This is a genomic window from Novosphingobium lentum NBRC 107847 (genome assembly GCF_001590965.1).
Taxonomy (GTDB): Bacteria; Pseudomonadota; Alphaproteobacteria; order Sphingomonadales; family Sphingomonadaceae; genus Novosphingobium; species Novosphingobium lentum.
The window spans coordinates 173,015-230,685 of the sequence record NZ_BCTW01000004.1 but is presented as its reverse complement, the minus strand read 5'-3'; the positions used below and the strand labels follow the sequence as shown (position 1 = coordinate 230,685).

Annotated in this window: 45 protein-coding genes (1 of these 45 cut by a window edge); 15 read left to right on the top strand and 30 right to left on the bottom strand. The window is 65.7% G+C overall.

Annotated features, from left to right (window positions below):
• Positions 1 to 23: 23 nt before the first annotated feature.
• From NL2_RS05010 to NL2_RS05000, 3 genes are all read left to right on the top strand, one after another.
• Positions 24 to 1,313 (top strand): cytochrome P450, encoded by a 1,290-nt coding sequence (locus tag NL2_RS05010; RefSeq protein ID WP_245647573.1) that lies wholly within the window; start codon positions 24 to 26, stop codon positions 1,311 to 1,313.
• Positions 1,313 to 2,554: an acyl-CoA dehydrogenase family protein gene (locus tag NL2_RS05005; RefSeq protein WP_068072453.1), complete on the top strand. Its 1,242-nt coding sequence runs from the start codon at positions 1,313 to 1,315 to the stop codon at positions 2,552 to 2,554. Before NL2_RS05010 ends, NL2_RS05005 begins: the two co-directional genes overlap by 1 nt.
• 101 nt (positions 2,555 to 2,655) lie before the next feature.
• Complete coding sequence (locus NL2_RS05000; RefSeq protein WP_068072450.1) at positions 2,656 to 2,994, top strand: hypothetical protein; 339 nt, start codon at positions 2,656 to 2,658, stop codon at positions 2,992 to 2,994.
• 166 nt (positions 2,995 to 3,160) lie between these two features.
• On the opposite strand, the gene NL2_RS04995 is transcribed toward NL2_RS05000, so the two are convergent.
• From NL2_RS04995 to NL2_RS04975, 5 genes are all read right to left on the bottom strand, one after another.
• The gene (locus tag NL2_RS04995; protein ID WP_157083037.1) at positions 3,161 to 4,894 is read right to left on the bottom strand and encodes an N-acyl-D-amino-acid deacylase family protein; all 1,734 of its coding nucleotides are present in this window, start codon (positions 4,892 to 4,894) and stop codon (positions 3,161 to 3,163) included.
• A gap of 43 nt (positions 4,895 to 4,937) precedes the next feature.
• Positions 4,938 to 5,519 carry a cupin domain-containing protein gene (locus NL2_RS04990; protein ID WP_218006095.1) on the bottom strand — a complete coding sequence of 194 codons (582 nt, stop codon included), beginning with the start codon at positions 5,517 to 5,519 and terminating at the stop codon, positions 4,938 to 4,940.
• Between the two features lie 83 nt (positions 5,520 to 5,602).
• Entirely contained in the window at positions 5,603 to 6,607 is a 1,005-nt protein-coding gene (locus tag NL2_RS04985) for a zinc-dependent alcohol dehydrogenase family protein (RefSeq protein ID WP_068072441.1), read from the bottom strand.
• A complete protein-coding gene (locus tag NL2_RS04980; protein ID WP_084355882.1) occupies positions 6,604 to 7,824 on the bottom strand; it encodes a CaiB/BaiF CoA transferase family protein in 1,221 nt (406 codons plus the stop codon). The genes NL2_RS04985 and NL2_RS04980 overlap by 4 nt, the downstream gene beginning before the upstream one ends.
• Positions 7,824 to 9,782: an alpha-ketoacid dehydrogenase subunit alpha/beta gene (locus NL2_RS04975; protein ID WP_218006094.1), complete on the bottom strand. Its 1,959-nt coding sequence runs from the start codon at positions 9,780 to 9,782 to the stop codon at positions 7,824 to 7,826. Before NL2_RS04975 ends, NL2_RS04980 begins: the two co-directional genes overlap by 1 nt.
• A gap of 218 nt (positions 9,783 to 10,000) precedes the next feature.
• On the opposite strand from NL2_RS04975, the gene NL2_RS04970 reads away from it, so the two are divergent.
• Positions 10,001 to 10,786 carry an IclR family transcriptional regulator gene (locus NL2_RS04970; RefSeq protein ID WP_068072432.1) on the top strand — a complete coding sequence of 262 codons (786 nt, stop codon included), beginning with the start codon at positions 10,001 to 10,003 and terminating at the stop codon, positions 10,784 to 10,786.
• Positions 10,787 to 10,816: 30 nt separating this feature from the next.
• On the opposite strand, the gene NL2_RS04965 is transcribed toward NL2_RS04970, so the two are convergent.
• On the bottom strand, positions 10,817 to 13,216 hold the full coding sequence (locus NL2_RS04965; protein WP_068072429.1) for a TonB-dependent receptor: 2,400 nt from the start codon (positions 13,214 to 13,216) through the stop codon (positions 10,817 to 10,819).
• Positions 13,217 to 13,312: 96 nt separating this feature from the next.
• On the opposite strand from NL2_RS04965, the gene NL2_RS04960 reads away from it, so the two are divergent.
• Complete coding sequence (locus NL2_RS04960; protein WP_157083035.1) at positions 13,313 to 13,702, top strand: hypothetical protein; 390 nt, start codon at positions 13,313 to 13,315, stop codon at positions 13,700 to 13,702.
• Positions 13,703 to 13,796: 94 nt separating this feature from the next.
• On the opposite strand, the gene NL2_RS04955 is transcribed toward NL2_RS04960, so the two are convergent.
• The 6 genes from NL2_RS04955 to hutI all read right to left on the bottom strand — a co-directional run bounded on the left by NL2_RS04955 (position 13,797) and on the right by hutI (position 20,457).
• A complete protein-coding gene (locus NL2_RS04955) occupies positions 13,797 to 14,696 on the bottom strand; it encodes an SDR family NAD(P)-dependent oxidoreductase (RefSeq protein ID WP_084355879.1) in 900 nt (299 codons plus the stop codon).
• A 96-nt stretch (positions 14,697 to 14,792) separates the two neighbouring features.
• Positions 14,793 to 15,221: a nuclear transport factor 2 family protein gene (locus NL2_RS04950; protein WP_068072423.1), complete on the bottom strand. Its 429-nt coding sequence runs from the start codon at positions 15,219 to 15,221 to the stop codon at positions 14,793 to 14,795.
• Positions 15,222 to 15,285: 64 nt separating this feature from the next.
• Positions 15,286 to 16,941, bottom strand: coding sequence for a urocanate hydratase (gene hutU / locus NL2_RS04945; protein WP_068072420.1), 1,656 nt, complete (start codon positions 16,939 to 16,941; stop codon positions 15,286 to 15,288).
• Positions 16,938 to 17,732, bottom strand: coding sequence for an N-formylglutamate deformylase (gene hutG / locus NL2_RS04940; RefSeq protein WP_068072417.1), 795 nt, complete (start codon positions 17,730 to 17,732; stop codon positions 16,938 to 16,940). Before hutG ends, hutU begins: the two co-directional genes overlap by 4 nt.
• Complete coding sequence (gene hutH, locus NL2_RS04935) at positions 17,729 to 19,249, bottom strand: histidine ammonia-lyase (RefSeq protein WP_068072413.1); 1,521 nt, start codon at positions 19,247 to 19,249, stop codon at positions 17,729 to 17,731. The genes hutG and hutH overlap by 4 nt, the downstream gene beginning before the upstream one ends.
• Positions 19,246 to 20,457 (bottom strand): imidazolonepropionase, encoded by a 1,212-nt coding sequence (hutI, locus tag NL2_RS04930; protein ID WP_068072410.1) that lies wholly within the window; start codon positions 20,455 to 20,457, stop codon positions 19,246 to 19,248. Before hutI ends, hutH begins: the two co-directional genes overlap by 4 nt.
• 68 nt (positions 20,458 to 20,525) lie before the next feature.
• Here hutI and NL2_RS04925 point away from each other — a divergent pair, with 68 nt between their 5' ends.
• Entirely contained in the window at positions 20,526 to 21,881 is a 1,356-nt protein-coding gene (locus tag NL2_RS04925; RefSeq protein WP_068072407.1) for a formimidoylglutamate deiminase, read from the top strand.
• Positions 21,878 to 22,573: a histidine utilization transcriptional repressor HutC gene (gene hutC, locus NL2_RS04920; protein WP_068072404.1), complete on the top strand. Its 696-nt coding sequence runs from the start codon at positions 21,878 to 21,880 to the stop codon at positions 22,571 to 22,573. Before NL2_RS04925 ends, hutC begins: the two co-directional genes overlap by 4 nt.
• Positions 22,574 to 22,603: 30 nt before the next feature.
• Here the strand turns inward: hutC and NL2_RS04915 are convergent, their stop codons facing one another.
• The 6 genes from NL2_RS04915 to NL2_RS04890 all read right to left on the bottom strand — a co-directional run bounded on the left by NL2_RS04915 (position 22,604) and on the right by NL2_RS04890 (position 30,938).
• On the bottom strand, positions 22,604 to 23,242 hold the full coding sequence (locus tag NL2_RS04915) for a glutathione S-transferase N-terminal domain-containing protein (protein ID WP_068072401.1): 639 nt from the start codon (positions 23,240 to 23,242) through the stop codon (positions 22,604 to 22,606).
• A 143-nt stretch (positions 23,243 to 23,385) separates the two neighbouring features.
• The gene (locus NL2_RS04910) at positions 23,386 to 25,527 is read right to left on the bottom strand and encodes a molybdopterin-containing oxidoreductase family protein (RefSeq protein WP_068072398.1); all 2,142 of its coding nucleotides are present in this window, start codon (positions 25,525 to 25,527) and stop codon (positions 23,386 to 23,388) included.
• Positions 25,528 to 25,692: 165 nt separating this feature from the next.
• On the bottom strand, positions 25,693 to 26,478 hold the full coding sequence (locus tag NL2_RS04905; RefSeq protein WP_068072395.1) for a DeoR/GlpR family DNA-binding transcription regulator: 786 nt from the start codon (positions 26,476 to 26,478) through the stop codon (positions 25,693 to 25,695).
• A gap of 47 nt (positions 26,479 to 26,525) precedes the next feature.
• Positions 26,526 to 27,824, bottom strand: coding sequence for an L-rhamnose catabolism isomerase (rhaI, locus tag NL2_RS04900; protein WP_068072392.1), 1,299 nt, complete (start codon positions 27,822 to 27,824; stop codon positions 26,526 to 26,528).
• An 8-nt stretch (positions 27,825 to 27,832) separates the two neighbouring features.
• Positions 27,833 to 28,774: an alpha/beta hydrolase gene (locus NL2_RS04895; RefSeq protein ID WP_068072389.1), complete on the bottom strand. Its 942-nt coding sequence runs from the start codon at positions 28,772 to 28,774 to the stop codon at positions 27,833 to 27,835.
• A gap of 31 nt (positions 28,775 to 28,805) precedes the next feature.
• Positions 28,806 to 30,938, bottom strand: a complete 2,133-nt coding sequence (locus NL2_RS04890) for a bifunctional rhamnulose-1-phosphate aldolase/short-chain dehydrogenase (protein WP_068072386.1) — start codon at positions 30,936 to 30,938, stop codon at positions 28,806 to 28,808.
• Between the two features lie 125 nt (positions 30,939 to 31,063).
• Here NL2_RS04890 and NL2_RS04885 point away from each other — a divergent pair, with 125 nt between their 5' ends.
• A complete protein-coding gene (locus tag NL2_RS04885; protein WP_068072383.1) occupies positions 31,064 to 32,485 on the top strand; it encodes an FGGY-family carbohydrate kinase in 1,422 nt (473 codons plus the stop codon).
• 36 nt (positions 32,486 to 32,521) lie between these two features.
• Positions 32,522 to 33,790: an MFS transporter gene (locus NL2_RS04880; protein ID WP_068072380.1), complete on the top strand. Its 1,269-nt coding sequence runs from the start codon at positions 32,522 to 32,524 to the stop codon at positions 33,788 to 33,790.
• 6 nt (positions 33,791 to 33,796) lie between these two features.
• On the opposite strand, the gene NL2_RS04875 is transcribed toward NL2_RS04880, so the two are convergent.
• From NL2_RS04875 to NL2_RS04830, 10 genes are all read right to left on the bottom strand, one after another.
• The gene (locus tag NL2_RS04875) at positions 33,797 to 37,141 is read right to left on the bottom strand and encodes a glycosyl hydrolase (RefSeq protein ID WP_068072378.1); all 3,345 of its coding nucleotides are present in this window, start codon (positions 37,139 to 37,141) and stop codon (positions 33,797 to 33,799) included.
• 90 nt (positions 37,142 to 37,231) lie between these two features.
• A complete protein-coding gene (locus tag NL2_RS04870) occupies positions 37,232 to 38,551 on the bottom strand; it encodes a family 1 glycosylhydrolase (RefSeq protein ID WP_068072376.1) in 1,320 nt (439 codons plus the stop codon).
• A 43-nt stretch (positions 38,552 to 38,594) separates the two neighbouring features.
• Positions 38,595 to 39,431 (bottom strand): alpha/beta hydrolase, encoded by an 837-nt coding sequence (locus tag NL2_RS04865; RefSeq protein ID WP_245647572.1) that lies wholly within the window; start codon positions 39,429 to 39,431, stop codon positions 38,595 to 38,597.
• A 56-nt stretch (positions 39,432 to 39,487) separates the two neighbouring features.
• Complete coding sequence (locus tag NL2_RS04860) at positions 39,488 to 41,863, bottom strand: TonB-dependent receptor (protein WP_068072371.1); 2,376 nt, start codon at positions 41,861 to 41,863, stop codon at positions 39,488 to 39,490.
• Positions 41,864 to 41,888: 25 nt separating this feature from the next.
• Positions 41,889 to 42,722 carry a fumarylacetoacetate hydrolase family protein gene (locus tag NL2_RS04855; protein ID WP_068072368.1) on the bottom strand — a complete coding sequence of 278 codons (834 nt, stop codon included), beginning with the start codon at positions 42,720 to 42,722 and terminating at the stop codon, positions 41,889 to 41,891.
• Positions 42,722 to 43,645: a VOC family protein gene (locus NL2_RS04850; RefSeq protein WP_068072365.1), complete on the bottom strand. Its 924-nt coding sequence runs from the start codon at positions 43,643 to 43,645 to the stop codon at positions 42,722 to 42,724. The genes NL2_RS04855 and NL2_RS04850 overlap by 1 nt, the downstream gene beginning before the upstream one ends.
• Positions 43,642 to 45,198 (bottom strand): bifunctional 3-(3-hydroxy-phenyl)propionate/3-hydroxycinnamic acid hydroxylase MhpA, encoded by a 1,557-nt coding sequence (gene mhpA / locus NL2_RS04845; protein WP_068072362.1) that lies wholly within the window; start codon positions 45,196 to 45,198, stop codon positions 43,642 to 43,644. Before mhpA ends, NL2_RS04850 begins: the two co-directional genes overlap by 4 nt.
• Positions 45,199 to 45,210: 12 nt before the next feature.
• The gene (locus NL2_RS04840) at positions 45,211 to 46,452 is read right to left on the bottom strand and encodes an amidohydrolase family protein (protein WP_068072359.1); all 1,242 of its coding nucleotides are present in this window, start codon (positions 46,450 to 46,452) and stop codon (positions 45,211 to 45,213) included.
• Positions 46,453 to 46,532: 80 nt separating this feature from the next.
• Positions 46,533 to 47,429, bottom strand: a complete 897-nt coding sequence (locus NL2_RS04835) for a LysR family transcriptional regulator (RefSeq protein WP_068072356.1) — start codon at positions 47,427 to 47,429, stop codon at positions 46,533 to 46,535.
• Positions 47,430 to 47,636: 207 nt separating this feature from the next.
• Positions 47,637 to 48,593, bottom strand: a complete 957-nt coding sequence (locus NL2_RS04830) for a LysR family transcriptional regulator (RefSeq protein WP_068072353.1) — start codon at positions 48,591 to 48,593, stop codon at positions 47,637 to 47,639.
• A 186-nt stretch (positions 48,594 to 48,779) separates the two neighbouring features.
• Between NL2_RS04830 and NL2_RS04825 the strand changes: the two genes are divergently transcribed.
• Genes NL2_RS04825 through NL2_RS21725 form a run of 3 tightly spaced genes read left to right on the top strand, consistent with a single transcriptional unit; the run spans position 48,780 to position 52,121 of the window.
• Positions 48,780 to 50,222, top strand: a complete 1,443-nt coding sequence (locus tag NL2_RS04825) for an acyl-CoA synthetase family protein (protein WP_068072350.1) — start codon at positions 48,780 to 48,782, stop codon at positions 50,220 to 50,222.
• A 4-nt stretch (positions 50,223 to 50,226) separates the two neighbouring features.
• Positions 50,227 to 51,690: an acyl-CoA reductase gene (locus NL2_RS04820; protein ID WP_068072347.1), complete on the top strand. Its 1,464-nt coding sequence runs from the start codon at positions 50,227 to 50,229 to the stop codon at positions 51,688 to 51,690.
• A 29-nt stretch (positions 51,691 to 51,719) separates the two neighbouring features.
• Complete coding sequence (locus NL2_RS21725) at positions 51,720 to 52,121, top strand: NAD(P)-dependent oxidoreductase (RefSeq protein ID WP_084355877.1); 402 nt, start codon at positions 51,720 to 51,722, stop codon at positions 52,119 to 52,121.
• Here NL2_RS21725 and NL2_RS04815 read toward each other — a convergent pair.
• Both NL2_RS04815 and NL2_RS04810 read right to left on the bottom strand, forming a co-directional pair.
• A complete protein-coding gene (locus tag NL2_RS04815; protein ID WP_068072344.1) occupies positions 52,085 to 53,131 on the bottom strand; it encodes an aldo/keto reductase in 1,047 nt (348 codons plus the stop codon). The two genes, NL2_RS21725 and NL2_RS04815, sit on opposite strands and share 37 nt — an antisense overlap.
• A 9-nt stretch (positions 53,132 to 53,140) precedes the next feature.
• The gene (locus NL2_RS04810; protein WP_068072341.1) at positions 53,141 to 53,866 is read right to left on the bottom strand and encodes an ester cyclase; all 726 of its coding nucleotides are present in this window, start codon (positions 53,864 to 53,866) and stop codon (positions 53,141 to 53,143) included.
• Positions 53,867 to 54,114: 248 nt separating this feature from the next.
• On the opposite strand from NL2_RS04810, the gene NL2_RS04805 reads away from it, so the two are divergent.
• The 3 genes in view from NL2_RS04805 to aldA are tightly spaced (at most 25 nt apart) and all read left to right on the top strand, a layout consistent with a single transcriptional unit that may run on beyond the window.
• Entirely contained in the window at positions 54,115 to 55,368 is a 1,254-nt protein-coding gene (locus tag NL2_RS04805; protein WP_068072338.1) for a cytochrome P450, read from the top strand.
• Positions 55,369 to 55,393: 25 nt separating this feature from the next.
• The gene (locus NL2_RS04800) at positions 55,394 to 56,620 is read left to right on the top strand and encodes an alpha-hydroxy acid oxidase (protein ID WP_068072335.1); all 1,227 of its coding nucleotides are present in this window, start codon (positions 55,394 to 55,396) and stop codon (positions 56,618 to 56,620) included.
• Positions 56,617 to 57,671 carry the 5' portion of an aldehyde dehydrogenase gene (aldA, locus tag NL2_RS04795; protein ID WP_068072332.1) on the top strand. 385 nt of this gene lie beyond the right edge of the window, so 1,055 of the gene's 1,440 nt are visible here — the first part of the coding sequence; the start codon lies at positions 56,617 to 56,619; its stop codon lies off the right edge, out of view. The genes NL2_RS04800 and aldA overlap by 4 nt, the downstream gene beginning before the upstream one ends.

The following is a 57,671-nucleotide window of genomic DNA, read 5'->3' as shown; positions in this document are numbered from 1 at the left end:
ATCGGCCCGACGGGAGAATGCCATTGTCACGTCCGACGATACCGACCGACCTCATCGCACCGCTGTTCACCCCGGCGACGTTCGCGCAGCCCGAGATCGTCGATACGCTGCTCGAGCGGCTGCGGCTGGACTACCCGCTTGCCGTCGCCGAAGTGCCGGGGTTCGATCCGCACTGGATCGTCACCCGTTACCGCGACATCCAGGAGATCAGCCGCCGCGACGATATCTTCCACAGCGCCGATCGCTCCAAGACACTGGTCAATCAGGGCGGCGAGGCGTTGATGCGCCAGTATAGCGGCGGGGCCCCGCATATTTTCCAGTCGCTCGTGCAGATGGACCCGCCGATGCACACGGCCTATCGCGCGGTCACCGAACCGGCGTTCAGGCCCAAGGCGCTGGGGCCGATCGCCGACCGGATCCGCCCGATCGCCAAAGCCTATGTCGACAAGCTGGCGGCGCTGGCACCGGCCTGCGATTTCGCCGTGGACATCGCCTTCGGCTATCCGGCCCGTGTCGTGCTGAGCCTGATCGGGGTGCCGGAAGACGATCATCCACGGCTGGTCGAATTGACCCACTGGCTGTTCAGCTATGCCGATCCCGATCTCATGCGCCCCGGCGCCGATCCCACGAACCCGGCCGAGCACATCAAGACCTGGACGATCATCTACGAGGAATTCCGCGACTATTTCGCCAAAGTGACCGCAGACCGCCGGGCTCACCCGCAGGACGATATCGCATCGATGATCGCCAATGCGGAAATCGACGGATGCCCGATGACCGAGCGCGCGCTGATCTCGTACTACATCATCCTGTCCACCGCCGGCCACGACACGACCGCCGCGACCACCGCGATGGGCATGTGGTTGCTGGCCAAGCGGCCCGACCTGCTTGCCCGTCTGAAGGCTGAGCCGCGCGATATTTCCCGGTTCGTCGAAGAGGCGATCCGCTGGACGACGCCGGTGAAGCACTTCATCCGCTCGGCTGCGGAAGACTATGACCTTGCCGGCCAGCGGATCGCCAAGGGCGACTTGCTTTACCTCTCGTTCGCATCGGCCAATCGCGACGAAACGGTGTTCGACGACCCGTTCTGCTTCGATATCGATCGCAATCCCAACCGCCATCTCGCCTTCGGCTTTGGTGACCACGTATGCATCGGCCAGCATCTCGCCCGGCTGGAAATGCGGCTGTTCTGGGAAGAGCTGATCCCGCGCCTGCGCTTTGTCGAAGCGGCCGGCGAGCTGCGCATCAGCGAGTCCGAATTTGTCAGCGGCCCCAAATCGGTGCCGATCAGCTTTGCCATGGAAGCTGGCTGATGCCGGTCGATCGCCCCGCTCGCAATGCCGACCACTTGTTCAGCGACATCTTCCTGCCGGCAGAAACGTGCGCCATCCGCGCCGAAATCCGCCAGTTTGCCGACGACGTGCTGCGCCCCGTGGCGCACGAGATCAACACCACGCCTGAATCGGTCACCGCGTTCCGTCGCGACATCTTCCGCCAGATGACCGATGCCGGGATCTACCGCATCCCCTATGCGGCCGAATTCGGCGGGCGCGGCCTGGAATTTCCGACCCTGGCAACGTTCACCGCGATGGAGGAACTGGCCTATTACGTGCCGGGCCTCACGTCCGCGCTGTATGACGGGCAGGCGGTGCTGGTCGGCAAAACGCTCGAAGCCAATCCCGGACCGATGCGCGAGGTGTGGCTGCCCCGGCTGGTGCGCGGCGAATTCATCGGTTCGTTCGCCACCAGCGAGCCGGCCGCCAGCACCGATCTGTCCGCACGCTCGATGCAGACGGTCGCCACGCCAGCCGGCAGCGAGACCGGCGGGGGCTGGCGCGTTTCGGGGCGCAAGCGCTGGATCACCAATTCGTCGATCGGCGACATCTGTCTGACGCTGTGCCGCACCGGTGACAGCCTGACGATGCTGGTGATCGATCTGCACGCAGCCGGCGTGAAAGTCGGCACGCCCGACCGCAAGATGGGCAACCACGCGCAGCTTACCTCCGACATCTGGTTCGATGACGTGTTCGTGCCGGCAGAGAACGTGATCGGCGCGGTTGGGGGCGGACTGCGCGTGGCGCTCGGCGCGCTTGCGCTGGGCCGCATGGGCGTGGGTGCGATGGGCACCGGCATGGCACAGGCCGCGTTCGATTACGCGGTGCAGCACATGCAGCGGCGCGAGGTCTTCGGCCAGAAGCTCGGCGCCTTCCAGCACTGGCAGTTCCGCTTTGCCGACCACGCGACCGGCATCGAAAACGCGCGCAGCCTGTACCAGAAGGCGGCCTGCCGCCATGACCGCACCCCGGGCGATGTCGAGCCCCAGGCCGCCATGGCCAAGATTGCCGGCAGCGAACTGGCGGTCGACGTCTCACGCGATGCGATCCAGGTCTGCGGCGCCTATGGCTTCATCCGCGAGCTGTTGGCCACGGGCGAAACCTTTCCGCTCGAGTCCATCTACCGCGACGCCAAGATCGGCGAAATCTACGAAGGCGCCAATGAAGTGCAGCGTGTGATCGTGGCGAGAGCGGTGCTCGGACGTTCGATCACCGGGTGAAGGTGCCGTGCCGCCGGTGCCGGTTCGAGATGCCGGTGTGGTATTGTTGACCGCACCCGCTACAGGCGGACCGCGCAAGCTCAGGCAATTCAGGCAGACGTATGGCCCGCAAACATTCGAAACATGATCCCTACGGAGACTTGGATCGCGAGGACGAGGTTCCGGCGACGGCCGTCACCTGCTGGCTTTGTGGGCGGCCAACCGGAAAGACTATCGTCTGGCACCATCCCGTGCCCAAGAGCCGGGGCGGACGCGATGTTGTGCCCATGCACCCCATTTGCCAGCAGACGCTGATCGCCAATTTCACCAATTCCGAACTGCAGCGCCACGGGATGGATGTGGAGGGCCTGCTGGCCCATCCCAACGTCCGCAAATTTGTCGATTGGGTGGCGAACAAGGCCCCGGATTTCACCGCGACCACCGCCAAGAAGCAACGGTGATCGGTGATCCGCATTTGCATCGTGTGGTGAGGTTATCGCAACACCACGTCGAGTAGATGCACATCACGCGGCTGCCGGGCGGTTCCGCAGTGTGCCCGAGTAATCATATCGGCGAGAGCGACAAAGGTGACCCACGCCGTGACGTGGGTCACCTGGATGTCAAAAATTACTCCGCCGCAACTTGATACGTCGAAGGCTGATAGTCGGGATCGTACGCCGAAGTGCGGATGACCCGGCCCGGAAGTTTCCCGGTGCAGATGTCGTTCTCGAACGTCATCACACCGTTCACGAAAATGGCGCGGAACCCGACCGAGCGTTCGACCAGGCGCAGACCGCCGCCGACGATTTCCTCGCCCACCGGCTCGGGGGTCGAAATTACTAGTTTTTCGAGATCGTAGACGACGATATCGGCCGGCATTCCCGGCTGCAGTGTTCCGAGATTGTCGATGCCCGTTGCATGCGCGGCGAACGCGGACAACCGCCAGTGCGCTTCTTCCAGCGACATGACCTTGTGGTCGCGAACCATCTCGGCCAGCATGATCGTCGGATACTTGCCCATCGACAGGAACCGCGTGTGGGCGCCGCCGTCCGACACGCCGGGAACCACAAACGGGTGCTTGGCGACTTCGGCATTGGCGTCTTCGTCATCGCTGGTCAGGTCGGCGATGTAGAAGAACGTCTTGAGACCTTCGGCTACAGCGATATCGAGGAAGGCATCGAGCGGGGTCTTGCATTCGCTCGCGGCAATCTCGTCCAGCCACCGGCCGACGTACTTTTCCTGATCGGATTCGAACACCTTGATCTTGTCCCAGCGACCCGACCAGACGCGCACGAGGTAGTTGTCCAGATCATGCTGAAGCTTCTGGCGGATATCGGGATTTTCGAGATTTTCGAGTTTCTGTTCAACCGGGCAGGCCAGCGCCTCGGCCCAGGCCGGCATGTCGTCGAACAGGTTGTATTCGATCAGATTGAACAGCGATCCGATGCGGACGATGCCGCCCAGCGCATAGACCCGGTAACCCCGCGCGTTCGCCTCTTCCAGTCTGTGCAGGGCTTCGCGGAACGCCTCGGGCTTGTGGTTGGAATGGAACAAGGCGGTGTGGATCGCGGGCCGGCCCGAAAGGTCCGAAAACCGCTGGAGCAGTTCGATCTCGGGTTCGCCCAGGGAAATGTCCTCAGGCGTTACTTCGACCGAGCCAACGTTGAATTCGCGGCCGATCTTGAGCAGTTCCTCGATCTCGGACATGTCGGCGGATGCGCTTGGCAGCAGGCCGCCGTCGGCATCGCGATCGATCAGGCTGAAATCGGTCGAAAGGCCCAGCGCGCCTGCGCGATAACCGTCGCGGACCAGTTCCTTCAACTGCTCGAGCTCATCGCCTTGCAGGTCCTTGCGCCGGTCGTCCGTGCCCATGACGTAAGCCCGGATGGCGCTGTGGGGAATGTAGAACGCCGCATTCACGCCGAGCCCCGATCGCTCGAGCGAGGTCATGTAATCATCCTGGCCCACCCAGTCCCAGCGCATCGACAGCTTCATCGCCTCGTACGGGATTGCCTCGACGCGGGTCATCCGGCGCATCACCCGTTCGCGGTCGTCGGGCCGGCAGGGCGCGAAGCCAAAACCGCACAGGCTCATGATGACCGTGGTGATGCCGTGCCAGCAGGATTGCGAGCAATAAGGATCCCACTGCACTTGCGCATCGTAGTGGGTGTGGATGTCGATGAAGCCCGGCGCGACGATCTTGCCGGTTGCATCCACCTCTTCGCGACCGCGGCCCGGGACTTTGCCGATCGAGACGACCTTTCCACCCGAGACGGCAACGTCTCCGATGAACGACGGCGCCCGCGTGCCGTCCACGATGCGACCGTTGCGGATCACCACGTCGTATTGCAGTTCAGCCATTTTTTCCACTCCGGGATCAGTGGGTATTCCCACTCGTGATAATTCAGACCAGGTTCTTTGCGCGCAACAGCTGCATCGCGCCTTGCGAGAATTCGGCACCCGGTGTGTCACCGCCGATGATGCCCATCAGGATGTTGGTCGTTGCGGGGTCGGCATTCTTCGTGACGTTCACGAACCGCCGATTGACCCCTGCCGGCATGGAAATGGTGTCGAGCGGGCCGAGCGTAACCGCTTCGACCCGGTCATCGACTTCCCACTGGAACTCCCAGATTCCGGTCATCGGAATGAACGTTTCGTTGGTGTCATGGTTGTGCATCAGGGCTCCATTACCGCTGACGCAGGCCACATAGCCGACATTGAAGCCTTCCTGGATGCGGATTCCGGCCTTTTCAGCGGCTTCCGCGCCCACGGGGGAGACAATCGTGTTATCTCCCGCGGGCGGCTGAAAGCCGAGGACATTGTAGATCGTCCGCTCGCTGCCGGGATAGTGGCTGTCGGGCAGGCCGCCATCGTAACCTTCGAGGTCGGCGAACCTGGCCACACGCTGCATCATCGCATCGCGCGTGACCCGCTTGGTCGGTAAGCTCATCGCACTCTCCCAAATGCCCGGAATCTTGTCGATCACGGACCGGTGCCCATTCTCGGCAAAATCCTATCGGTCGCGACATAATTGTCAATTGATTATATTTACAACACTATGTGATAGAACTAGATGCGGATGACGACTTTGCCAAAATGGCTTGCCTGTTCGAGATAACGCAGCGCGGCAGGCAATTCCTCGAACTCGAACACCCGATCGACCAGCGGTTCGATCCGCGATTTCTCGATCGACCGGTTCATCGCCTCGAACATTTCCCGTGACCCCACTTCGGTGCCGCGCAACGTCACGCCGGCGAGCAGGACATGCACCGGGTCGATCTGCCCGGGCGCGACCAGCCCGATCACGTGGATCCAGCCATTGCGCGCGGTGCTGCGCACGGACTCGAGCATCGTCCCCCCACCGCCGGTTTCGATCACGTGATCGGCACCGCGCCCGTTGGTGAATTCGCGAACCTTCGCCGACCATTCCGGATGTTCGCGGTAGTTGATCGTGCAGTCTGCGCCCAACGCCCTGGCTTTCGCCAGCTTTTCGTCGCTCGACGACGTGACGATAACCCGTGCGCCGGCAGCATGGGCGAATTGCAGCGCAAATGTCGATACGCCGCCGGTGCCGAGCGTCAGCAAGGTCTCGCCCGCGACGAGCGGGCGCGGGCCGTGCAGTCCGTTCCAGGCGGTCAACGCGGCGCACGGCAATGTCGCGGCCTGCGCGAAGTTCAGGTTGCGGGGCGCGCGGATCACCTTGTCCGCATCGAACACGCGGTATTGGGCCGCCACGCCATCCAGCGAACCGCCCAGCGCGGACTCGCCATCGCTGTCGAGCATGGGGCCGCGCAGCCAGGACTGGAAAAACAGGGGGATAGCGCTGTCGCCGACCGCGAACCGGTCGACGCCCTCGCCCACGGCGACAACTTCGCCGCAGCCGTCCGACAGCGGCGAAATGACATCGAGCTGGCCCCGCGGATACCGACCCTGCACCACCAGCAGGTCGCGATAATTGAGCGAGGCTGCCCTCATCCGCAGCAAGACCTGCCCCGGCCCGGCGATCGGATCGGGAAGGTCGACCAGCGCCAGTTCGTCGAGCGTGCTGCCCATGGTGTAGCGATAGGCTTTCATGATCGCGACCCCATCCCTGCGATACCTTTCGCTGCCCAGTCATCGACCTGCGCATCCGAAAATCCGAATTCGCGAAGGATATCGCCACCGTGTTCGCCCAGTGCGGGTGGCGGGCGGTCAACGCCCGGGGCGTGATGGTCGAAGCGGATCGGCATGCGGACCGTTCGGGCCTTGTCACTGCCCAACGGATATTTCGCGATGATGCCGCGCGATTGAGTCTGGGGATGGTCGAGCACTTCGTCGAACGTGTTGATGGCCGACGCCGGAACCGCGACTGCCGACAGATGCTCGACCCAGTAGGCGACAGGTCGTTCGGCGAGTACCGCGCGAACGATCTCCAGCAATTCGTCGCGATGGCGCACCCGGTCCGCGTTCGACCGGAAGCGATTGTCGTTCGCAATGTCGCCAAGCCCGGCGACGGTGCAGAACTTCGCCCATAGCCGGTCGTTGGCAACACCGATCATGATCGGGCCGTCCTGCGCATCGAAAGCCTGGTAGGGACACAGCCCGGGATGGCTGGATCCATTGCGCGCGGGCTGCACCCCGGTTTCCCAGAACGCCTGCAGCGAACCGCCCAGCAGCGACAGTGCCGTATCGAGCAGCGAGAGTTCCACCAGCATGCCTTGGCCCGTCCGTCCCCGTTCGATCAGCGCGGCCAGCACGCCGGCGAAGGCGTGAACGCCGGTCGCGTAGTCGATCGGCGAGACCGGGCTGCGGATATATCCGCCCCCCTCCTCGCCCGTTGCGGCCATCATCCCGGAGAACGCCTGCAGGATCACGTCGTACCCGGCCGAATGCTTCATCGGTCCATCGCGACCGAAACCGGAAATGGTGCAGTAGACCAGGCGCGGATTGAGCGCTTTCAACTCGTCGTAACCAAGGCCCAGCCGCTCGGCGACTCCGGTGGAGAAATTCTCGACCAGGATATCGCATTTCACGGCCATGTCGCGCGCGATGCTGCGTCCGGTTTCGGTCTTGAGATCGAGCGACAGGCTGCGTTTGTTGCGGTTCATCGCCATGAAGACCGCGCCAAACTGCGCCTTGTGGAAAGGCGGCCAATGGCGGGTATCGTCACCGAGGCCAGGCGTCTCGATCTTGACGACGTCGGCACCCAAGTCGGCCAGGCTCTGGGTGCAAAGCGGGCCGGAAATCACGCGGGAAACGTCAAGGACCCTGATCCCCGACAACGGCCGGAACGCAGGAGGGACGGCTTGCATCACAGGATCGCCTGCGCAAGGTCCACACTGGCCGCAAGGTGCAGCATGGACCGCACCCGCTCCGCAATCCGATCCGCGGTGGGAACGACCAGTCGTTGCAGATTGGGAGCAGACGGCATCGGCAGGTCCAGCCCGCCCAGCCGTGTCAGTCCGCCCTTCAGCATCGTGCCATGTCGTTCCGCGATCCGGGCGAAGATTTCCGCGCCGAAACCGCCTGTCTGCCCGGCTTCATGGACGATGAGGATGTGCGGGCAAGCCGCGACCAGTTCGGCAATCGCAGCATCGTCGATCGGCGACAGCCAGCGCAAATCGAGCACGGCCGCCGCAACACCCTCTCCCGCAACGGTTTCGGCCGCCGCAAGCGCTTCGATCACCGACGTGCCCCAGGTGATGATGCCGATATCGCTCCCCGCGCGGGCGAGCCGGGCGCCTTCGGCCCGTTCGAATATCCCGCCCAGCGCGACCTCGCCCTTGTTGAGGAACGCGCTGCGCGCCTCGATGATCACGCACGGATCGGGATCGGCGATCGCCGCGCGCAACATGGCGTAGGCATCGTGGGGCGTGCTGGGAAGACCGACCTTGATCCCGGGAATGTTGGCGAGATGCGCCTCGACGCATTGGGAATGCTGGGCACACGATCCCGGCGTCACACCCTGCTGGGTCCGCACGACGAGCGGCGCGCCGGCCAAACCGTTGGACACATAGCGGACATTCGCCGCCTGATTGATGATCTGGTCCAGCGCCACGAACAGGAAATCGCTGAACATGATCTCGGCAACGGGCTTCTTCCCGGCAAGCGCCGAACCGACCGCCATGCCCAGGATCGCGGTTTCGGCGATCGGCGTGTCCAGCACGCGGTCCGCTCCGAACTGCTTCAGCAAGCCCCGGCTGATCCCGAACACCCCGCCGGGCGCGGCGACATCCTCACCGAACAGGAGGACATCGGCATCATCGGCCATCGCATCCTGCAAAGCTCGATTGATCGCTTGCGCGTACGTCATCGTGACCAGTTCCGGGGTGCCTTGCGCCACGGCCGGTTGCGCTCCGAAAAGGTTGTCGGCAATCGTCGCTGGATCAGGCACCGAGGCTGACAGGGCAGCGTCGGTCGCCGAGTCGACAAGCGCGGCCACGTCAGCGTCGAACGTTGCGATTTCGCGGGCATCGATGCCGGCATCGGCCAGCTTTTGCGCGATGGCTTTGAGCGGATCGTTAAGCTCGGCCGTCGCGCGGTCGTCCCGCGGCCGGTAGTGTTCGATGTCCTTGTTGTAATGGCCCCACAGCCGGATGGTCTGGCATTCCAGGAATGTGGGGCCTTCGCCCCGCCGCGCCCGTGCGGCAGCGCGCATCACGGCATCCCGAACGGCTTCCGGATCGCCCCCATCCACGGCTTCGCTTTCGATCCCGTACGCTTGCGCTCGCGCCGCAAGGCTGGGGCCTGAAGCAAACACGGTCGGCGTCATCTCGGCCCATCCGTTGTTCTCGCAAACGAAGATCACCGGTAGCTTGAGGGCTGCGGCCGTCACCAAAGCCTCGTGCATCCCGCCCTGGCTCATCGCGCCATCGCCGAATGACACGGCAACCACGCTGCCGTCGCCTCTGGCTCGGGCGGCAAGCGCCGCGCCGCAGGCGATGGGCCCGCCTGCGCCGACGATCGAATTTTCCCCGATGAAGCCGCTTTTCGGCGAGGTCATCATCAGCGATCCCGCCCGTCCGCCGTTGATGCCCGAACTCCGCTGGCACATCTCCGCCATCGCCGCATCCAGCGATACTCCGGCTTCCAGCGCCCAGCCATGGCCACGGTACGTTGCCAGCACGCGGTCGTTCGGCCGCAGTCCGCTCAGCGCGCCCACCGGGATGGCTTCCTGCCCTGCGCACGGATGGATCGACCCCGCGATCACCGGTTGCGCACCAGCCGTCAGTTCCATCGCCTTCGCTTCGAACGCGCGGATTTTGGCCATCCGAAAATAGGCATCCCGAAGGAAATTCAATCGCTCGGTGGGCATCTGCATATCCAATTTTCGGCGGGAGTTGGGAAGGTGCGCGAACGATCGTCACGCTGTCGGGCGGCAAGGCTCGCGAACGCGGAACCGGCCGCCGCGGACCGGGACGGTTTGCGGTTGCGGAGACACGGCAAATCCTTCAAATGGTGACGATTGTTTCTCATTATGGAGATTTGATGCCTTCCGGTTCCGAAGACGACGTCGAAGCAGGAGACGAAACCAAGAAGTTTCGCGTGCAGTCGGTGGCGCGCGCGAGCGCGATCCTGTTTGCGGTAGCCCGCCAGGAACAAGGTCTTTCGCGCAAGGAAATCAGCAAGGCAGCGGGCCTTCCGACGCAGACGACCTATCACCTGCTCCACACGCTGAGCCAGCTGGGCCTGCTGACCCGCAACGATCAGAACAACTATGTCCTTGGCATGAAGGTCGGCAGCCTCGCCGAAGGATTCCGGCGGCAGTTGGGCGGCAGCAGGCAGATATCCCACCTTCTGCGCCAGATCGCGCGCACCACCGGCGAAACCACCTATGCCGCACGCTGGATCGACGGCGAAGTCGTATCGGTCGAAATCGTGCGCGGGCACCATTCCATCCAGGCGCTTGAACTGCCGCACGGATTCTCCGAAGACGCGCATTCGCGTTCTGGCGGAAAAGTGCTGCTCGCCCACGCCACCGACTTGCAGCGGGACGAGTATTTCCGGACGCACAAGCTCAGGAAACGCACGCCCAAGACGATCAACTCGATCAGCGAACTGACCCGGCAATTCGCCGAGATCCGCGAACAGGGATATGCCGTCGAACGCGAAGAATTCGCTGAAGGCCTGTGCTGTGTCGGCGTGCCGCTCGACGAGGGGCTTTCGCCCTATGCCATCGGGGTGTCCGCGCCCACCGAGCGTTTCAACGTCAATCTCGATGTCTACATCGAGACGCTGAAAGCGGTGGTGGGCTCGATCCACGACACGATCTGACGACGCGGCTGACACAACCCGGGCCGAACTTCAGAACTTCTTCGCGACGGTTACGCCGTATGTGCTGGGCATGCCCGCCACCCGGACGATCGTATCGCTGATCCGATTGACGTTGGTCCAATAGTACTTGTTGAAGATGTTCTTGCCCCACAACTGGACTCTCCAGCCATCGCTGGAGACGACGCCAAGCTGGGCATCGACGGTTGCATAGCTGTCGATGTTGTAGTCGCTGCTGGTTGCCCCGATCACGCCCTGGGTGGACGATCGGAACGTCACGTCGGAACCGACAAATCCGCTCAATTTGGCGTTCAGCGGGAACTCGTACGCCGCGCCCGCAGAGCCGGACCACTTCGGCGCCAGGTTGAACCGCTGGCCGGCCAGGTTCCGGGATACGCCATCGACGTCGAAACCCACGAACTGCGTGATTTTCGTGTCGATGTAGGTCACCCCGCCGGACAGGGTCAGCCCGTCGACCGGAATGACGCTGGCCGAAAGTTCGGCTCCGATGACCCGCGACTTGGGAATGTTGACCGTCGCCACGAGCGGTCCGAACACCGCGTCGGGAATGAAGTTGCTCAGCTGCTTGTTCTTGTAGTCGTAGTAAAAACCCGCCCCCTCGAGCCGCACGTGCCGGTTGAGCGCGGACAGCTTGAACCCGGCTTCGTACGCCAGCAGCGATTCCTGCCGGGCCGGCTGGAACTGGATCGAGGTCGACGCGCCGATCGTGGGGAAGCTGCCCGACTTGTAGCCCTTGGATACCCGCGCATAGAGCAGCGTATCGGGGCTGGGCTTGAAGTTGGCGGTGACGTTCCACGACACGTTATGTTCGGACAGGGTCTGGGCGCTGTCGGTGGGCAGGAAGGTTGGAGGGGCGCCGTTCCGGGAGACGTTGTCCAGCGTGATGCAGCCTCCCTCCTGGATGGGGTTGGCCCCGGCATTTCCGGTCAGCAGTCCGTAGAGGATGTTGAAGAACCCCCGCAGGCTCGATGTCACACCAGGCGTCGGTGAGTTCGGGATCGGAGGGCCGGAATCGAGGTTGCACCCGGCAAAGTCGATATTCGTCTTCGTATAGCGGGCGCCCGCGACAAAGCTGAATTTGTCCGAGAATTTGAGCTCGAGGTTGCCGAAGATCGCCTTGGCGTCGGTGTCCTGCCTGGTCGTGATCGGAGAGATGTGGGCGCTGAAGCCGGACCCGCCGATATTCTGCACGTTGGACAGGTTGAGGATGAGGATGTTGAGATTTTCGGCGATCTTGTTGGTCTGGTAATTCGCGCCGACCACCCAGTTGGCGATGCCGCTCTGCCCGCTGAGGCGCAGCTCCTGCGAAAATTCCTTGATGTGGCCGAACTGGTTGATCTCGCCGATTTCGAAAGCGGTCCCGTCATCGTCGAACAGCGAGTTGGTGTTGTAGTGCGAATAGGTGCTCAATGACGTCAGCGTGACCTTGTCGCTGAGTTCCGCATCGACACGGAGGAACGGCTGCACGAACCAGCTGTCGAACTGGAACTTCTTGTTGGTGCCGCTGAAGCGCCCCTGCGGATCCCAATCGGCCGCCCGAGAGTCTGCCGGCGCCGTGGGATAGCTTGCGACTTGCGGCAGGCCCGGCGGCTGGAGCGGCGCGTAGCGAATGAGCTGCAGGGCCTGCGTGTCAGACCGATCGCGCCAGGCGTTGACGCCGAAGTTCACCTTGATCGCATCGGTGACATCGAGTTGGCCGAGGAAGCGCCCGAACGTGCGGTCACGTCGTCCAAGCTGGTCGTTGCGCGTGTAGCTTTGCTGCCAGGGCCCGCCGCCTTCCTGCGACAGCGCCAGCCGCAAGCGGAGGTTGTCGCTGACCGGGCCGCTGACGTAGCCTTGAACGCCCCACCGGTTGAACCGGCCGAACGTGCCTTCGATGCCTGCCGTAAGCGTGTCGGTCGGCTTGTTGGCGATGTAGTTGATCGCGCCGCCGGTGGAGTTCTGGCCGAACACCGTTCCTTGCGGCCCCTTGTAGACTTCGACCCGCTGCAGATCGATCCCGACGCCCAGCGACATGACCGGATACGACAGGGGTACTTCATCGACGTAGACCGCGACGGCGGAGGTCGCGCCGAGGTTGGATGAATTGAAGCCGATGCCGCGCAAGGTGTAGACGACAGTGGCGCCGTTGCCGGCATCCGACACCGAGAGGCCCGGAACAATCTTCACCAGATCCTGGGCGGATTCGATCCCTTTGCGCGACAATTCCTCGTTCCCGACAGAGACGATCGACAGGCCGACGTCGGTGGTGGATTGAGCGCGTTTCTGGGCCGTGACGACGATTTCACCGTTGTTGTCGCTTGCGTTCGCGGTCGCATCAGCGGGCTGCTGCTGGGCCAGCGCCTGAGTCGACCAGACCTGCGCCAGCACTATCAGGCTGGCCGAAAGCGAAAGCTGCCGGATGTTTGCCATGTTATCCTCCCCGTCTAGGTCATGGGTCCAGCCCATTTGATCATTATCCTAGAATTGCATCACAGTATGATGATATGAACGGATATTGGTGTCAAGGTGTCGATGACTTTTTTTAATATGGTGTTCATGTCATCATACTGTGATGTTTTGGCCGCACAATTGCTGCCGAGTGGCGACGCTCAATCGCGCTGCTGCGCTGTCGCGGCATTTGGGCTGGCGATGCGCTACCGTGCAGACGGGTTCGGCACCGCCATGGCTGAGCGGGGCCTCGCCACCTGCATCCCGGCGATGGCCGACCGCAGGGTGCCAATCCTGCACGACGCCGTGCCCTGCCGACAGCGCCACCGCATCGACAACGTGTTCGCAAAGCGCAAGAATTGGTGGCTGATCCGCCCGCTACGACCGCGCCACCCGCGCCTTCATGCCGTTTTCGCACATGGCACGGCATGTCGCGGGAAGGTGGCGGACGCACCGCGCAACGCATGAACCGCGCCCGCCGCAAGCGATTACTCTTGCCAGAATTGCTGCCGGAATGATCTGCTTGACCGAACCGCGCTCTACATCGCGATCCGGGCCGATCTCACGTTGTCGCACGCTCCAGCGATTCCGTATCGGGCCATAGCTGGTAGCCTTGGGTGTCCATGATCGCGGAAAGTTCGTCGCGGATGATTTCCGGGGTCAATTCCGGGCGGGTAATGCCCGGCGTTTCGCCGATGATGTACCGCGTGACGCGACCACCGCCGACCGCCAGGCACTCCCCCGAAACGGCACAGTCGGCATGCGCCAGATAGGCGGCAACCGGCGCGATCGCTTCAGGCGGCAGCAGGCGCTTGTAATGCGCGGTCGCGTCTTCGGACAGGTCCGGCATGGCTGCAAACATCATCCGCGTGGCGGCGGCCGGTGCGATGCAATTCACCTTGATTCCTGCCGGGCGTCCCTCGACAGCCAGCGCCCTCGTCAATCCGAGCACGCCGCCTTTTGCCGAGATATAGGCGCTGTACGGCGTCATCCCGAAGATACTGGCCGACATGGTGTTGACGATGCGGCCCTTGGTGATGGCCAGATGCGGCCAGGCCGCGCGCAGAACCAATGCGGCGCCCAGCACATGCACCTCCAGATGCCGCCGGAATGTGTCGATGTCGAAGGCATCGATCGCCTGGCCGAGATAAATGCCGGCGTTGTTGATGACGGCATCGATTTTACCGAAATGGTCGATGGCGGCAGCGACGATATGGCTGGCCCCTGCTTCCGACGCGACCGAGTCCGTGATGGCGATGGCCTTGCCGCCTAGCGCGGTTATCTCGGCTACGACATCTTGCGCGGGGCTGGACGAATTACCGGTACCATCGGGAAGCCCGCCAGCGTCATTCACCACCACCGACGCGCCGCGCGCCGCGAGCAACAGCGCATGACCGCGACCGATGCCGCGCCCCGCCCCGGTGACGATGACCACCTGATTGTCGAACCGCATCTCACCCATTGCCACGCTCCCTGGTATGTCGCCGCTGCACGCGCGTGCCATCATTCCAAGGTCTGATTGGTCGGCAGGAAACCTGTCGTCCGGCTAATGCGCCGATTATTCGGCGGTAAAAATCTGTTCGGCGAAAAAGCGGCCGAAAATCTGTGCCGCATGGTAGCTGCAGCTGTATTCCAGCACCTCGAAGATTTTCTCGTCCCTGACGCGGAACACGAAATGATAGCTGTTGGCATAGGCCGGGCCCGCTTTCATCGGTCCGTACGAGGTCGCTTCCACGGCCACGCGATCGTCCTCGGCGGTCATGCTCACGATCTGCATCTGGATCGGACTGGTCATCAGGTCGGACATGGCCACCATCGCCGATGAAAACTTCTCTCGCCCCATCTCGCCGCCCAGCCAATCCGGTTCGCGCAGCATGGCCTTGAAATGAAAATCGTCGGCCAGCAGCGCCATCACCCTGTCGGGCTGCGTCGAATTTACCGCGTCGAAATAGCGGCGCACCACGTCCTTGTTTTGTTCGATTGCCATTTTGGTTTCCCTTGAAGAACGAAGGCCCCGGGCGATTGCATCGCGCTGCTGCTGCTGCTGCGTATCAGGGGATACCCGGCAGATCGAGGCCCTGTTCGCGCGCGCAGTCGCGGGCGATGTCGTAACCGGCGTCGGCGTGGCGCATCACGCCCGTGGCGGGATCGTTCCACAGCACGCGTTCCAGTCGCCGCGCGGCATCGTCGGTGCCATCGGCAACGATCACCATCCCCGAATGCTGCGAATAGCCCATGCCGACCCCGCCGCCATGGTGCAGCGACACCCACGTCGCGCCGGACGCGGTGTTGAGCAGCGCGTTGAGCAAGGGCCAGTCGGACACCGCATCAGACCCATCCTGCATCGCCTCCGTCTCGCGGTTGGGGCTGGCGACCGAGCCTGAATCGAGGTGATCGCGGCCGATCACCACGGGCGCCTTCAGTTCGCCGGTCCTGACCATTTCGTTGAAGGCCAGGCCCAGCCGGTGGCGCTGCCCCAGACCGACCCAGCAGATCCGCGCCGGAAGTCCCTGAAAGTGAATGCGCTCGCGCGCCATGTCGAGCCAGTTGTGCAGGTGCGGATCGTCGGGGATCAGTTCCTTCACGCGGGCATCGGTCTTGTAGATGTCCTCGGGATCGCCCGACAGCGCGGCCCAGCGAAACGGGCCGACACCCCGGCAGAACAGCGGGCGGATATAGGCCGGCACGAAGCCCGGGAAATCAAAGGCATTCTCGACGCCTTCGTCCTTGGCGACCTGGCGGATATTGTTGCCGTAATCGAACGTCGGCACGCCCGCGGCGGCAAAGTCCAGCATCGCGCGGACATGGACCGCCATCGATGCCTTGGCCGCTTTTTCAACAGCGGCAGGGTCGCGTTCGCGCCCGGCGATCCACTGGTCGAGCGTCCAGCCTTGGGGAAGATAGCCGTTGATCGGATCATGGGCAGAGGTCTGGTCGGTCACCGCATCGGGCCGCACCCCGCGCCGATGGATTTCGGGGAAGACATCCGCCGCGTTGCCCAGCAGACCGACCGAGATCGGCGTGCGGGCGTTGGCCATGATCGCCAGCGCCTCGTCCAGGCTGTCGGTCTGGCGATCGATATAGCCGGTGCGCAGCCGCATCTCGATGCGCGAAGGCTGGCATTCCACGGCCAGGCAGCTTGCTCCGGCCATCGTCGCGGCGAGCGGCTGCGCGCCGCCCATGCCGCCCAGCCCGCCGGTCAGGATCCACTTGCCCGCAAGGTCGCCGCCATAATGCTGGCGCCCCATCTCCACGAACGTCTCGTACGTGCCCTGCACGATCCCCTGCGAACCGATGTAGATCCACGACCCTGCGGTCATCTGGCCGTACATCATCAGCCCGGCGCGATCGAGCTCGTGGAAATGCTCCCATGTCGCCCATTTGGGCACGAGGTTGGAGTTGGCGAGCAGTACGCGCGGCGCATCCTTGTGCGTGCGAAACACACCGACCGGCTTGCCCGACTGGATCAGCAGCGTCTGGTCGTCCTCCAGCCGCTTGAGCGTTTCGACGATCTGGTCATAGCATTCCCAGTTGCGCGCGGCCCGGCCGATGCCGCCATAGACCACGAGCGAGGCCGGGTCTTCGGCGACATCGGGATCGAGATTGTTCATCAGCATCCGCAACGGGGCTTCGGTCAGCCAGGTTTTCGCGCTGAGCTGCGTGCCGTGCGCGGCGCGGATGATGCGGTTGTTGTCGAGGCGGTTCATGGCTGGCCTTTCGCAAAGTCCAAACAGGCGGTGAGAATGGAGCGGAGTTTCGCCTGCATCGGCACGGCGCGCTCAGCGTCCCAAGGCGGGGGCCATGCCCCCACTTCATCGGCATAACCCCGGATGGCGAGTTCCATCTGCACCGCGTGGATGCCGCGCGCCGGATCGCCGTAACGGCGGGTGATCCACCCGCCTTTGAAGCGGCCGTTGACGACGTGCGAGTCATCCGCACAGTCGGCTGCAATCGCTTCGGTCAGCGCGACAGCGCAACTCGCGCCATCGTAGCTGCCGATGTTGAACTGCGGCAATTCGCCATCGAACAGGCGCGGCACATGGCTGCGGATCGAGTGCCCGTCATAGAGGACGATCGCCGGGTGCAGCGCCCGCAGCCGCGCGATCTGTTCGCCCAGCGCCGCGTGATAGGGTTCGAACCAGACCGAACGCCGCCGCTCGATTTCCGCCGCGTCAGGCTCGGCGCCGTCGGTGTAAAGCGGCTCGCCATCGAAGGTCGAAACGGGGCACAAGCCGGTTGTCGCCTGCCCCGGATAAAGCGACTGCCCCGATGGATCGCGGTTGAGATCGATCACCGTGCGCGAGATGCGGCTGTGCACGATCGTCGCGCCCAGTTCTGCGGCAAAGGCGTAAAGCCGATCGACATGATGATCGGCATCGCGCCGCGCCAATTCGAGCGAGCGCAGCCCGGCAATATCGTCGGGAATGATCGTGCCGGCATGCGGAATGCTGACGATCAGCGGCGCTGCGCCGGATGCAACGGACAGCCAGTCGGTCATGCGACCCCGGGCAGCGCGGCGAGCGCCGCCAGTTCTCCCGACGACACCAGCGCCTGGGCATGGGCCATGTCGGGATGGAAATACCGATCCTCGTCCAGCATCGGCACCCCGGCCCGCAACAGGGCGCGGGCGGATTCGAGCGTGCTGCTGGACGTGAGTGGAGCGTGGAAATCGCAGCCCTGCGCGGCTGCCAGATATTCGATGCCCAGCACGCCGGCGACATTGTCCGCCATGCCCATCAGCCGCCGTGCGCCGTGCGCGGCCATCGACACATGGTCCTCCTGATTGGCCGATGTGGGGATCGAATCGACGCTGGCGGGATAGGCGCGCTGCTTGTTTTCCGAGACCAGCGCCGCCGCCGTCACTTGCGGGATCATGAACCCCGAATTGAGGCCCGGACGCGGGGTGAGGAACGCGGGCAGATCGGACAGCGCCGGATCGACCAGCATCGCGATCCGCCGCTCCGCGATCGAGCCGATCTCGCACAAGCCCATCGCGATCATGTCGGCGGCAAAGGCCACCGGCTCGGCGTGGAAATTGCCGCCGGACAGCGCTTCGTCGGTGTCGGCAAAGATCAGCGGATTGTCGGACACGCCGTTGGCTTCGGTCAGCAACGTCACCGCCGCCTGGCGCAGCATGTCGAGCACCGCGCCCATCACTTGCGGCTGGCAGCGCAGGCAATACGGATCCTGCACGCGGGTATCGCCCGTCAGGTGCGAGGCGCGGATTGCGGAACCGCTCATCAGCGTACGCAGCGCCGCCGCCACCTCGATCTGGCCGTTATGTCCGCGCAAGGCATGGATGCGCGGATCGAACGGTGCGTCGGAGCCCTTGGCCGCTTCGGTCGAAAGCGCGCCGGTCACCATCGCAGAGGCAAACAACCGTTCCGCCTCGAACAATCCGGCCAGCGCATAAGCGCAGGAAAACTGCGTGCCGTTGAGCAGGGCCAGGCCTTCCTTCGGCCCCAGCACGAGCGGCGACAATCCGGCCTCTGCCAGCGCCACCAGCGCCGGTGTGCGAACATCGCCGACCCAGACCTCGCCCGTGCCGATCATCGCGGTGGCCATGTGCGCCAGCGGTGCCAGATCGCCCGAGGCACCGACCGAGCCTTGCGCCGGGATCACCGGCGTCAGCCCTTTTTCCAGCAGGCTCCCCAGCATCTCGACCGTCGCGAGTTGCACACCCGAGGCACCTTGCGCGAGGCTGGCAAGCTTCAGCGCCATCATCAGCCGCGCGACCGGCACCGGCATCGGATCGCCCACGCCCGCCGCATGGCTTAGCACGATATTGCGCTGCAAGGTCAGCAGATCGTCGTCGCTGATCCTGACGCTGGCGAGTTTGCCGAAGCCGGTGTTGATCCCGTAAACGGGTTCGTGCCGCGCCAGAATGCGCGCGACGGCCTCGGCGCTGGCCATGACCTTGGGATAGCAGGAGCGATCGAGCACCGGCGTGTCGCCCCGGTAGATCCGCCGCCAATCGGCCAGCGAGACCGCCCCGGCCTGGATAGTGATGCTCATTGGCCCCTCCAGATACGGCGATGGAGCGGGTTCGCGCCGATGCGATAGACCAGTTCGGCCGGGCGCTCGATGTCCCAGATCGCAAGATCGCAAGCCTTGCCCGCCTCGAGCGTGCCGACCCGATCGAGCATCCCGAGCGCACGCGCCGCCTCGCGGGTCACCCCGGCAAGGCATTCCTCGACCGTCAGGCGCAATAGCGTCGCGCCCATGTTCATCGCCAGCAGCAGCGAGGTGAGCGGCGAGGTGCCGGGATTGCAATCGGTCGCCAGCGCCATCGGCACGCCCGCCGCGCGCAGCCTGGCGATGGGCGGCGGCTGCGTCTCGCGCGTGAAGTAAAAGGCGCCCGGCAACAGCACCGCGACCGTTCCGGCTTCGGCCATCGCGGCGATACCGGCGTCATCGAGATGTTCGAGGTGGTCCGCCGACAAGGCACCATAACGCGCCGCAAGCGCCGCGCCGTGGCTGTTGGAGAGTTGCTCGGCGTGGAGCTTCACCGGCAGGCCATGCGCCTGCGCCGCCTGAAACACGCGTTCGATCTGCGCGGGCGTGAAGCCGATGGATTCGCAGAACCCATCGACGGCATCGGCCAGGCCCGCTTGCGCGGCAGCCGGGATGATCGCTTCGCAAACGAGGCCGATATAGCCATCGGCATCACCGGCAAATTCAGGCGGCAGGGCATGCGCCGCGAGCAGGCTGGTCCTGACCGTCACGCCGCGCGCTGCGCCCAGTTGCCGCGCGGCGCGCAGCATCTTCAATTCAGCGTCGAGCGACAGGCCATAGCCCGACTTGATCTCGATGGTCGTCACGCCCTCGGCGATCAGCGCATCGAGACGCAGCAAGGCCGCTTCAACCAGTTCCGCCTCGCTCGCCGCGCGGGTGGCCTGCATCGTGGAGACAATGCCGCCGCCCGCGCGGGCAATCTCTTCATAGCTTGCGCCCGCCAGCCGCAGCTCGAATTCGTGCGCGCGGTTGCCGGCGTGGACGAGGTGGGTGTGGCAATCGATCAGTCCCGGCGTGATCCAGCGACCCGCGCAGTCCACCACGTCTGCGGCCTCGATCGCAGGCGCATCCGCGCGGCTGCCCGCATAGACGATGCGCCCATCCCGGCAGGCGATGACACCGTCATCCACCACGCCCGCGCCGGTCATCGGTGCCAGCCGCGCGTCTTGCCAAAGGCAGTCGCAGGTGAGGACAGACTCGCTGCTCATGGACATAAGAGTTGCAGATCGATTTCATTATGTCTAGACATAATATCATCCTTTGCCGGAGTGTCTCCATGCCTGCCTTCTGGTCTGCGACTGCCCTGTTGCCCGGAGGCTGGGCGCAAGATGTGCGGTTCACGGTGGTGGACGGGCGCATCGCATCGGTGGACACGGACACCGCCGCCGCACCCGGTGACGAGTTGCACCGGATCACCCTGCCCGGTCTTGCCAATGTCCACAGCCACGCCTTTCAGCGCGGCATGGCGGGCCTGGCCGAACATCGCGGCGGCACCAGCGACGACAATTTCTGGAGCTGGCGCGAGGTCATGTACCGCTTTCTCGACCGGCTGGCCCCGGACGATATGGAAGCCATCGCGGCCATGGCCTACGCCGAGATGCTGGAAACGGGCTACACCCACGTCGGCGAGTTCCACTATCTGCACAACGATGCCGACGGGCGGCCTTACCGCGATCCTGCCGAAATGGCTGCGCGGATCGCCGCCGCCGCCCGGACGACCGGCATCGGCCTGACCTTGCTGCCGGTGTTCTACGCGCACAGCAATTTCGGCGGACAGGCGCCCAACCACAGCCAGCGCCGCTTCATCCACGATCTCGACAGCTTCTCGCGGATGCTGGAAGCATGCCGCCCGCTGCTTGCCGACGGCGACCGGCTCGGCATCGCCCCGCACAGCCTGCGTGCGGTGACGCCCGACGAACTCGCTGCGCTGATCGACATGCCCCCGCAAGGCCCGATCCACATCCACGCGGCCGAACAGCAGCAGGAAGTTGGGGACTGCCTGGCCTGGTCCGGCCAGCGCCCGGTCGAATGGCTGCTCGACCATGCCGCACCGGACGCGCGCTGGTGCCTCATCCACGCGACCCACCTGAGCGATGCCGAAACCGATGCGCTGGCCGCCAGCGGCGCGGTGGCCGGGCTGTGCCCGATCACCGAAGCCAATCTGGGCGACGGCATCTTTCCGGCATCGCGCTTTCTGGCGGCAGGCGGACGGATCGGCACCGGCACCGATTCCAACATCTTGATCGACCCCGCACAGGAATTGCGCGCGCTGGAATACAGCCAGCGGCTCGCGCATCAGGCGCGCAATGTGCTCGCCAGCGAAGCGCATCCCTCCGTCGCGCGACGGCTGTTCGCAGACACCCTGGCCGGCGGGGCGCAAGCCATGGCGATCGAGCCCGGACTGGCGGTGGGCCACGCCGCGGACTTCGTGACGCTGGATGCCGCCCATCCCGCACTCCACGGCCGCACGGGCGATCAGCTGCTCGACGGGTGGATATTCGCCGCGCGCAACAGTTGCATCGACACCGTCTGGAAGCGCGGGAAACAGCTGGTAGCGGGCGGCCGGCACAAGGACGGCGCGCAAGTGACCGCGCGCTACCTGAAAGTGGTGGACCGGATCATGGCGCGATGACGATCGCGGAACGCATCCGTTTGGAGATCGAGGCGCGGATTGCGTCGGGCGAATGGTCGCCGGGCCACCGCATTCCGTTCGAGCACGAACTCGTCACCCACTACGGCTGTGCGCGCGCCACCGTGGGCAAGGCGCTGACTGCGCTGGTCCGCGCGGGCCTGATCGAGCGACGGCGCAAGGCGGGCACGTTCGTCGCCTATCCGCACGTCCAGTCCGCCGTGCTCGACATTCCCGACATCGGCAAAGCCATCGCCGAGCGCACCGGAAGCTACCGCTTCGACCTGCTGACGTCGGACATCTGGACGGATGACGGAATCAGCGGGAATTTCGCCAGCGGCACCCACCTGCGCCACGTCACCGGCATCCATCAGGGCCAGGACGGCCCGTTTGCCTTCGAAGACCGGCTGATCAGCCTTGATGGCGTGCCCGAAGCGCGCGATGCGGACTTTACGTTACAATCGCCCGGCGTCTGGCTGCTCCAGTCGGTGCCATGGACCCAGGCACGCCACCGGATCAGCGCAATCGGAGCCAGCGCAGAGGTCAGCGCCCATCTCGCCATCCCGCGCCACACCCCTTGCCTGCTGGTCGAGCGCTGGACCTGGCGCGCCGGCGAACCGGTCACTTGCGTCTGCCAGACCTTTCGCGGAGACCGGTTCGATCTGGTCGCCACCTTTGCTCCCGAGGGGCGGTGACGGCGGGGGCGCGCGGCGGCGGCGGGAACGTCAGGCCGGTGGTTTGATGGCCATCGCAGCGATGACCGCCGGGCGGGCGCCCACCTCGTCCAGCCAGCGCGCGACGTTGCTGCTGGCCGCGAGCGCCTCTCCGATCAGCGGCACGAAATTGGCGCTGGCGGCCTTCATCCAGGGATAAATCGCGATATCGGCGATAGAATAGTCGTCCCCCGCCAGGAAACGCGCTTCGCCGAGCCGGCGATTCAGGACGCCGATCAGGCGCGTCGCCTCCTCGCTGAAGCGGCGGATCGGCAAGGATGCCTTTTCCTCCGATCGCAGCCCGTAAAAGCCCAACTGGCCCAGCATCGGACCCAGTCCGCCGATCTGCCAGTGCAGCCACTGCATCGCCTGCCAGCGCGCGGCACCGGTCGGCGCGAGGAACCGCCCGGCCTTGTCGGCCAGATAGGTCAGGATCGCGCCGCTTTCGAACATCGCGAGCGGTCCGCCGTCAGCGGCATCGTCCACGATCGCCGGGATCTTGTTGTTGGGCGAAATCGCCAGGAACGCGGGATCGAACTGCTCGTCACGACCGATATGGACGAAGTGCGTCTTGTAAGGCTCGCCCAGTTCCTCGAGCATGAGGAACAGCTTCTGCCCGTTGGGCGTGGGCCATGCGTAAAGCGTGATCATGCGTCACTCCATCAATCGATCGTCGCGTCAGAATGGACATGCCCTGCTCGCGTGGGTGAGGTCGTGCAACCCCTTTGCCCTCACCCCCTGACGCGACGGTACATTGGCACCGGCCATGTCGCTCGGGCTGTTGCCGGTGTTGCTCAAGCCACGAGAGGCTCAAGCCTGACCGGGATGGCCGACATCCGGGGCATGGCGTTGATCGGATCGAGATCGCGGTCGGTGCTGATCAGCAGGCCGGTATTGGCGCCGTCGCGCTCATACACCGTTTCTTCGGGCAGCGCGCCCCAGCCGTGGCTCATCGAGATGACCCCGCGCCGCAGGTCCGGCTCGGCGGCAACGACCGCGGGGATGCTGCCCGCGTCCGAAGTGATGGTGATCTTGTCGCCGGCCGAAATCCCCAACGCTGCAATTTCATCGGGGTGCAGGTACGCGCGGTTGTAGGGCATGCGCTTGCGCACCGCCGGCACGTTGCGGTGGGTGCTGTTCTGCACTTCGCGCAGCCGCCGCGAGGTCATCTTGTGCGTGAAGTCCTCGCCGTTGCTGACCCATGCCCCCGGCTGGGGCCGCTCGGCATGGACTTGCGCCAGTTCGGCGACGACATCATCGGTCGCAACGGTGAAGCGATCGGTGCACGCCGGGTCGGCTTCCGCGACATATTGCGGATCGTCGTCGAAGATGTGGCCCACTTCAAACGCCTTGAGCGTTTCGAACGGCACCGGCGCATGGCGCGCCACGATGGCGAGAAAGGTGTCGGTGTCGGGCGTAGCGGCCATATCGAGCGCGACGCCGTCGAATTCGAGCTGGAGCCCCAGCCGTTGGGCGATACCCCAATAGATCTGCCAGTCCTCGGGCAGGTCCGAACCCGCCGGTGGCGCCGCGACCGGGGCGGTGTAGCGGGCATAGGGCTGGGTATATAGGCTTTCGTACAGGTACATCGTCAGGTCCGCGCGCTCATAGCCCATCCGCGTCGGCAAGATGTAGTGCGCCAACTTCGACGTCTCGGTCATGAACGGATCGATGTTGACGAGCAGTTCGAGCGATTTCAGGGCGCGGACCGTCTTGTTCTGATCGGGCATGATGTTGGCGATATTGGATCCGTGCACCAGCAGGCCGCGGACCCGGCCCTCGCCGGGCACAAGGATTTCATCGGCGAGGATGCCGCTCATCATCTCGCCCCAGACCGTGCCGTAGTTTCCGATCCGGCTCTTGAAGCCCTGTTCCCACGAGCGGCCGATCTGCATGACCTGGGCCCGGCGCGGCTGGCGGGCGCGCAGCACGCCCGGGTTTACCACCCGCTCGCCCGCCCGCTGGAACCGGCCACACACGACGTTCAGCGTCTCGATCAATTGATCCGCAAGGTTGGAATTGGGGGCCATGCACACCCCGGTGCCGGCCAGCGCGCCGCCGCGCCGCGAATCCCGCGCGAACATCGCGGTGGCACGGTGCAAGTCGCCGGCGTCGATCCCGGCGCGGCGCGCCACGTATTCGGGCGTGAACGGGGCCACTGCCGTCCGCAATGCATCGAGATCGGCGACATGCGCCGCGCAGAATTCCGCATCCTCCCAGCCTTCGGCCAGGATAATGTGCAGCATGCCCGCCGCGATCGTCGCATCCTCGCCCGGATACGGCTGCAGAAACACGTCGGCGAACTTGGCGGTTTCGGTGAGGCGCGGATCGATCACGATCAGCTTGAGCCCGTTGGCGCGCGCTTTCTTCATCGCCTTGGTCGGATTGGACATGTCGAAATCGGTGCAGGTCAGCGCCAGCAGCGGGTTCGCGCCGAACATCATGCGGACATCGCTGTCGTGCAGCGGCTGCCGTGGTGCCGCCCACATGCCGATGCGCCCCGCCGCGATCATGTGCGCGGACTGGTCGATGGTGAACGTGGTGAAATTCTTGTGCGAGCCGAGCGCCGACAGCAGACTTGGCGCCATCGCCATGGCGGAGGCGTTGAGCATCGCCCCGCCGCCGCGAAAGGCGCCGATCGCTTCGGGACCATCGCGTTCGGCGATTTCGGCGATTTTCGCGGCGATTTCATCCAGCGCCTGTTCGAACGGAATCTGGTGAAAGCTGCCATCGGGCTGACGCTTGAGCGGATGGAGCAGCCGATCGGGCGCATAGTAGGCACCCGCCGCTTCCAGCCCCTTGATGCAGCTATAGCCCTGGTTCATCGGATCATCGTGATCGCCGCGAACGCCGACGATGTGATCGTTTTCGTCCAGCGTGACCCGGGTGCCGCAAAACACCATGCAAAACCGGCAAAACGAACGCACTTCGCGCATTGCAGCCTCCATTGGCCCCACGTCAGGATGTTCGCCGTCGCCTGTGGCTGCCCACCGCGGCGATACTGTCCACGGAGGTCCTCGTCGGGCCACTCGCTCGCCCCTGCACCTATCGCAAGCCTAGTGAGACGATCGCTTTGCGGGCCTCCCGGTCACCGCCCGGCGTCAGTCCGCGATGATCAGCCGCACCCCGGCCGCAGCGATCATATCTGCCGTATCGCGCCCGATCCGGGCGTCGGTGATGATCGTGTCGATGTCGGCCAGTTCGCACACGACGTTGCCCGATGGCACCGCGAACTTGGTAGCATCGACCAGCACGATGATCTCGTCGGCGCGTTCGATCAGCCGGCGTTCGGCCGCGACCAGCACGACGTCGGCCTGCATCAGGCCCTGCGGTCCGATCGCGGCGGCGCCCATGAACAGCTTGGGCGCATGGAAGCGCGGCATGCCATCGTCGCCGAACACCGACAGGATGATGTTCTGTTCGGGAAACACCGTGCCCGACGGCACCAGCACGCGCGTGCCCTGCTGGCCCAGCAGCGCCGAGACGATGTGCAGCGAATTGGTCAGCACCTGCAGGTTGAGGCCAGCGAGGTGCGGGCACATCTGCAGCGTGGTCGATCCGCCGTCGATCATCACGCCCTCGCCCGGCACGCACAGCGCCGCCGCAGCCTTGCCGATCGCGGCTTTTTCCTTGGGGCTGAGCGTGATATTTTCGTGGAACGGGGCACCCGCCAGATGCGGGTGAAACACGCCATCGGGTGCGGCGGCCACCACCGCCTTGGCCCCGCCGCGCACGCGGGCCAGCCGGCCCTCGCCCGCCAGCCGTTCGAGATCGCGGCGGATCGTGGCCGGCGAATCGGCCAGTCGCGCGTCGAGTTCGCGGAACGAGACGAAGCCCTTCTGCGCCAGCAGATCGAGGATCACGCTTTCGCGTTCATTGGCGTGCATGGCCGCGATCCATTGACGGTCCCGACCGCCAAATCAATCAAATTCGATCAAACAATGCCTGCTCCCAGCCCCACTGCTGTCCGCTCCTGCGCTTTGCGCGGGCGCCACTGGCTGGCCCGATAGGTTGCCAGCGGATCGATCGCGCCGCCCGCCTGCGCGCGCGCCCTGGCGAGGATCGGCGCGACATCGACGTTGTAGGCGCGGCGCAGCGCCTGGAACGCCATCATCGTGTCATTGCCGTCCTGCGCGGCGTGGAGAGCCTCGCGGTCCACCAGCAGCGCCTTGGCAAAGCACGCCGCGATCGTTTCGGCCGACGACAGCATGGACTCGATCGGATCGGTCACGTTGTGCGACTGGTCGATCATGTAGCTCGGCGCGAAACCGTCCCTTGGGTGCAGTTCGGCCTCGACCAGTTCGTTGAACACCAGGAACAGCTGGTGCGGGTTGATCGAACCCGAATCGAGATCGTCGTCGCCGTACTTGCTGTCGTTGAAGTGGAACCCGCCCAGCTTGCCGAAGCGGTGGAGCCGCGCGACGATCTGCTCGATGTTCACGTTGGGCGCGTGGTGGCCCAGATCGACCAGGCACTTGGCCTTGGGGCCCAGTTCCTGCGCGGCGAGGATCGAGGAGCCCCAGTCGGAGATGATGGTGGAATAGAACGCCGGCTCGAACATCTTGTGCTCCAGCAACATCCGCCAGTCCGACGGCAGCGCCGCATAAACGTCTGCCGCAGCATCGAGATAGCGGTCGAGGCTGCGCGCAAGGTCCTGCTGGCCGGGGAAATTGGTGCCGTCGCCCACCCACACGGTCAGGTCGGTCGAGCCCAGCTGGCGGCCGATCTCGATGCATTCGATGTTGTGCTCGACCGCTTGGCGCCGCGTCGCCTCGACCGTGGAGGCCAGCGACCCGGTGCTGTAGCTGTGCGCCTGCCCGGGCTGATCCTGGAAGGTGTTGGAGTTGATCGCGTCGAAGCCGAGCCCGAGGCTGGCGGCTTCCTCGCGCAAGGCGGTATAATCGCTGACTTTGTCCCACGGGAAGTGCGGGCTGACGCGCGGGGTGTTGCGGCCGAGCTGGTTGATGACCGCGCAATCCTCCAGCTTTTCGTGGATATTGGTCGGCTCGCCGGCGATGGGGAACTTGGCGAAGCGCGTGCCCCCGCGCCCCGCGCCCCAGCTTGGCACCGCCACGGAGAAGGCCGCCACCCGGTCCAGCATTGCGTCGATGGCGATGCCCGAACGTTCGAGCTTGCGCCCCAGCGCCGCGTAATCCTCATCGAGCGCGGCGGCGTCGCGCGCATTGGCTTCGGCGATCAGGTCGGCGGAAATCGGCAGCGTGGTGGCGGTCATCGGACGGATTACTTCGTGGCTGGAGCGGGGGCGGGGATCACCTTGTTCATCGCCAGCCAAGCGACGAATTCCTCGGTGAGCAGCGTGGTCGTCGTACCCGGAACGCCGAGCCCGAAGCCGTGGCTGCCGGCCTGATAGGCATGCAGTTCGACCGGCTTCTTCGCGGCGTGCCAGTCCGCCACGATCGGGAAGCCGATCGCGGGGAACAGCGGATCGTCGAGCGCGATCGCATCGAACAGCGGCGGGGCGGATGCGGGCACAGTGACGTGCGCCTGCGGGCCGTAGATGTAGCCGGCAAAATCGGGGCCCTCACCCGGCTTGGCGGTGAGCACGGCGTTGAGCGTGGTCATCGCACCGGCCGAAAAGCCGATCATGCCGACCCTGGCCGGATCGATGTGCCAGCGCGCCGCGCCGCTGCGGACGAGCGCGATCGCGGCCAGTGCATCGGCGGTGGCATCGGCGTTCTGCAGCGTGGGCGCGGCGGCGGGGTCCTTGAGCCCCTGCATCATCCGGTCGAGCATGAATTTCTGCGACTCAGCCTCGCCGCGCGGCGTGGGCAGCAGCCGGTACTTGAGCACGAACGCGGCGATGCCGCGATCGGCCAGCGCGTGGGCGACGTTCCAGCCTTCGTGGTCCATCGCCAGCATCATGAACGCGCCCCCGGGTGCGACGATCACCGCCGCGCCGGTTGCCTTGGCGGGGTCGGGCAGCACCGGGGTCAGGGTCGGGCGGGTGACGTTGCGCACGGCGTGGTCGCTGCCCATGAACAGCACCCAGTTTTCGCTGGCGGCGCTGCCCATCGTGTTCGCGCCGTAGAGCGGGATCGCGTCAGGATCGGCGGGCGCGGCAATCGGTTCGGACGGCGGCGGGACATACTGCGGCGCCTGCGCCGAGACCGGCGACGTCATCACCGCGAGCGCCGCACCAGCGGCCAGAACCTTGCGCAACATCCTGAACTCTCCCGTTTTTGTTGTTTGAAGCTTATCGCGTAAACGCCTGGGCATTCCCCGCATCGACGTTGATCATGTTGCCGGTAGACTTGGCCGACGCATCAGAGGCAAGGAAGAACACCGCCTCGGCAATGTCTTCGGGCAGCACGTCGCGCTTGAGCAACGAGCGCTGGCGGTAGTGTTCTTCCAGTTCCTGGCCCGCATCGATGCCGTGGGCACCGGCGCGTTCCTGGCGCCAGTCACCGTCCCAGATCTTCGATCCACGGATGACCGCATCGGGGTTGACCGTGTTGACGCGGATACCCGACGGCGCGCCTTCCAGCGCGAGGCAGCGCGCCAAGTGGTTGGCCGCCGCCTTGGCGCTGGCATAAGCCGAGGCGTTGGTCGCCGCCGCCACGCCGTTCTTCGAGCCGATGAACACGATCGACGCGCCGCCCTGCGCCTTCATCCGCTTCATCAGCGGGAACGCAGACCGCGCGGTGAGGAAGTAGCCTTCTGCCAGCACATCGTAGTTCTTGCGCCACAGCGCTACCGTCGTCTCCTCGATCGGCGCGGACGAGGCGATCCCGGCGTTGGCGACAAGGATGTCGAGCCCGCCGAATTCGCGCGCGCACATATCGAACGCAGCCTGCACCGCGTTTTCGTCGGTGACGTCGCAAGTGGCGACGCGGATCACGTCCTTGCCGAACCGCTGGGCGAAACCGTCGCCCACCGCGTCCAGCGCGGCTTCGTCACGATCGGCGAGCAGCACGCATGCCCCGTCGGCCAACAGCCGCGCCGCCGTCGCCGCGCCGATGCCGCCGGCGCCGCCGGTGACCAGCGCGATGCGGCCGACCATCGGCCTGGGTGCGGGCATGCGCTGCAGCTTGGCTTCCTCGAGCAGCCAGTACTCGATGTCGAACGCTTCCTGCTCGTCGAGCGCGATATACTCGCCAATGGCTTCTGCCCCGCGCATCACGTTGATCGCGTTGCCATAAAACTCGCCCGCCAGCCGCGCGGTGGTCTTGTCGGTGGCGAACGTCATCCGGCCAAGCCCGGGCACCAGCACCACCACCGGATTGCTGTCGCGCATCGCGGGCGAGTTGGCGCGCTTGCAGCGGGTGTAATAGGCCGCGTACATCGCGCGGTAGGTTTCGAGCTGTTCGGCCAGATAGGCATCATCGCCCAGCCGCGCCGGATCGAGCGTGAGCGGCGCGATCTTGGTGCGCAGGAAGTGGTCGGGGCACGATGTGCCCACGGCGGCGAGCCGCGCGAAGTGGGCCGACCCGGTAAACTCCAGCGCCTCGGCATCGTCGGACCAGTGGCCCAGCTTGCGGCCAAAATTCAATATCTGGCCGGTCATCAATCCACGCAAGCGCGGCATCAGGTCGGCCACGATCGCGGCGCGGTTTGCGTCGGGCGCGACCACTTGCCCGCCGAACGCCGGCTTGCCCGCCAGCTTTGCGTTGAGATAGCGCGCCGCGTCGGCGATCAGGCCGATCGTGTGATCGTAGCAGGCCTTCGCGTCGTCGGCCCAGCAGATGATCCCGTGGCCCGCCAGCATCACGCCGCGCACCTGCGGATGGGCGGCGACATAATCGCGCAGCATCACGCCCAGCGTGTAGCCGGGGCGCTTCCACGACAGCCAGCCGATCCTGCCGCCCCAGATCTCGCGCGTCGCCGCCTCGCCGCCCGAGGACGCAGCCAGCGCGATGATCGCATCGGGGTGGACATGATCGACGTGCGCGAACGGCAGCAGCGCATGGAGCGGCGTGTCGATCGAGGCCGCGCGCGCGTTGAGTTTGAACGTGCAGTGCGGCAGAAAGCCGACCATCTTGTCGTCATCGTCGGGCCCGGCATAGTGCGCCGCAAGGCCCAGCAGCTTGTCCTGATACAGCGTGGCGAACCCGTCGAGCTTCATCGAGCCGATGTCGCCGCCCGAGCCCTTGACCCACAGCACGTTCGTCGTCGCGCCGGTCAGTGGATCGGTCCCGGCCAGCTTGGCCGAAGTGTTGCCGCCGCCGAAGTTGGTGACGGTGAGGTCCGAGCCGAGCAGGTTCGACCGATACAGCAGCAGCTCCGCCGGATTGAGCGTGGCGGCAACGGCATCGTCCCACCGGCTGGCGGGAACCGCGAACGGGAGGGCAGCGCGCGCTGCTGCGGCGGGCGCGAGGGTATCTTGCATGGCAACCTGCTCCGAATGATCTCGGGAATGATCTGGCCGACTCCATAGCGATTGGTTGTTGCGGTTTCAATCAATTTGAATAAAGTACAATCAACTTCAAAAACGTGGGCGGGACGGGAACGGGCGTGGAAGACGGGCTGATCGTGGTGCTGGACGTCGGCAAGACGCTGGCCAAGCTGACCGTCTGGACGCGTGCCGGCGACGTCGTGGCGCGCGAAACCCGGCCCAACCGTCGCATCGACACCGGCGCCTACATCGCGCTGGATGTCGACGGGATCGAGGCGTGGCTGGGCGAGACGCTGAGTGCTTTTGCCAGGCTGGACCGGATCGACGCCCTCGTACCGGTGGGCCACGGCGCCGCTGCCTGCATCGTGCGCGACGGTGTGCTGGCGCTGCCCCCGCTCGATTACGAACAGCCGATTCCCGCTGCGATGGCATCAGCGCACGCGGCGATGCGCGACCCGTTCGCGTTCACCGGTTCGCCCCTGCTGCCCGATGGGCTGAACCTGGCCACGCAACTCCACTGGCTGCAGACGCTGCATCCCCAAGCGTTCGATGACGCCACGCGAATCCTGCTGTGGCCGCAATACTGGGCCTGGCGGCTGTCGGGCGTGATGGCGAGCGAGCTGACCAGCCTGGGCTGCCATAGCGACGTGTGGCGCCCCGCCGACGCCACGCCGAGCGATTACGCGCAGGCGATGGGCTGGGACCGGATGTTGCCGCCATTGCGCGGTGCGGGCGACGTGCTGGGACCAATCGCAGCGGAGTGGACGGCGTGCAGCGGCTTGCCCGCGACCACTGCGATCCACTGCGGGTTGCACGATTCCAATGCCGCACTCCTCGCCGCGCGCGGGTTTGCCGAAATTGCAGGTGACGAAGCGACCGTCTTGTCCACCGGCACCTGGTTTGTCGCCATGCGCACCCCCGGCGATGGCGCGGAAGCCGACATTGCCGTGTTGCCCGCGCACCGCGACTGCCTGGTCAACATCGACGCGGCGGGGCGGATGATCCCATCCGCCCGGTTCATGGGCGGGCGCGAGATCGAAGTGCTGACCGGCCTCGATTCGCGCCGGATCGACATCAAGCCCGACCAGCCCGCACTGCTTGCCGCCGTCGCGGAGGTGGTCGCGGCAGGCGCGATGATCCTGCCCACCTTCGCGCCGGGGTTCGGCCCGTTCCCCGACAGTCGCGGCCGCTGGATCGCGATGCCGACCGACGAATACGCCCGCCGTGCGGCAGTCAGCCTTTACGCGGCACTGGTGGCCGACGTGTCGCTCGGGCTGGTGGGCGCGAGTGGGCGCGTGCTGGTCGAAGGCCGGTTTGCCGAGGCCGAGGTGTTCGTCCGCGCGCTCGCCAGCCTTCGGCCCGACGTCGCGATCTACGCCTCCAACGCGCACAACGACGTGTCCTACGGCGCGTTGCGGCTGCTCAACCCGGCGTTGCGCCCGGCCGAACCGCTGCAGCGGATCGCGCCGCTCGAGGTGGACGTCACCGGCTATCGCGACGCCTGGCACCGCGAACTCGTCCGGCTCGAGCCCGCGGCATGACCAACCGACATAACGACAAGACGAGGACCTGACCCGATGGCACCCCCAATCCATCCCGACACGATGAGCAGCCGCGAACACTGGCGCAATACCGTGCTCGCGGGTCTGGCCAACTACATCGATTCGGGCTCGATCGTTTCGGGCTCGGTCGCGCTGGCGCTGTGGAAGGACATCTACCACTTGTCCGACAGTTTCATCGGCCTGATCGCGGCGTTCAGCGCCAATGCCATTTCGGCCGGGATCGGCGCGTTTTTCGGCGGCTGGCTGTGCGACAGGCTGGGCCGCAAGACGATCTACCAGTACGACATGCTGTTCTACGCATTTGGCATGCTGTTCCTGATCTTTGCGCACGCGGCGTGGATGATCGTGCTCGGCTTCCTGCTGGTCGGCCTGGCGGTGGGCGCGGACATTCCCGCCAGTTGGTCGCTGATCGCCGAACAGGCCCCCGATACGAAGCGCGGCGCGCATTCGGGCGTGGCGCAAGTGCTGTGGTATCTCGGCCCGGTGATGGTGCTGGGCGCGGCCTATTTCCTGAAACCGTTCGGGATCGACGGCGTGCGCTGGCTGTTCATCCACTTGGCCGTACTGGCGCTGGCGCTCACCTTCCTGCGCTCGCGGATGGCGGAATCGCAGCGCTGGGCGGAAAGCCGGGCGACGCGGGGAACGGATCGGACCGGCATCGACTGGGGCGAACTGTTCAGCGCCCGGTACATCAAGTCGACGCTGTACCTCATCACGATGTACGGCTTCTGGAACCTGTGGGCGGGCTACAACGGCTTCTTCACGCCGTACCTGATCCGGCAGAACCACCTGCCGGTCTGGGCCGAAACCGTCGTTCCGGCGAGCTACTTCGCCATCGGCATCGTCTCGATCCTGACGATCTTCATGACGCTGTCCGACAAGGTCAACCAGCGCACGCTGTTCGGCATATCGGCGGCGTTGCACGTGTTCGGCATGGCGCTGCTGGCGGTGTTCGGCTTCACCCTGCCGATCGTGATCATCCACATCGCGATCATGGGCATCGCCGGCGGCTTTGGCGCGCAAAGCTTTTTCCAGTTGTGGAGCGCCGAACTGTTTCCCACCGCGATCCGCTCCACCGCGCAAGGCGTGACGTTCGCCGTAGTGCGGATCGGGCTGGGCCTGTGGAGTCTGGCCGTGCCCGCGCTGGCCTCGGCCGATTTCACCACGCTGGCATGGATCCTCACCGGGTTCCTCGTGGTCAGCGGGTTGATCGGCCTGGCCTGGGCGCCGCGCAACGAAGGCAAGTCGCTCGACCAGCTGGAGGCCGAGCGCAGCGTGGCCTGATCCCGCTCAGTGCCCCGCCGTCTGCAACGTGACCGGGCCGATCAGCCCCGACCGGCGCAGCGGCGCGTCGGGGCGGTAGGTCGGCAGCGCGGTGAACGTGATCGGTTTCGCGCCCGGCTGTGCGTCACCGATCAGGCGGTTGACCCACAGATTGGCCACACTGACCGTGATGGTATTGCGCCCCGGCTTCGCCAGTCTGGCAATGTCCAGCCGGTAGGGCGCGAACCACGTCGTGCCCGCAGGCTGGCCATTGACGCTGACTTGCGCGACATCGCCGATGGCGCCCAGATCGATCCACAGCGGCGCGCCCGCCGGAGGCAGTTTCGCCAGGGTAAAGCTGCTGGAATAGGTCGCCGTACCCGAGAAATAGCGCACCCCGGGATCGGACGAGGTGTCGAGCGGCTGGAGCACCGGCATCGCCACTTGCGCCGGAGCGCCACGACCGGGCTGAAACGCCACCGTCCACGGCGCGCTCAGCGTCTGGACGATGTGCGGCACGGGGGGCGCCACGTTCATGCCCGGCGCCGTCGCCGGCTTGCGGAACACCAGGAAGAACGCATCCTCGGGCCCGACGTCGAGCGGGACCACGGTTTGCCCACCCTCGATGCGGTAGGACACGGCCTCGCGCGTGCCGCCGATCGCGCGCCAGATCTCGGGCTGGCGGCCCGATACGGCAAAGCGCGCCTCGATATGTTCGGCGCGGTTCTGACGGTTGTTGACGAAATAGAGCTCGCCGTCGGGCAGCGTGCGGTGGACGAAGCGATAGTCGCTGTCCGCCGCGTCGCCCGAAACCGCGAAGTCCGGCGCCACGCCGCTGGCGATCAGCGCCGTTTCGGGATCGCCGCCGACGATCACCCGGCCCTTGCCCAACGTGGTCATCGGCTGGCCACCCCACAGCTTGTCGGCAAGCGCCTTGAACGCAACCGCATCGTCCACCATCCCCGGTGAACTTTCCGGCTTCGTCCCGATCACGGTCGCCCCGCCTTCCACCAGCGCGGCAATGCGCTGCAGCGTGGCCAGCGTCATGATCCGGCTCGATCCGCCAAGGTACAACGCGTGATAGCTCGCCCCGCTGGCGGCAACGAGCCTGCCGTCCGCGACGGTCAGCTTATGCGCCAGGATGTCGGCATTGACGAAGTCGTAGGCGAACCGCTTGGGCAGGTCGGCAGGTGCGCCTTGCGCGAACAGCGCGGTGATCGGCTGCTCCTCGCCATAGAACCAGGCGATGTCGGCATGGTCGTGGCCCTGCTGCAGCAGGAAGCCGGTGCGCGCGATGTAATCGATCCACGGCCGCGCCATCCCGGCCCAGGTTTCGTGCCGGTTGAAGTATTGCCCGAAGATCATCAGGCTGAGCCCGGGCACTTTGTCATCGACCGGCTGGTGGACCGAGGTGTGGATGATCGGCAGGTTCACGCCCGAGGCGAACTCGAGGTCGATGACGCGTTTGAGGTCCGCCGGAGCATAAGCCCACGGCGAAAACGCCGCGGTCATCGATTCGGCGGACACCGTGTTCTGGCCATAGATATGCGCGACCGACGCCGCACCCTTCATGTCGCCGAGCAAGGTCGGGCGCGGCGGTGATCCGCGATTGAACGTCCACAGCGCGGCCATCGGCACGTCGGCGTGGGTGCGCATGGCCAGATCATCGCCCAGCACCGGGCGCTGGTCCTCCAGCGCCTCGCCATACAGTTTCAGACCATGCTCGTGCGCGACGCTGGCGACGGTGCCGTAGTGCGCATCGGCGATCAGGTCGGACAGCGTCAGGCGGAAATCGTGGAGGAACGCCTCGCTGCGCGCCGCCGATCCGATCACCGCGCCGGTCAGCGCAGGCAGGAACGGCACGGGGTCGTAGCCGCGCCGCGCCTTGAATTCCGCGACCAGGTTCGGCGTCCAGTTCGACGGGCCAACCTCGATGCTGTCGGTCAGCAACGCGCGGATGCCGTGCGCGCCCATCAGGTCCGGCCCGACCGTGTCGCGGTACATCGCGAGGTAGGTTTCGAGGTAGCGGCGCACGGCGGCGGCATCGTACTTGTCCACCTCCAGCCCGGTCGCTTCGGCGGTGGCGGGGTGGTTGGTGGTGCCGGTTAGCGCATAGCCCAGCCGCACGATGCGCCAGTTGGTCCCGCGCGGCGCGGTCCAGTCGAGTGAACCATCGGCGCGCAAATGGCTGGTGAGGTCGATGACGTTCGCCGGATCGATTGCGGCGGCGGCGGGATCGCCCTGCCCCAGCTTGTAATAGTCGAGCGCCACGGTGAAGCCCGCCTTGGTCTCGAACCGGTCGACTTTGGCTTCGGCGGACAGGCTGAACGCGCCGACCGCCACGGTCGCGCCGGGGGGCTTGCCGAAGATGTCGAACGCGACTGCGCCGGGAGCGCTGTCGCCCAGCACGGGCTTGCCGCTATCGGGATTGGCCGCGAGCACCAGCCGGAAACGCCGCGCGGTGACGGCGGGAAAGGCGATGGTCGTGGTCGCCTCGGTCAGCGCAACGGATCCGATCGTGCGCCACGCACCGCCTGTGTCGGCCTGCAGCACCGGCTGGAGTGCGGAGTTGCCAAACGCCGATCGCGCGCCGGGCACAAATACGCTGGCTGATCGGATCGTGACCGCACGGCCATAATCCAGCACGATCGCGCCGGGGTGTGTCGCATCGCCCTTGGGCACCTCGACCGTGCTTTCGAGATCGCCGTCGAGCAGCGGCGCGGCGGCGATCGCTGCGCCACCATCGATGCTGGCCACAGGTTGCGGCAGCGGTGCGACCGCCAGCGGAAACGCCAGCACCACCGCGTCGCGGTAAAACTGTGGCGGCGGCGCACCCGGCGGGCCGACCGGGATCGCGTCGCGAAACGCGGCGGTCTGGAACGCGCCGGTGGTCGCAGGCGGCGCGGCCAGCGCGCCCGTCACCCGCTGCCCACCGGCGAGGTCGGTCTGCGACCACACCAGCTTCTTCATCGCATCCTCGGGCTTCACCCACGGGCCGCCGGTCTCGCTCCAGCCGGGCGAGGCAGCGATGGCGAATTCGAGCCCCCTGGCATCGGCGACCTCGACCGCGTGGCGGAACGCCGCCTTCCATTCGGGCGTCATGAACACCAGCCGCTGCTTGACGATTTGCGGCGTCATCAGGTTGGCGTCGAAATTCTGCACCCCGCCGATGCCGGTCGCCTGCATCCACGCGAGATCCTTGTCGATCCCGTCCTGTGTGACATTGCCGTTCATCCAGTGCCACCACACCCGCGGGCGCGCGCTTTGCGGCGGATTGGCGAACCCGTCGTCGAGCGTGTCGGCACAGGCCGGAGCCGATACCGACGCAGCGCAGGCCAGCAAGGCGGCAAGGCGAAACGACTTGGCCATCATGGAAAAGCGATCCTCTCGGGTGTTGTATGCTGGTGTTCTGTTCTGGCGATCTAGCCCGACGGCAGGCCGCACGTCGCCCGTCGTTTTTTGTCAGACCGCGTTGCGCCGGGCGATGGCGCCATAAATTGCCGCACTCGGTTTGGGCGTGCGCGCGAATGTCACTGGGTCGAAGCTGTGCAGCCCGAACTTGACCTTGTAGCCGAAGATCCACTCGAAGTTGTCGATCAGCGACCAGTGCATATACCCGATCACCGGCACGCCGGTGTCCATCGTCCGCTTCAGTTCGGTGAGCGCGGCGGGGATAAGGTTGGCGCGAACGGTGTCGTCTGACGTGCCCACGCCGTGTTCGGTGACGAAGATCGGCACGCCGGTCGCCGCGTGGGCATAGCGCACCGCATTGGCGAGCGAGGCCGGGTAGACTTCCGAGCCCGAATAGTTGACCGGCACGCCCGGCGGCGTGGGCAGCTTGCCGGTGGCGGTCCAGACCTGGCGTTCGTAGTTCTGCACGCCTAGGAAATCGTCGCCGCGCACCGCTTCGAGCCACGGGCCGTAGAGTTTCGCGCGCATCGCATCGCGGATCGAGCCCTTGCCCGCCGCCTGATCGTCGAACATCGACAGGCTGACGCCCACCGGCAAGTCAGGCCGCACGGCCTTGATCGCGTTGCGACCGGCCTTGTGTCCGGCAAGGAGGTGGACGGTCGCGGTGTCGATGTCGTCGATGTCGATCGCGTTGCCCGCCGCGAACTTGGCCGTGCCGACCGCCTGGGCCGCCGCTTCGAGCATGGCGCGCTGGGCCGAGATTACCTGCGGGGGCAGCACCACGCGCAGAATGTTCATGATGTTCGGCTCGTTGAGCGTGGTCGCATACCCGATGTCGGCGGCCAGCGCGCGCGCCGCGCGTTCGCAATAGCGCGCGAACAGGTCGGGCGAACGCGGGTTGGTCCACCCGCCCATCGCCGCGAACCAGATTGGCGCAGAATAGTGGTTGAAGGTAACCACCGGAGTTAGCCTGCGCTCGCGGCAACCGGCGATCATCCGCTTGTAGTGATCGAGCATGGCAAGGGAGAACAGCCCCTGCTCGGGCTCGATCCGCGCCCATTCCAGGCTGAAGCGATAGGCGTTGAGGCCCATGGCTTTCGCCAGATCGAGGTCCGTCGCCCACAGCTCGAAACTGTTGGCGGCATCGCGCGAGGGTTCGGCGAACAGCGTCGGCTTGATGTTTTCCAGCAGCCAGCAATCGCTGTTGGTGTTGTTGCCCTCGACCTGGTGCCCCGCCGTCGCCGCGCCCCACATGAAGCCCTTTGGAAACGCGGGGTCGGGCGCGCGGCCCGACAACTTCGCGACTTTGGCGGCAGCCGGCGTGGCGGCCAGCGCCATCGAACCGGCAAGCAGGGAACGGCGGTCTATCATGGTTTGGCAATCATGGTTTGGCTCTCTCCGGAAAGGGTGCTGTCTAGGCGCAGCATTCGCGCACGAAGGCGCCGATTTCATCGGCAAGCCGCCGGTCGGCGGTGCCCAGGTGCATCGCCATCGAATAATGATTGTGACCCGACAGGATAACGCCACGCGGCATGGTCCCGTGCAGGGCTAGCCGGTCGCGCAGCAAATCGAGGAATTCACGCTGGAAGCGCGGCGGATCGAATTCGGCGCAGGCGATCAGCAGCGGCAGCGTTGTGGCCACCACCGCCTCACGCGGCATGCGGGCGGCATAGAGCGCCGGATCGCCGTAATAGAGCACGTCGCGTTCATCGAGCGGGGTGGTGCCATAAAGCCCCGACAGCAGCACCGCGCCGCGAATGGCACCTGGCGCCTTGTCGCCAGCGGCCTTCAAATAGCCCGCAACATGGACCGCGCCAGCCGACGTGCCCAGCAGCACGATGCGTGCAGCATCACCGCCATGCTGCGCAGCATTTTCGCGCAGCCAGGCGACCACCGCCGCCACATCCTCGGCCCCGGCAGGCCAGCCGTGATCGGGCGCGAGGCGGTAGTTGATCACCACGCCCACAAACCCCAGCGCCGCCGCCATGCGCCCGACATTGGCGTTCTGCCAGTTGTCGACGCCGCCCTTGTCACCTTTCAGAAACCCGCCGCCGTGGACGAATACCAGCACGGGGCGCAATTCATGGGCGGCCCCGCCGTATATGTCGAGCCGGTGGCGCGCATCGGGGCCGTAAGCCAGGTCGGCCGCCGCGACGGGGACGGCCTCGGCCAGCTGCCGTTGCTCGGCATCGTAGAGCGCGCGCACGGCCTGCAACACGTCGGGGCTCAGAGCTTGGCCAAGCGCGGCCATCGCCGCCCTTGCTTCCGCCCGTCCTGGTGTGCCCCCGGTCATTGCGCCTGCCCCCTTTAGAACTTCATCTCGATGCTGCCACCAATCGTACGCCGGCCTTCGCGCGTGAGCCAGTTCACTTCGGCCCCGGCATCGGCGAACGGCAGCCCGATCACCGCCGCGTGGAACCGCTGGTCGAGCAGGTTGCGCGCGAACACGCCCACGTGCCAGCGACCGTCGGCGGGGCCGATCCCGGTGTTCAGCCCGATCGTGGCATAGCCCTTCTGGAACGAGATCGCATTGGCGACATCGTACTGCACCCGGCTGCGGTAATAGGCATTCGCCGACCAGTCGAACACCAGCGTGTCGTTGATCGGCAGGCGGATGTCGGCACCGAACGTCGCGCTGGTCTTGGGCGCGCCCGACAGCGGCTCGCCCTTGGCCTGCACCAGCTGCGTCACCCCGTCCGACGCGGTGAAGCAGGTGTAACCCGCCTTGGCCACGGCGGGGCACGAGGTGACGTAATCGGTGAACCGGGTGTCCGAATAGGTGAAGCTGCCGGTGAACGTCAGCTCGGGGCTGACCCGCCATGCCGCATCGGCCTCAAACCCGTTGGCGCGGAAGCCACCGGCGTTCTGCGTCAGGAACTCGACCCCGTTGAACACCGAGGTCTGCAGATCCTTGTACTGGTCGAAGAACACGTTGGCGTTGAACGTCACCGCGTGATCGAACAGCTGCGACTTGATGCCCACGGTCACGTCGCGCACCGTCTGCGGGTTGACCGAGGACTGCGTGCCGGTCAGCCCCGAGAATGTCACCGTCGGCCCAAGGTAACCGCGCGCCACCGTGGCGAACAGCATCAGGTCGCGGCTGATCTTGTATTCCAGCCCGGCGCGGCCGGAAAAGCCGCCCTTGCCGACTTCGCCCGATTTCAGCGCAGTCGGTGCATAAGGCACCACGAACCCGGCGGCGGAGAAGCTGCCGGGCGCGAACGCGGGGTCGATGATCGAGAAGAACCGCGAAGTGACCTTGTCGTATTGGTACCGCGCCCCGCCGATCAGCGAGAGCTGGTCGGTGACGTGGAACCGCCCGTCGACGAACCCGGCGATCGAGGCCGATCGCGTCTGGGTGTTGCTCTGCCCGCCCGAGATGTCGACGATCAGCTGGCTGCCGCCGGGCCCGGCCGGGAACGGCGATGCCGGCTGCAACTGCGCGCGGCTGAAGTGGCTGTTGTCGCCCACCTTGCGGATTGAGCCATAGACGCCGCCGGTGAATTCGAACGCGCTACCCTTGGGCGAGGTCAGCCGCAGTTCCTGCGACACGAACGTCTGCGGCGTGCCGTCCTGCTGCGCGGTGAACACCGGGAAGCTGGTGCCGTCGATCGCGAAGTTGTTCTTGCCGTCGGCGAACTTGCGATACGCGGTGATCGAGGTGAGATTGAACCCGCCCGACAGCCCGTAGTTGATCTCGAGCGAGCCGCCGAAGTTGGCTTCCACAGCGAAACCGGGATATTCCTCGGCCGACTTCTGGTTGTAGAACCCCGGCGTGATCCCCAGCGCGCCCAGATTGGCGAAGCGCACGCCCATCAGCGGGTTGAACGCCAGATCGGACGGCAGCGCATTGAGCGTCCACAGCTGGCCGGGGCTGTTGCGCGTGGTGCGCGAATAATCGCCGATCAGGTAAATCGACAGGTCGCTGGTCGGCTCCCACAGCAGCTTGGCGCGCCCGCCGTAGCTTTTCTCGTCGCCCCAATCGACGTTGAGCGGCACATCGTGGAGGAAGCCGTCGTTCTTGCGGTAGTAGCCGTACACCGCAATCGCCGCGTTCGACGACAGCGGCACGTTGATCGCGGCATTGACGTTGAGCTCGTTGAGCTCGGCGTAGGACGCGAAGACCTTGCCGCTGATCGCGTCGAACCTGGGCTTGGCGGTGGTGATGTTGATCACGCCCGACGACGCGTTCTTGCCGAACTGCGTGCCTTGCGGCCCCTTCAGCACTTCAACGCGCTCAAGGTCGCCCAGGCTGTTGACCGGGTTGCCGAACGGGATGACCACATTGTCGATCACGGTGCCGACGTTCTGTTCCGACGAACTGGCAAAGCCGCCCGCCGATCCGACGCCGCGCATGCGAAAGCCCGAATCATTGGGCGAGGTGCCGTATTGCAGGCCCGAGAACTGGTACTGCAGGTCGGTCAGCTTCTGGAAGCCGCCCTTGGCGATCTGGTCGGCGCTGATCGTCGACACCGCGATCGGCACGTCCTGCAGGCGTTCGGACCGGCGCGTCGCGGTCACGACGATGTCGCCGGGCGCGAGCGTGGCGACGTCGGAGGCTTGCGGTGCAGCTTGCGAGGTGTCCTGCGCCGGTGCCTGTTGCGCCAGCGCGGGGGTGGCGAGCGCGGCCAGCCCGATGCCGGTCAGCAGCGCGATGCGCCGGGCGGTGATGTGCGTGGTCATGGGGTAATCCTCCCGATTGTCTTTTTCAGATTTCGTCGATGATGGCATTGGTCAGCGTGCCGACGGTGCCGATCGACACCTCGACCGTATCGCCGGCCTGCATGTAGAGCGGCGGATTGCGCTTATCGCCGACCCCGCCGGGGGTGCCGGTAGCGATCACGTCGCCGGGGCCGAGCGGCGTGAACGCCGAGATATATTCGATCACGAACGCGATGTTCCAGATCAGGTCGGAAACCGGCTGGTCCTGCACCACCTGCCCGTTGAGGCGGGTGACGACGCGCTGCGCGGCGATGTCGCCGACCTCGTCAGGCGTGACCAGCGCGGGGCCGAACGCGCCGCTGTGCGGAAATGTCTTGCCCGGCGTGAACTGGATGTTGTGGCGCTGCCAATCGCGCACCGATCCATCGTTGAACGCGGCATAACCGGCGATGTATTCCAGCGCATCGGCGCGCGCGACTTTGTGGCACGGCTTGCCGATGACCACTGCCAGTTCGCCCTCGTAATCGAACCGCTCGGTCACCGACGGCTTCACGATCGGCTGGCCATCGCCGACCAGGCTGTCCGGGTAGCGCACGAAGATCGCCGGGTAGTCCTTCTGGTCGCGCCCGGTTTCTGCGACGTGGGTGGCATAGTTGAGCCCGACGCAGAGGATCTTGGCGGGGTCGGGGATGGCCGGCAGCAGCGCCACGTCGGCGCGGGCAAGCCTTGCGCCATCCGCGAGGCTGGCGAGCGACCCTGCCGCCAGCGCGGCCTTCAGCGTCTGGGGCCCACCTGCGGTCGTGAGGTCGATGATCGCGTCGCCATCAAGACGGCCGAAGCCATCGGTGCCATCGGCGCGGCGGAAGCTGACATAGCGCATCAGGCGGTTTCCTCGTTGGCAGAATGGAGCGGGCTGGAGTGGAGCGGGTCGGGCTCCCACGTGCGACGGTGGCGGAACAGTTCCTCAGCCACGCGCAGCCCGGCGAAATCCTTGTCGGACATGCCCCACTGGTCGATGCGGTTGGCGGGCCAGGTCCAGTCCTCGGGCACGCCGGTGCGGTAGTCCTCCGGCACCTGTTCCACCGCGGTCGAGAACTCGATCACCGGGAGGTATGGCGCGATGAAATAGGCGAACACGTTGGCGCCGGGGCCGTGGCGGCCGGGCCCCCATGCGGGCGCCATGCCATTGTCGCGCAGCCGCCCGATGCCGCGCATCACCGCATCGATGTCGATCATCTCGAACGCGACATGGTTGAGGCTGGCGAACCCGGCGCGCGCAAACGCGGTGGAGTGGTGCGACGCGTTGCAGCGCACGAACACCATGCCCTTGGTCCGGTCGGACACTTGGAAGCCCAACGCCTGCTCGGCCAGCGTGGCGGTGGCTTCGGCATCGGCGGAATTGAACACCACGTGGGTCAGCTTGACCGGCAGGTCAGCGCCCACGACTGGCGCGACTTCGGCGGCGTCGGCCAGAAAGCGGAACAACTCGCCCTCGGCCAGCTCGACCTCGATGCCATGGCCGCCGCCGGGATCCTGCGAGGTCACGGCCCGCGCCGGAAGGCCTGCGGCGGTGACGGATGCGCGCAGCGTTTCCAGCCGCTCGGCAGAGCACACGAACGTTGTGGACTGCACGAATGGTTCGGGCGATTCCGCCAGGGCGACGAGATACGGGAACGGGCCCGATCCGCGCAGATAATACGTTCCGGCGGTCGCCCCGGCGGGTGCCATGCCCCAGATGTCGGTGAGGAACGCGGCAGCCTCGACCGCGTGCGGCAGGGCCAGTTCGATGCTGCGCAGTTTCATGACGATGCTCCCTGATGCGCGGCCACAGGCTCCGGTCCGGCCAATCCGTGCGGCGCGCGGGCCAGCAGCGCGTCGCGCTGTGCGATCAGCGCGGCAGGCTGTCCGGTGCCGAAAACATAGTGATCGGGGCGGACGAGCACGGCGGCCACGCCCCGCTCTTCGAGCCACCCCGCCACCGCGCCGCCATCATCCAGCGTGGCCAGATCGATGACCGTCGCAGCGCCCCGAGCAGCGATGTCGATCGGGGCCGGAACCGCAGTGAACAGCCGCCAGCCAGCGCCCGTCACGTCGTCGAGCAGCCGCCCGCCCACGCGCGGCTGGATAAAGCGATCGCCCGCGCCAGGCGTGCCGGCGGCGACTATGCCGGTAGCGATGGCGGGGATCAGGTCCGCCGCCGTGCCGGACTCACGATCCTTCGCGGCGGCGCGCATCGTCTCGTCGCGCGTGGCCGCCGCCATCGGGTCGAGCACACAGATGTAGCGGCCCGTCGCCACCGCCGCCGAGATCACCGCGCGGACATGCGGATCGCGCTCGGCCTGATAGGTATCGAGCAGGGACTCCGGGGCGGAACCGTCGAGCACCAGCGGCAGCTTCCACGCCAGGTTGGCGATGTCGCGCAGCCCGTGGCACATGCCTTGCCCGAAAAACGGCGGCGTCTGGTGCGCCGCGTCGCCCGCCAGCAACACGCGCCCCTTGCGCCATTGCTGTGCCACCAGCCCGTGAAAATGGTAGGTCGTCGCGCGCACGATCTCGTGCGGCACACCGTCGAGATAGGGCGCGAGCAAGGCCGCCACCGCTTCGGGCCGCATCATCGCCTGGTCGTCTTCGCCCGGCAGCAGCATGAATTCCCAGCGGCGATGGTTGCCGCGCCCCGGCACCACGGTGGTCGGCCGCGCCGGATCGCACACCATCACCGACAGCGTCTGCAGGTTGGCTGCAGCGGGCACCCCCGACAGGTCGGGGAACCGCACCGGCCCATCAACTTCAGCATCGACCACCAGCCACGGCTCGTCGAAATCGAGATCGTCGAGTTCTACGCCCAGCGCCTTGCGCACCGCGCTGCGCGCACCGTCGCAGGCGATCACGAAGCGCGCCCGGATATGTTCGTTGCCCGCAGCCGTCGTCAGGTCGAGCGTCACGCCATCGGCGTCCTGCGCCAGCCCCGCGAACGCGGTGCCTAGCCGGACTTCGACGTTGGCGTAAGCTTCCAGCGCGTCGCGCAAGTGGTCCTCGAGTTCGGGCTGGAAGAAGAAATAGTCGTTCGACCAGCTGAACGGGCGCGGCTTGCCCACAGTGCCCATGTAGCGGATCACGCCGTGGTCCGCGCCGACGTGCAGGTGCCCTTCGGTGTCGCGCATGTCGGGTTCAACCCGGTCGATGACGCCCGCGGACTGGAACAATCGCATCATCTCGTGGTCGAGATGCACCGCACGCGGCAGCGGATAAGGCCGCGCCTCTTTCTCCAGCACCAGCACCGAAAGCCCGGCCTTGCCAAGGAGATTGGCCGCAAAAGCCCCTGTCGGCCCACAGCCGATGATCGCCACGTCGAACATGCGTCGATCCTGTCAGGCGGTCACGGGCTGGCTGGCGGGCGCCTTGTGGAGCCGCCCGCCCTGCATGATCATCGCGATCCTTGCGGCATCCTGCAGGATGGTGACATCCGTCGTGGGGTCGCCGTCGATCAGCAGCAGGTCGGCGATAAAGCCTTCCCGGACGAGGCCGAGTTCGTCGCCCTGCCCCATCAGCTGGCCGCCGAGCATCGTCGCCGAACTCAGCGCTTCGGCCGGGGTGAAGCCGTAGTGCGTGACGAAATGTTCCAGATCGCGCGCGTTGCGGCCATTGGGGTTGAACGGGAAGCCGTAGTCGCCGCCGATCAGCACGCGCACGCCGCGCCGCCTGAGTTCGGGCACGAGCCTGGCCTCAAGCTCGAGCCGCTGCGCCGCGCTCGCCTTCATCGCGCTCATGTCGATGTGCGGCGGCGGCGAGGCTTCGAGCGCGGCGACCGAAACCCCCGGCCCCGGCGCGTAGAAGATCGTGTCCTTGTTCGCGACCATCGCATCGATCGCCGCCGCGTCGGCGAACGAGCAGTGGTAGAGGATGCGCGCGCCAGCCTCGAGCGCCATGGCGATCGCGCGCGGGGTGTAGACGTGCGTCGCGATCCACAGCCCGGCGTCGCGGGCCGCCTCGCCCGCCGCCTGCATTTCCGCGTCGGTGTAGATGATGTCCTGCGCCGAGCCGGGTTTCAGCGCATCCTCGCCCGAGATCACCAGCTTGACCGAGCGCACGCCCTCGGCGGCGCAATAGGCGATGAACGCGCGCATCGCATCGGGCCCGCGGCCGTTGAACACGTCGCCCGTTTCCACGCCCTCGACGCCCTCGGGGCTGCGTTCGAGCGTGGAGGGGATGAGGCGCGGCCCCGGTGTTTGTCCTGCGTCGATGGCGCGCGCCAGCTCGGTCTCGATCCCGTCACCCAGCGCGCCGGCGGAATAGGCGCTGGTGAAGCCGTGGTCGAGCAGCACGCGCGCATTGCGCCATGCCGCGACCTTCAGCTCCTCGGGCGGGAGGATGAACTGGTGGTAGATTTTCTCGACCGACGAGCCCCAGGTAAGGTGGGTGTGCGCATCGACCAAGCCGGGCATCAGCGTGCCGCCGTGCCCGTCGATCACCGTGTCGGCGGTGGCGGAAGCGATGGCGGCGTCATCGCGCAGGACCGCAGCGATGCGGTCATCCTCGACGAGCACAGCGCCCGCAAACGGAGCCGCTCCGGTGCCGTCGAAGATCGAAATGTTGCGGATCAGCTGGCGCACTGCCGGTCTCCCAAGCTTGTCTTATGCCGACCTCAATGCGCCACCTTCGATGCAAAGAAAAATAATGATTTTTGGTAACGTCATAGCTCGGAGCTATGGATGAGGATATCGAGCAGCAAGTTGGCGAGCCGCGAAGGGCGCGCGCCCTTGAGTTTGCGCACGCCGATGCTGCGCGAAAATCCCGCCTCGCGGATGGCGATGGCGCGCAGCACCCCGATCGACAGTTCGGCGGCGGCCACTTTCATCGGCAGGATCGTCACGCGCGTGCTGCCGCGCACGATCGCCTTGGTCGACAGCAGCGAATCGCAGCGGATGCTGTCGTGCGGGATCGGCACGTTGGCGGCCATGAACAGCGCATCGATCTGGCGCCGGAACGCCCCGCGCGCGGCGGGCAGAACCCAGTTCATCGCGCTGACTTCGGTCAGCGACACCGCGTCGGGCAGCCCGGCGTTCTGCGGACCGACGATCAGCGCGAACGGGTCGCGCGAAAAGGTCGTTTCCTCCAGATGATCGGGCAGTTCCTCGATCCCGGTGGTGACGAACGCGAGTTCGATCTCGCCCGCCACCAGCATCGCCGCCAGATCATGGTCGGGACGTTCGACCACATGCAGCGAGAACCGCCCGACACGCTGTTCGAGCGTGCGCACCGCATCGGGCAGCAGGCTGACCAGCGCCCCTGGCGTGCCGCCCACGCGCAGCGGCCCGGCCACGCCTTCGCGCACCAGCCGGATTTCCTCGCTCGCTTCGCGCAACAGGCTGTCCATCGCCTCGGCCCGGCGCAGCAGCAGTTCGCCTTCTGCGGTCAGGACCACACCCGCGCGCGACCGTTCGAACAACGCCGCGCCGACCGACTGCTCCAGCTGCGCGATCGCGTTCGAGACCGACGGTTGAGAAATGTTGAGCAGCCGCGCACCGCCGCTGATCGACCGCGCGGTGCACACCGCGAGAAAGGTCCTGAGCGCGCGCGGATCGATCATCACTCAGCTTTGGCGCAGATCGAGCGCGCCCGCCATAGCCATGGCCATGCCACCAGCCATGCAGTTCCTGAAATTTCCGGGCGAAGCGCACTTGCTTCATGACCACGAGGCGGATCACCTCGGGCGATGCGTTGAAGTAGCGGACCGGGCTCTGGCCCGCTGGCAAGGACGGGGCATGGTGAAGCACACATTGCCGTGGTGAATGGCTCAGCGCGTGAGCGATGGGTCCGTTGATCGTGCCAACGGATCGTGGTCCGCAAGCAGGATCGCAGCGATCTCTTCGCGCAGCCAGGTTATGCGCAAGTCGCGGTCGAGCCGACGGTGCCAAGTCAGCCCTATCGGCGAGATGCCCAGGTCGAACGGGACCAGCGCAACGGCAAGCGCATGGCTTTGCGCCATGCGCCGGGCAAGCCGCTCGGGCAGTACGGCCAACAGGTCGGTCCGTTCCAGAACCGGCGCGACCGCGAGAAAGCTGCCAACCGTCACCGCCAGCTGCCGCTCCACGCCCAGCCCGGCCAGCGCCGCCTCGACATATCCGGCATCGCCCCATGGAGAGACGTCCACGTGGCGCTGCGCCAGGAAGATGTCCACAGAGAGGTTTCCGGCCATTGCCGGGTGGCCGCACCGCGCGACACAAACCTGTCGTTCCTGGTACAGCGGCGCGGAAACCAGCCACGGCGGCAGGTCGGGTGGCGCGTTGCCCACGAACAGCGCGATCCGGTCATCGTCGAGCGGCGCGGCGCACGCGCGCGCAAAACAGGGCACGACGTCGAGCGTCAGTCCCGGCGCGGCTTGTGCCAGTCGCGCGGCCAGGTCAGGCAGCAGCAAGTAGGCCATGTAATCGGTCATCCCCGCCGCGATCGTCCCGCGATACCTTGCCGGGTCGAACGCCTCCTGCGGGACCAACGCGTCCTGGATTTCGAACAAGGCCGAGCGGATGCGCGGCGCGATCGCGCTGGCGTATGCGGTCGGCACCATGCCGCCGGGCGTGCGTACGAACAGCGGATCACCGATGATCGTGCGCAACCGCGCCAGCGCATGGCTTACCGCCGACTGGGTACGGTGCAGTTGATCCGCCGCAGCCGAAACCGAAGCGTGGATCATGATCGCATCGAACACGAGCAGCAGGTTGAGATCGATCGACGACAGCCGCACTTCGCGCATCGTTCATCCCTCCCTGCCTCGCAGAATCGCCGGTCGATCATGCGCGAGCAGGGTGTGATATGCCAGCGTATGATTTTCGTGCATATCGTACTTGCGCAATCGTCACTGGTCGGGGCGATCAGCGCGGCATAGCCTTGGTTCCAGCAACACCCCCGCACAAGTCGACGGGGGCCAGGAGACGAACCGATGGCGACCCAGATCGAACCGCGCGAGGCTGCCACCATGAGCGACGATCCAGCCACGCTGGTCGATCTGCCACTGACCGCTAAATTCTCCATCCCGCAGGCCGATCTCGACGTCATTCAGCTGCGCGGCCTGCAGCAGCGGTTCGACGATCTGGTCCACCGCATCCCGGTTCTCGCCCGATTCGCAGAAGAACAGAACCTCAGCCGGATCGAACGGATCGAAGACGGTGCACTGCTGCTGTTTCCACACACGATATACAAGTCCTATCCGCTCTCCGGTATCGAGAAGGGCCGATACGATCAGATGAGCCGCTGGCTGGGTTCGCTGACCGCCATCGACACCGCCGCCGTGGACTGCGACGGGTGCGACAGCATCGACGACTGGATCGAGCGGTTCGACACGCAGACCGATCTGCGCGTGCGCCATTCGTCGGGCACCACGGGCAAACTCTCGTTCATCCCGCAAAGCCGCGCCGAGGCGATCACGTCGGTCAGGGGCATTGCCCGCGCGCTGGAGCCGTTTGGCAATGAGCCCGGCGCGCGGGACGGCGCCACTTTCGGCGACCTGCCGCTGATCGCGTTCGGCTATCGGCATGGCTCGCAAAGCTTTCCGCGATCGGTCGCGGCGATCATCGAGCATTTCTACGGCGGCGGCGAAAACCGCGTGCTGTGCCTCGATCCGGGGCGGATCAGCGCCGACATGGCCTCGCTTGCCGGGCGGCTCGAGGGTGCGCAGGCGCGCGGCGCGGTCGGCCGGGTGGCGCTGTCGCCGGGCCTGATGGCGCGGCGCGAGGCGTTCCTGCGCGAGCAGGAGGAAGCCCCGCGCCACCGCGAGGCCTTCTTCGACGCGCTCAACGACACTTATCGCGGCCAGCGCGTGATTCTCAAAGGCGTGCTGCCGCCGACGGTCGGCGTGGCGGTCGAGGGGCTGGCGCGCGGGCTGGAAGGCCTGTTCGCGCGCGACAGCATTTTCTTCGTCGCCGGCGGGGCCAAGGGCCAGAACTTGCCGGACGATTATCGCGAACAGGTCGAACGGTTCACCGGCCTGCCCTTCCCCGCCCAGGGATACGGCATGTCCGAAGCCGCTTCGGCGATCACGCTGATGTGCCCGCACGGCCATTACCACATCGTCCCCAACCTCATCCCGTATCTGGTCGATCCCGACAGCGGCGTGCCGCTGCCGCGCAAGGGCCGGCAGACCGGGCGGCTGGGCATCCTCGACATCGCCTGTGAAACGCGGTGGGGCGGGTTTCTCACCGGCGACGAAGTCACGCTCGACTTCGGCGATGCGACGCCGTGCGGCTGCGGCCGGCGGGGCGCCTACATCGCCGGAGAAATCCGCCGCTACAGCGAGATCCGTGGCGGCGACGACAAGATCACCTGCGCCGGCGCACCGGGCCTGAACGACCGCGCGCTCGACTTCATGAGCAAGGCGGGGAGCTGACATCATGACGACCCACGTCCCGCTGATCATCCGTGGCCGCATCATCGCGGGCGCCGACCTTACCTTTGGCGCACGCCGCGAGGGCACCGAATTTTCCACCCCCGACGTGCGCAGGCACATCACCGCGCTGCCCTTGTCGGACGCGGGCGAACTGGCCGATATCCACGCGCTTTCGACCGAACAGGTGATCGCGTTCCTCGCCGCCGTGGGCCGCGAACTGGTGCTCGATCGCAACCCGTTCCTGCAGGAAGCCTATGACCTGTCGATCCGCTCGTCGGGGCTGAGCGAGGGGATCGTGCGCCAGCTTTATGGATCGCTCGACACGCTGTTCGCGGCCGATTTCATCCGGGAACTGGCCGAAAATGCCATCGGCATCCGTTATCTGGACGGATGGGTGCCGCGCCGGATGGCCAACGGCTCCACCTGCAACATCCGCGCCTTCGGCGCACGGGCGGTCCATGTGCTGGCGGGCAACGTGCCGATGCCGTCGGCGCTGGGGGTGATCCGCAACGCGATCACGCGCAGCGACGCGATCTTCAAGACCCCGTCGAACGACCCGATGACGGCGGTCGCGATCGCGCGCACGATGATCGCGCTCGACCCAGACCACCCGGTCACGCGGCACTTGTCTGTCGGATACTGGAAAGGTGGCGACAGCGCGGTGGAGGACGAACTGTATCGCCCCGACCGCATCGACAAGATCATCGCGTGGGGCGGGCAGGCTTCGATCGCGCACATCGCGAAGTACATCCAGCCGGGCATCGACCTGATCACGATGGACCCCAAGCTGTCGTCCTCGATCGTGGGGCGTGAGGCTTTTGCCGACGAAGCAACGATGCGCGACGTCGCCGGGCGGCTGGCACTCGACATCGCAACGTTCAACCAGCAGGCTTGCGCCAACTCCCGCGTGACCTACCTCGAATGCGGGATCGACCGCGCCGGTCTCGCCCGTGCCAACCGCTTTGGCGAAATGGTGTTCGAAGCAATCCAGGCGCTGCCTGCTGGCACCAGCGGCCCTGCCCCCATCGACCGCGCGCTGGCCGAAGAACTGCAGGCGTTGCGCATGGCCAGCTTCGACCATGCCGTCACGGGCGGCGGGCCGGCAGGCGCGGTCATCGTCTCGCAAATCGACGAGCCGGTCGATTTCGCGCCGATGCTCAACAACCGGGTCGCCAACCTCGTGCCCGTCGACGATCTCGACATCGCAGTGCGCTCGGTCACGTCGTACACCCAGACAATTGGCATCTGGCCCGAACATCTCAAGACGCGGCTGCGCGATCGACTGGTGTTCAACGGGGCGCAGCGGGTGGTCTCGCTCGGCTATGCCTGCAAGGCGGCGATGGCCGGCCCGCACGATGGGATGGAACCGCTGCGCCGCATGTGCCGCTGGATAACCGACGAAGTTCACGACGACGCCCCGACCGCGAACTGCCGGCAGCGCAACGAACTTGCCGAAACCGCAGGCTGAGGGGAAGCGCCCGTCCATCATGGCCACCCATGCGGATCACCTCGGGCCATGCGTTGAAGGAGCCGAACGGGCTGGCAGGCTTGCGGGGGCAGGCCATTCAGGTCGCCCAGCCCGCGACAACAGACCATCGGTGCAATTGGGCTGACAGAGCCCGGTACACGGTCTGCTCATCATCCGCTTGTAATCGAGGTCGCGATTGGACGACCCATACGCTCCACTTGCTGGATCGCGACCGGCTGCTGGCGATGAAGCCGGGCGCCTTGCTCATCAACGTGTCACGCGGGGCCATCATCGATGAAGCTGCACCAATATCCGCGATGTGGTCGCGGGACGTTTGCCCGCGACCGCGCTCAACCCGCAGATCGACTTTCCGCGGCAAGTGGATTGAACCGGCCTATCGCGGAAACGGGTATCCCGGAATCTGCAACTGATCGAACATCCCGCCATAGCCCAAGGCCATCTGCATCTCCCAACCGACCATCTGGTAAGGATGGCCGAGATCGATCGCGCTCGCAGCGTCAAGCTCGGCCATGGTCGCACCGTCGAGATCCAGATCGAGCGCGGCGAGGTTCTCGCGCAGTTGCTCTGGCCGGGTCGCGCCGACAATCGGGATGATACCTTTGGCAATCGTCCATGCGAGTGCCACCCGGGATGAATTGACGCCAAGCCGGTCCGCGACGGCGTCCAGCTTTTCGGCGATGCGGCGGTTCCTGTCGTCGAGCGGCTGGAGTTGCATCGAATCCATCCGGTTGCCGCCGCTGCCCGGCGTGCCGCGCGTATATTTCCCCGTCAGGATGCCGCCCGCCAGAGGCGACCAGGCGGTGATCCCGATGTCGTACGTTTTGGCGAGCGGCAAATGTTCGCGCTCGATCGAACGCTGGACCAGGCTATATTCCAGCTGCATTGCGGCGATTGGCGCCCAACCGCGCAGATCGGACAGCGCCTGCGCACGGGATACGACCCATGCCGGGACGTCGGACAAGCCGATGTGCAGGATTTTGCCTTCGCTCACCGCATCGTCGAGCGCGCGATGCACCTCGTCGATCGGGGTCGTGAAATCCCACCAGTGCACCGTGAACAGATCGATGTAATCGAGCGCGAGCCGCTTCAGGCTCGCGTCGATCGATTGCCTGAGGCTTTTGCGATGCATGCCCGCCGCATTGGCATCTCCTGCCCCGGGGACGGCATTGCCGTACTTCGTCGCGACGACGAAGCGCTCCCGGTCCCGGGCGACCAGCCGACCGACGATCCGCTCGCTCTCTCCACCGGTGTACATGTTGGCGGTGTCGATGAAATTGCCGCCGGCCTCGGCATACGCATCGAAGACCGCCGCCGACTCGGCTTCGGTCCGGGACCACTCCGCCCCGGGGCCAAATGTCATCGTGCCCAGCGCGATCTTGGCGACCCGCAGGCCGCTTCTGCCGAGGATCGTGTAGCGCATGGCTTCGGCCTAGTGCGCGTTCAGGCCGGGATTGTTGCGCCACGCCTCGTCCGGCGGGGGAATGATGCCGAGCTGCATGGCAAATTCGCGAAAGTTCCAGTGCGTGCGGCAGCGAACGATCTTGCCGTTCTTGTACATCTGCGTGGTCGTGCCGCGCGTGACGGTGGTTTTTCCGGCTGCCGGCATCCCGAAGAAATCCTCGTTATGCGTCGCCTTCCAGATCCACTGCATGTAGCCCCACTCGTCATAATCCAGATTGGCGCCCAGGAAGATGTTGTTGGCAAAGCGGTTATAGTCCGCCTCGTAACCTTCCCAATCGGCCGGCATCGGTCCGCTGGCCTTGACCCCCCTGGATTCGCCCGAAGGGCCACCATCGTACGTCAGCACCTGGAATTTATGCACGCCGAAGGGCGATTCAGGGCCCGAATTGTTGAACACCACGAAGGCCTTGTAGAGGTCTTCCTTGGTCGTGATGGTCTGCATGAACTCGATGTCTTCCCAGACAAAATCGTCTGCGTAGTATCCGAGCACTTCTTCGGCACCCTTGTCGAAAAAGGCGGAGACCCAGTCTTGCGCGGACTGGAAATTCTTGTGCTGGCGGCGGCTGCCGGCACCCGTCGAGGTCAAGCCATCGGACATGCTCAGGGGTTGGCCGGCACGGATTTCGCCCAACGTGCGCCGCTGCGCGGCGGTCAGGTGCTCATCGCCGACAAGGCTGGCGTAAAGGATGTGCATGGGAGCCCTCTTCCGGATAACGCGGGCGTGTTCGCCCTGCTTGCCCGGCGCATGATGACCAACCCATGCGCACCCGGCCAGAGCCGAAACGGTCAAGTCCCGGCAATACGTGCCAACTGCGGGCGCTGGCACCATGAGACACCAGGTGGCACGTGCGGCCCTTCGGCATGAAGGCGCGTGCGTATAGCGTTGCAACCAGAAGTGATGCCGGCAAGCGACCGGGCATTCGCCAGCGGAGAGAGATGAGTATGACCGTGGCATCGCAGGAAGACGCCATCAGCGCGCTGGAGCAGGATACCCCGCTCGTTTACGATCCGCTCGATCCGGCGGTGAAAAGCGAACCTTATCCCTATTATGCCGAGCTGCGGAAGAACTCTCCGGTGCAATGGTTGCCATCATTGCAGGCGTATGGCGTTGCCACCTACGATCTCGTCGACAAGCTGCTGAAGGACGGAAAGCTGTTCAGCTCGTCGATGTTCTGGCCGGCGCTGCTGGGCGAATTCGATCCCGTGCCCGAAGTGCCGCCGATGATATCGATGGACCCTCCGGGCCATATCCATTTGCGCAAGCTGGCGAACAAGGCATTCGTGCCGTCCAAGATCAAGACGCTGACGGATCGCACGTACGAAGTCGCCAACGCCCTGATTGACGACATCGTGGCCGAGCACGGCACTGAGGGTGAAATCGACTGGGCAACCGAATTCTGTGCGCTGTACCCCGTCACGGTGATCGCGCAGGTCCTCGGCGTACCGACCGCGCGGCGCGCAGATTTCAAGATCTGGGTCGACAACGTCCTCGCCGCCGCAAATCGTGCCGCGTATGGTCCTGAGCGGCTCGCTGAAATCCAGGAAAGCTCCGACAGCATCCGCAAATTCTTCGAGGAGCTTTACGACGAGCGCGCAAAGGATCTGCAGAACGACCTCATCTCCGATTTCATCCAGGCCGAGATCGATGGCGTGCGGATGTCGCGGATCGAAGTCATCCAGATGTCGATCCTCCTGCTGATCGGCGGCGTCGAGACGACCACCAACTTGCTCGGCACCGTGCTGATCGAGCTGAAGCGCCATCCGGAAACGTATGCTCGCGTGCGCCAGGATCCGTCGCTGATCCCGGGCCTAATCGAAGAGGTGCTGCGGTACAATCCGCCGGTGCAGATCATCTTCCGCCATGCGATGGAGGACACCGAACTGGGCGGCGTCAAGATTCCCAAGGGTTCGACCGTGATGCCCTTGCTCGCGTCGGCCAACCGTGACGAAACCCGCTATCCCGATCCCGACACGTTCGACATCGACCGCAAGATCAACAGCCCGCTGATGTCGTTCGGCCAAGGCCCTCACTTCTGCCTCGGCAACAACCTCAGCCGGATGGAAGCCAAGTCGGCGCTTGAAGTGGCATTCAGCCGTTTCGCGATACTCGATCCCGTTTCGGACGATGTCGAGTGGCTGGACTCGTACTTTGCACGCGGTCCGCACCATCTCAAGACGCGGTTCAAGATCGCCTGAACCAAATTCGGGACGAGCCGCAGCGATGGCTTTGCGCCACTGTCACAACGCGTCCGACTTCGAAGTCGCGGCCCGGCGCAGGTTGCCGAAACCGCTCTTCGACTATGTCGCGGGCGGCGCCGATGACGAGACGACCAAGCGTGCCAATGTTGCAGCCTTCGACCGTTACCAGCTGGTTCCCCGGTACCTGCAAGACATCCGCGAGATTGATCTGCGCCGCACCGTGCTCGGCTGCGAACTCGCCTGGCCGGTGATCCTTGCGCCAACCGGCATGAGCCGGATGTTCCATCCCGATGGCGAGTGCGGCGTAGCGAGTGCGGCTGAAGCAGCGGGCGTGGGCTACGCGCTCTCGACCATGGCGTCGGCCAGCATCGAGGCGATCGCGCAAGTCTCTCGTGGTCCGAAAATCTACCAGTTGTACCTGCTCGCAGACGATGGCTTGAATTTTGCGGCCATCGATCGCGCCAAGGCCGCAGGTTACGATGCGATTTGCCTGACGGTCGATACGGTGGTCGCCGGCAACCGTGAGCGCGACCTGCGATCAGGGCTGACCATCCCCCCCCGGCTCGGCATCGGCAGCTTGCTGCAGTTCGCACGGCGGCCCGGCTGGTGCCGGGATCATCTGCTGGGCGGAAAGTTCAGCATGCCCAACATCGCCCCGCCTGGCGCGGCGGCCACGGACATTTCGACGCTGGCGGCGTTCTTTGCGCAAAAGATGGAACGGCACATCAGCTGGCTCCGGGTCCAGCAACTGGTGCGCCATTGGGGCGGCCCGTTCGCAATCAAGGGCCTGCAGTGCGCCGCCGACGCAGTTCTTGCCGCAGGACACGGCGTGAGCGCGGTGATCGTATCGAACCACGGCGGCCGACAGCTTGACGGCACGGCCGCGACGATCGACTTGGTCGCCGACATCGTCGATGCCGCCGACGGTCGGGTGGAGGTAATTCTCGACGGCGGGGTCCGTCGCGGCACGCACGTGCTCAAGGCACTCGCGATGGGTGCGCGCGCCTGCATGATCGGGCGTCCTTATGTCTATGCACTGGCAGCCTTTGGCCAGCCCGGTGTCGTCCGCCTGCTCGAGCTGATGCGCGCGGAGACCGAGCGCGGCCTGGCATTGCTCGGCTGTTCGTCGGTCGACCAAGTGGGCCGACGCCACCTGCGCCTGGCCGCGCAAGTGCCAGCGTTCCTCGACGAACGCCCGATTTCCGAACCCGCGATTGCTCAACACCAAATGCACTGGACCGACCGATGAACGAATTCAGCCCCGTCTTCCGCCACTTCGTCGGCGGCCAGTTCGTGTCAGGACCCGACGCCATCGACGTCATCAATCCGGCCACGGAAAGATCCATCGGCGCAACCCCGGAAGCCGATGCCGCACTGGTCGACCAGGCCGTAGCGGCGGCCAAGGCAGCGCAGGTAGCGTGGGGCCGCCTGCCCGCGAACAGCCGTGCCGCGCCGCTCAGGGCCATGGCGGCGGCGATCCGGGCCGATATTCCGCGCATCGCCGCGATCGTCGCGATGGAGCAGGGCAAGCTGCAGCCGCTGGCGCAAATGGAGGTCTGGATCACGGCCGAATATCTCGAATACATGGCCGAATGGGCACGGCGCATCGAGGGTGAGGTCATCTCGAGCGATCGGCCGGGCGAACAGATGTTCCTGTTCCGCCGGCCGATGGGCGTGGTGGCGGGGATCATGCCGTGGAATTTCCCGTTCTTCATGATCGCGCGCAAAGTCGCCCCCGCGCTGATCACCGGCAACGCGATCGTGGTAAAGCCGAGTGAGGAAACCCCGTACAGCGCCCACGCCTTTGCCGAAATCGCCGCGGCATCGGGATTGCCCGACGGCTTGTTCAACCTGGTCAACGGTCGCGGTGCCGAAACGGGTGAGGCGCTTGTCACCCATCGCGATGTCGATATGATCAGCTTCACCGGCAGTTCTGCGGCAGGATCCCGCATCATGGCCAAGGCGGCAGCCAACCTGACCAAGGTCAGCCTCGAACTGGGCGGCAAGGCCCCCGCCATCGTGCTCGACGATGCCAATATCGATCTGGCGGTCGGCGTGCTCAAGGCATCAAAGGCGCTCAACTCCGGGCAGGCCTGCAATTGTGCCGAGCGGATTTATGTCCAGCGCGGGGTCGCCGCAGAATTCCGCGACAAGCTGGCCGCGGCCATGGGATCGATCCGCTATGGTGATCCGATGGGCGAGGCACCGATCGACATGGGTCCGCTGATCAATCGCGATGCGGTCGATCGCATCGCCGCGATGGTCGAAGACGCGCGCGGCAAGGGAGCCGAAGTCCTTGC

Coding starts and splice junctions, on each gene's coding strand:
- NL2_RS05005 (WP_068072453.1), top strand. CDS start 1,313: ATGCCGGTCGATCGCCCCGCTCGCAATGCCGACCACTTGTTCAGCGAC.
- NL2_RS05000 (WP_068072450.1), top strand. CDS start 2,656: ATGGCCCGCAAACATTCGAAACATGATCCCTACGGAGACTTGGATCGC.
- NL2_RS04995 (WP_157083037.1), bottom strand. CDS start 4,894: ATGGCTGAACTGCAATACGACGTGGTGATCCGCAACGGTCGCATCGTG.
- NL2_RS04985 (WP_068072441.1), bottom strand. CDS start 6,607: ATGAAAGCCTATCGCTACACCATGGGCAGCACGCTCGACGAACTGGCG.
- NL2_RS04980 (WP_084355882.1), bottom strand. CDS start 7,824: ATGCAAGCCGTCCCTCCTGCGTTCCGGCCGTTGTCGGGGATCAGGGTC.
- NL2_RS04975 (WP_218006094.1), bottom strand. CDS start 9,782: ATGGCCAAAATCCGCGCGTTCGAAGCGAAGGCGATGGAACTGACGGCT.
- NL2_RS04970 (WP_068072432.1), top strand. CDS start 10,001: ATGCCTTCCGGTTCCGAAGACGACGTCGAAGCAGGAGACGAAACCAAG.
- NL2_RS04965 (WP_068072429.1), bottom strand. CDS start 13,216: ATGGCAAACATCCGGCAGCTTTCGCTTTCGGCCAGCCTGATAGTGCTG.
- NL2_RS04955 (WP_084355879.1), bottom strand. CDS start 14,696: ATGGGTGAGATGCGGTTCGACAATCAGGTGGTCATCGTCACCGGGGCG.
- NL2_RS04950 (WP_068072423.1), bottom strand. CDS start 15,221: ATGGCAATCGAACAAAACAAGGACGTGGTGCGCCGCTATTTCGACGCG.
- hutU (WP_068072420.1), bottom strand. CDS start 16,941: ATGAACCGCCTCGACAACAACCGCATCATCCGCGCCGCGCACGGCACG.
- hutG (WP_068072417.1), bottom strand. CDS start 17,732: ATGACCGACTGGCTGTCCGTTGCATCCGGCGCAGCGCCGCTGATCGTC.
- hutH (WP_068072413.1), bottom strand. CDS start 19,249: ATGAGCATCACTATCCAGGCCGGGGCGGTCTCGCTGGCCGATTGGCGG.
- hutI (WP_068072410.1), bottom strand. CDS start 20,457: ATGAGCAGCGAGTCTGTCCTCACCTGCGACTGCCTTTGGCAAGACGCG.
- NL2_RS04925 (WP_068072407.1), top strand. CDS start 20,526: ATGCCTGCCTTCTGGTCTGCGACTGCCCTGTTGCCCGGAGGCTGGGCG.
- hutC (WP_068072404.1), top strand. CDS start 21,878: ATGACGATCGCGGAACGCATCCGTTTGGAGATCGAGGCGCGGATTGCG.
- NL2_RS04915 (WP_068072401.1), bottom strand. CDS start 23,242: ATGATCACGCTTTACGCATGGCCCACGCCCAACGGGCAGAAGCTGTTC.
- NL2_RS04910 (WP_068072398.1), bottom strand. CDS start 25,527: ATGCGCGAAGTGCGTTCGTTTTGCCGGTTTTGCATGGTGTTTTGCGGC.
- NL2_RS04905 (WP_068072395.1), bottom strand. CDS start 26,478: ATGCACGCCAATGAACGCGAAAGCGTGATCCTCGATCTGCTGGCGCAG.
- rhaI (WP_068072392.1), bottom strand. CDS start 27,824: ATGACCGCCACCACGCTGCCGATTTCCGCCGACCTGATCGCCGAAGCC.
- NL2_RS04895 (WP_068072389.1), bottom strand. CDS start 28,774: ATGTTGCGCAAGGTTCTGGCCGCTGGTGCGGCGCTCGCGGTGATGACG.
- NL2_RS04890 (WP_068072386.1), bottom strand. CDS start 30,938: ATGCAAGATACCCTCGCGCCCGCCGCAGCAGCGCGCGCTGCCCTCCCG.
- NL2_RS04880 (WP_068072380.1), top strand. CDS start 32,522: ATGGCACCCCCAATCCATCCCGACACGATGAGCAGCCGCGAACACTGG.
- NL2_RS04875 (WP_068072378.1), bottom strand. CDS start 37,141: ATGATGGCCAAGTCGTTTCGCCTTGCCGCCTTGCTGGCCTGCGCTGCG.
- NL2_RS04870 (WP_068072376.1), bottom strand. CDS start 38,551: ATGATAGACCGCCGTTCCCTGCTTGCCGGTTCGATGGCGCTGGCCGCC.
- NL2_RS04865 (WP_245647572.1), bottom strand. CDS start 39,431: ATGGCCGCGCTTGGCCAAGCTCTGAGCCCCGACGTGTTGCAGGCCGTG.
- NL2_RS04860 (WP_068072371.1), bottom strand. CDS start 41,863: ATGACCACGCACATCACCGCCCGGCGCATCGCGCTGCTGACCGGCATC.
- NL2_RS04855 (WP_068072368.1), bottom strand. CDS start 42,722: ATGCGCTATGTCAGCTTCCGCCGCGCCGATGGCACCGATGGCTTCGGC.
- NL2_RS04850 (WP_068072365.1), bottom strand. CDS start 43,645: ATGAAACTGCGCAGCATCGAACTGGCCCTGCCGCACGCGGTCGAGGCT.
- mhpA (WP_068072362.1), bottom strand. CDS start 45,198: ATGTTCGACGTGGCGATCATCGGCTGTGGGCCGACAGGGGCTTTTGCG.
- NL2_RS04835 (WP_068072356.1), bottom strand. CDS start 47,429: ATGATCGATCCGCGCGCGCTCAGGACCTTTCTCGCGGTGTGCACCGCG.
- NL2_RS04830 (WP_068072353.1), bottom strand. CDS start 48,593: ATGCGCGAAGTGCGGCTGTCGTCGATCGATCTCAACCTGCTGCTCGTG.
- NL2_RS04825 (WP_068072350.1), top strand. CDS start 48,780: ATGGCGACCCAGATCGAACCGCGCGAGGCTGCCACCATGAGCGACGAT.
- NL2_RS04820 (WP_068072347.1), top strand. CDS start 50,227: ATGACGACCCACGTCCCGCTGATCATCCGTGGCCGCATCATCGCGGGC.
- NL2_RS21725 (WP_084355877.1), top strand. CDS start 51,720: ATGCGGATCACCTCGGGCCATGCGTTGAAGGAGCCGAACGGGCTGGCA.
- NL2_RS04815 (WP_068072344.1), bottom strand. CDS start 53,131: ATGCGCTACACGATCCTCGGCAGAAGCGGCCTGCGGGTCGCCAAGATC.
- NL2_RS04810 (WP_068072341.1), bottom strand. CDS start 53,866: ATGCACATCCTTTACGCCAGCCTTGTCGGCGATGAGCACCTGACCGCC.
- NL2_RS04805 (WP_068072338.1), top strand. CDS start 54,115: ATGACCGTGGCATCGCAGGAAGACGCCATCAGCGCGCTGGAGCAGGAT.
- NL2_RS04800 (WP_068072335.1), top strand. CDS start 55,394: ATGGCTTTGCGCCACTGTCACAACGCGTCCGACTTCGAAGTCGCGGCC.